We start from the raw sequence: 55,065 nt of genomic DNA on the forward strand, positions 1-55,065 counted from the left end.
CAGCACCCACCACCCCCGGGCCTCCAGGCCCCGGCGCGCCGCCAGCGCGGTGAAGGCCAGGGCCCCCAGCAGCAGGGCCAGGTTGGGCCAGCTCAGGGCCAGCGGCCCCAGCAGGAGGGCGTCGGGGGTCAGGCTCATCGCTCCAGAGGATAGCCCGCCGACTGCCAGGCCAGTATGCCGCCCTGCACGTTGCGCACGTCCTTGAAGCCGAGCTCGGCCAGCGTCCGGCTGGCCTGTACCGAGCGGTTGCCGCTGCGGCAGATCACGTACACCGGGGCGTCCTTGGGGAGCTGCCCGGCCCGGGCGGCCACCTGCCCCAGGGGCAGCAGGGTGGACCCCGGCACGTGCCCCTCGGCGTACTCGTAGGGCTCGCGCACGTCCAGCACGACGCGGCCGGGCTCGCTGGCGGCCCGAAGCTCCTGCACGCTCACGTCCTTGTAGCCCGGCTTGGGGGCGCAGCCGTTGAACAACATGAGGACCGCCAGGACCGCCAGGAGCCAGGGCGTCACCCGGCACGGCGAGAAGCCCTGCACCCGGCAGGCCAGGAAGGGGCGCAGGCGGCCCATCAGCGCACGCCTCCGATGGTCTCGAGAACGGCCTCCACGAAGGCCCGCCCGGGCCGGCCGTCCAGCGCCTGCTGCACCTGTTCGCGGATTTCGTCGGGGAGCATCTTCTCCATGTCCATGGCTTTTCCTCTGGGCTCCGTAGAGCCTCGCTCCACTATACCCCGGGGGGATATATCTGTAAAGCAAGCCGTAATCGGCCCGGCAATACTTGAACAAACGCTCATGTATTGCTAGACTCCTGCTATAGCTGAGCGGTTGCTCAGATATTGAAACCGCGTTCTCAAGGAGGAGCCCTGATGAGCCGCCCAACGCCCGCACCCCCCGCGCCCCCCGCGCCCGAGCTGTGCTACCGGGTCGAGGGGATGGACTGCGCCGACTGCGCCAACAAGATCGAGGCCCTGGTGAACCGCACCCCCGGAGCGTCTAACCCCCGCGTGGCCTTCACCACGCAGGTGCTGCGGCTCAACCTGGATGAGTCGGTCACGCCGAGGGAAAGCCTGGAGGCCAAGATACGCTCCCTGGGCTATAAGCCCACCCTGCTGGTCCCGGAGGGTACCAAAAGCCATACCCACCCGGAAGAGGCCGCCCACCACCCTGACCGGGGTGAGGCTAGGGCCCAGGACGGCGAACACGTCCACGAGCTGGAGGACAAGCCCTGGCACGCCACCCGCCAAGGGCGCGAGGTGATCACTACCGGCGTATTGCTGGTGGCGGCCCTCGTCTTCGGCTTTATCGAGCCGCAGCTTTCACGCTGGGGCTACATCGCTGCCACCCTGATCGGGGCCTGGTCGCTGGCCCGCAAGGCCTGGGCCGGGGTGAGGCTGGGCAACCCCTTCAGCATCAACACCCTGGTCACCATCGCCGCCATCGGCGCGGTCGTGATCGACGAGGCCACCGAGGCCGCGGTGGTGGTCTTCCTGTTCGCGGTGGGCGAGCTGCTGGAAAGCATCGCTGCCGGAAGGGCCAGGGCAGGGATCAAAGCCCTGGCCGCCCTGGCCCCCAAGACCGCTTTCCTCCTCGAGGGGGAAGGGGAGGACATCCGTACCCGCGAGGTTCCCGCCAGCAGCCTGCGGGTCGGGCAGGTGGTGCAGGTGCGCCCGGGCGGGCGGGTCCCCGCCGACGGCACCATCCTGAGCGGGTTCTCGGCCCTGGACGACTCGCCGGTGACCGGAGAATCGGTCCCCGTGAACAAGGGCCCCGGCGACCCGGTCTACGCGGGCAGCATCAACACCGACGGGGTGCTCACCGTGCGGGTGGACAAGGACCCCTCCGACAACACCATTGCCCGCATCATCCACCTCGTCGAGGAGGCCCAGGAAAGCAAAGCCCCCACCGCCCGCTTCATCGACCGCTTCAGCCGCTACTACACCCCTGGGGTTCTGGCGGTCGCGACCTTGATCGCGGTGGTTCCCCCCCTGTTCCTGGGCGGAGCCTGGCACGAGTGGCTCTACAAGGCGCTGGCGCTATTGCTCATCGGCTGCCCCTGCGCGCTGGTGCTCTCGGTGCCGGCGGCCATCACCTCGGCCATCTCGGCGGGGGCGCGGCGGGGCCTGCTGATCAAGGGGGGCGCGGTGCTGGAGACCCTCGCCCGCGTCCGCACCGTCGCCTTCGACAAGACCGGCACCCTCACCGAGGGGCGGCCCCGGGTGACCGATGTGGTTGCTCTGGAAGGCTCCGAGGCCGAACTGCTGGGCCTCGCCGCTGCGGTCGAACAGGGCTCCTCCCACCCCCTGGCCAAAGCCATCGTGGAGAAGGCCGACGAGGTGGGGGCCACGCTGCCCCCTTCCAGCGACCAGCAGGCCGTCCAGGGCAAGGGGGCACAAGCCATGGTGCAGGGCCGAACCCTGGTGGTCGGCTCGCCCAGGTACGCAGCCGAACTCGCTCCCCTGGCCGCAGAGGTAGCCGGGCAGATCGAGGCGATGGAACTCCAGGGCAAGACCGTGGTGGTGCTGCTGAACCCGCCCACCCCGCTGGGCCTCATCGCCCTGCGGGACGAGCCGCGGCCCGACGCCCGCAAGGCGGTGCAGGCGCTGCACCGCATGGGTATCCAGACCGTGATGCTCACCGGCGACAACCGCCGCACCGCCGAGGCCGTGGCCCGCCAGCTGGGCATAGACACAGTAATCGCCGAGGTTTTACCCGAGGACAAAGCGGCTAAGGTGAAAGAGCTCCAGGCCCAGGGGCGCAAGGTGGCGATGGTGGGCGACGGCATCAACGACGCGCCCGCCCTGGCCTGGGCCGACGTGGGCATCGCCATGGGAGGGGGCACCGACGTGGCCCTCGAGACCGCCGACGCCGCCGTGCTGCGGGGCTCGGTGCGGGGGGTAGCCGAGCTGGTGCGGCTCTCGCGGGACACGATGCGGGTCGTGGCGCAGAACATCGCCTTCGCGCTGGGCCTGAAGGCGGTGTTCCTGGCCACCACGCTGCTGGGCATCACCGGTTTGTGGCCCGCCATCCTGGCCGACACCGGGGCCACCGCGCTGGTCACGCTGAACTCGCTGCGGCTGCTGCGCTTCCGCTAGCCGCCCGCGGCCTGTGGCATACTCGAGACGAGGTTATCGCGATGCCGACCGCTTTAGACCGAGCCGCCGCCTGCGAGGAGCGGGGCATCCACCCCGAAGCCCTCGAGACGGCCCGCCGGGCCGCTCCCGACGAGGCGCGCGTGGCGCGGGCGAGCAGCCTGCTCAAGGCGGTGAGCGACCCCACCCGGCTGCGCATCCTGGCCGCGCTGGCCGCGACCGAGCTGTGCGTGTGCGACCTCGCCGCCCTCACCGGCACCAGCGAGTCGGCGGTGAGCCACCAGCTAAGGCTGCTGCGGGAGGAGCGGCTGGTGGCCTTCCGCAAGGAGGGGCGCATGGCCTACTACCGGCTGATGGACCACCACGTCACCGAGCTCATCCGCAGCGCGCTCGAGCACGCCCAGGAGCCCGGCTGAGCCGGCCGCCCTCGCGCCCGCCTCCCCAAAGAACGGGCTCCCGGAAAGTCAAACCAGGCCCTGCTGGGCGGCCAGCGCGGCGGCGCGGGCGCGGGTGTCGGCGCCGAGCTTGTTGAGGATGGAGGTGACGTGGAACTCGGCGGTGTGCTCGGCAACGCCCGGATCATCGTGCGCGATCGGTTTTGCTGAGCCTGGCAGGGTCGGGGTGTGCAACCGCTACCCGTCGGGGAACTTGACCATCAGGAGGGAAGATGGGGTGAAGCCGGGGTCGCGGCTGGATCGAGCGGCCCTGCTCCTCCTGTCTGCCGGTCGTCAAGCGCCATGCGGCAAGGGTGCATGCTCCACCCGGGCGGGATGGCCGAACCGCGTGGCTTGCGCCTGGAGGATGCGCAGGCGGGTTGGCCACTAGCTTTACGCAGATTTAACATGGGGTCTTTACACTACACGCTGTAGTGTAAAGGGGGGTCCCCGCCATGAATCACTTTCTCGTCGACGTTCTTCCCTGGGAGCAGCAAGTCTGGATCGTCCCCCCGGAGCAGCTTTCGCTCAGCCAGTACGTGCGCTACCGCTGGTGGAAAGCCCGCACTTTCCGGAGCTCGCTCAAGCTCTCCCGGCCTCAGTGGTACGGCTTCTTGAGCCATGAAGGCCGGTGGGTGAGCATGCTGGAAATCGTCCACCGCCCGGCGAAGGTCGGGGTGGAGGACGTGCGGCTGGGCTTGGTAGGGGCGGTGACCACTCTCCCGCAAGCGAGGGGCAAAGGCTACGCCTCCGTGCTGCTGCGGGAGAGCATCGGGTTCATCGGCGACCGGCTTAAGTGCGATTTCGCCTGGTTGATGTGCGCGGAGGATCTGGTCCCCTTCTATGAACGCCTGGGCTGGCAGCGCGTGCAAGGGCCGTTTTACTTCCAGCAGCCCGGCGGCAGGGTGCAGGGTGAGTTGGCGGCAATGGCGTTCGCCTGTCAGGGCAGGTCCTGGCCGGAAGGGGAGCTCGACCTGTGCGGCCTGCCCCTCTAGCAGCTCTGACCCGGGCCGTGGGGTAACCAGTCCCGCAGATGCCACTCCAGAGGCGCGGCGTGCAGCAGGAGTGGTACGAGGGACAGTGCCGCCAGGATGAGCGCGCTTTTCACCACAGCCGCCCGCCAGCGGTGCCCCTCAAAAAGAGGCGCCGGTTGCCCCAAGACGGCCTGCACCCGCAGAGCCAGGCTCGAGCCTAGAATTTCAGCATTCGGGGCCGACTCTGCATGGGCATGCCGTGCGAGGCGCAACAAGGCCGAGGCCACCACGTCACCGCCCACCACCGCCGCCGCCCGGTCGGCGTCGAGCTCTTCCCGTAACCACCAGGCCCGCTGCAGGAGCGGTGCGACGGGCAGGAATGCCGTGGCGGCGGTCAGGCCGGCCACCCACAGGCCACGTTTGACCGAGCGGCGCATCAGATGGTACCGCTCGTGCAGCAGGACAGCTTTGAGCTCCTCGCGGGGCAGCAGCTCGACCAGGCCCCGGCTCACCACCACCTCGGAGAGCTGGGTGAAGGCGAACACGTCGGGCCGGTCCACGTATACCACCCGCCTCAAGCCCAGGCTCTGCGCGAGCTCGCTGAGATCGGGGGGCTGGGCGGCCCCGCCGACCTCACGGCGCAGTGAGGCCAGCAGAGCCCACCTCGTGACCAGCTCGCGCAGCATCCGGAAAGCCGCGAGAGCCCCTGGACCCAGCGCGGCCAGCAGAACCAGCCCGACGGCCGCCTCTCCTGCCCGGAGGGCGAACCAGCAGTCCCCGAGCCAGTCCAAGGCCCCGCTCATGCCCGGGTGACCGCTGGTGCCTGCCACCAGCAGCAACGGCGCCCCCAGCAGCAGCAGCAAGGTGAGCAGGCTGGCCTCGATGGCGCGACCCATAGGCTCACGAGCCTTCCCGTTTGCGCCGCAGTAGGGCCTCGAGCTCGGCGATGCGCCCGGGATCCTCGCGCTCGAGCGCAGCGACGAACTGGGCCACCGCGTAGTCCCCGAAATCGCGCACCAGACCTACCACAACGTCGTGGGTCAACCCCTCTACGAAGGCTTCCCTGGACAGGGCCGCTCCGTAGACCGAGCGCCTCCCACCCGGTTGGCAGCGGGTCACCAGCCCTTTGGCGACCAGGCGACTGAGCACCGTCATCACCGTGTTGAAGGCTAGCCGCTGCGGCAACAAGGCCTTCTGCACCTCCGCGATCGTCTGGGGCCCATGCTTCCACAGCACTTCCATCACCGCCGCCTCGAGGCCGCCCAGGACCCGCTGCAACCCCTGCTCGTTGAGGTGGAACGAGCGCACCTCGCCCATAGGCTCAGTGTACCTGTCGGAGGACAGGTTTTACATGGTCGTGACTGCCTTAGCTGCACTCCGTGTGCGCGTTTGGGCCAATCAAGGTCTTGAAACCTCGTCAAAGTACCGTCGGCACTGCGTAGCGGGTGACGGGTAGCTAAATGCCCACTTCAAGGACGCTCGAGGCCTGCTCGGTAGAGTTGATGGCCGCAACCTTAGCCTGGCCGCGGAGGGCTTTACGGAAACTTAACCGTAAAACCTTAACTTGACAGGCATGGTCAGAATCCTGCCATCCCTTGGCATCGCAGCGCTCCTGTCCAGCGGCCTCGCCCTGGGCCAGAGCAAGCAGCCTGACCCCCTCAGCATCGAGGCCCTGCGCGCCCGCAGTTACCCGGGCAGCGCCATCACCGTCGAGCGCACCCTCACCTCGGGCGCGAACTACCGGCGCTACATCGCCTCCTACCGTTCCGATGGCCTGAAGATTTTCGCCCTCTTGACCGTACCCTCGGGCACCAAGCCGAAGAGCGGCTGGCCCGCCGTCGTGTTTAACCACGGTTACATCCCGCCCGAACAGTACCGCACCACCCAGCGCTACGAGGCGTACGTGGACGCACTGGCCAGGGCGGGCTATGTCGTGTTCAAGCCGGATTACCGGGGGCACGGCAATTCCGAGGGCCAGGCCGAGGGAGCCTACTGGTTTCCGGGCTACACCATCGACGTGCTCAACGCAGTCTCCTCGCTGGCGAAGCTTAAGGAAGTCGATGCCGGGCGTCTGGGCATGTGGGGACACTCGATGGGTGGCTACCTCACCCTGCGGGCCATGGTCGTCGACAAGCGCATCAAGGCCGGGGTGATCTGGGCGGGAGTGGTGGCACCCTACACTGACCTCGTCAACAATTGGCGGCGACCGTACATGGGTGGGCAACCCTCAACTCGGGTACAGCAGCGCAGGCGGGAGATCTTCGATCGCTTCGGCACTCCCGAGCAGAACCCCGGGTTCTGGAACGCTATTTCGGCCAACAGCTACCTGGCAGAAGGCATGGCGCCGATCCAGCTTCATCATAGCCCTGCCGATACCCACGTCCCCTACGCCTTTTCGCAGACCTTGGCGCGGCAACTCAAGGCGGCCGGGCAGCCGTATGAGTTCTATAGCTACGCCGGAGACGACCACAACCTGAGCAAGAACTTCGCCCAGGCTATGCGGCGCTCGGTGGCGTTCTTCGACCGCTACCTGAAAGGGGGATCGTGAACCGGCGGATCGTGCACCTCCTGTTGCCCGTGCTTCTGTCCACGGCCGGGGCCGTGCCCGGGGCGGTGCGGCTGGAAGGCGTTCGCCACGAGTACCAACGCCTCAACAACTGCGGCCCCGTCACGATCGGGATGGCCCTGAGCTTCTGGGGGAGCAAGCTGACGCAGTACCAGTCCGCTCCTGTGTTGAAGCCCAACCGGGCCGACAAGAACGTCTCGCCCGATGAGCTGGCAGCTTATGCCCGCAGCCAGGGCTACGCCGTGCACGGGGGCGCAGCCGGCGATTTGGCGTTGATCAGGCGGCTGGTGGCAGCGGGTTACCCGGTAATCGCCCAGACCTGGTTCGTCAGCGACCAAGGCGGCATGGGTCACTACCGTCTGATTACCGGCTACGACGAACGAGGGGGCTATTTGTGGGCCTACGACTCCTACAACGGCCCCAACATACGCCTCGAGTACACGGAGTTTGACAGCCTGTGGCAGGTGTACAACCGCACCTATCTAGTGGTTTATCCCAAAAGCCGTGAGGGGGAAGTGCGCAAGTTGCTGGGTGATCGGGTGAACGCGGGATGGGAAGACCAGCACGCCCGGGCGGTAGCCCTCCAGGAAACCCGGACCCAGCCCCGTAACGCCTTCGCCTGGTTCAACCTGGGCACCAGCCTGCTTAAGCTGGGCGACGCCGTGGGGGCTGCCCAAGCCTACGACCAAGCCCGCGGCCTGCCGGTCAACCGGGCCTATGACCCCGACCGGCCCGGCGGGATGCTGGGTAATTGGCCTTGGCGTACCCTGTGGTACCAGTTTGGTCCCCTGGAGGCTTACTACAAGGTGGCCCGCCATGGCGAGGTGGTTTCCTTAGCTAGTGAGACCCTGCGGTGGGCTCCCGACCATGAGGAGTCGTACTACTGGCGCGGCAAAGCCCGGGCTGCGCTGGGACAGCGTAATCTAGCCCTGGCTGACTTCCGGGCAGCCCTGCGCTATAGACCCGGCTATGCCGAAGCCCGGGCTGCGCTGCGGGAATTGCAGGCGAAAGCCGCACGCTAGGCTCAAAACTGGATCGTGCCAGTCCCCTCGCCGAAGCGGCGGGGTATCATGCCGATGATCCAGTCGGTAGCAGCCACGTAGGTCCAGGGCGACCCCTACGATCACCGCGATCCCGGAGAGGCCAATTAGCGTTGCTGCGGTCAAGATGAGGGTTTCATACCCGATTCGGTTAGTTCGTCACCGTTCGGTGACGAACTGACCCGACCGAAGTTATCCGCGTGGCGGAGGGCGGTAGCGCCCCTCGGGAGGGATACGCTTGCTTCGCCGACCGTCAGGGAGGGGTATGCTCTGGGACCCGAAAAGATAGCCTCCGGGGCTCTTCGGTTTGGAAGATTATCTTTTTGAATCCGGTATCGTATAGGCTCCAAGGGCAGCTAAGGTCGTGGATCAGAGCAACCGTTCCAACCGAAAGGGGAACTGATGCCTGAACGCCTCGGCCATGGTGGCCCCGGCATGGCTCAGCAGTCCGTGATAGAGCGCCGACGACTTGTCCATTTCGCGATGCAGCGAGCGCCCCAGCTCGAGGTCGGACAGGTGGGCATATCCAGGAACAATGGTCTCCAGTGACTCTGGGTTAAGCCTGCTGCGCAGCACCTGTGCAGTGAAGGCCATCTGCCCCTCGAGCACCCCCAGGGCCTGTTGCTTGAGGGCAAAGGTGGATCCGATCTCGACCACACAGTTGGGGTTGTGCGGCGACATGTAGTAGAGGTCGCGGATCAGGTGGCGCTCAAACCCGCCACACTCCTCGATGCGCCAGTCCCGTCCGGCCAACGAGGCCGCCTCGAGATACAAGAGCATGAGCAGTCTGCGGTCGGGGTCGAGGTCGGCATAGGAATGCTCGGGGTCTTGCGTGATCAGGATGTCCGGGCGGGTCTCCCGGATCAGTCGCACCAGCTTGATTTTGGAGGGGGTGTCGAGCTGGGTCTCGCCGACCTGAAACTCCAGGAACCGCACCGACCGTACCCCCAAGATCTTCGCGGCTTGCTCGATCTGGGGGCGGGTCTGCGGCCTGGACAGCACCACGGCAGCGTGTACGGCATCGCCCCCCTGGGCGTGCAGGGCCAGCGTACCACCCACTTCCACGATCTCCAGGCCATAGGTCGCCAACATCAGAATGCTTTTGGGCATACGATCAACCTTTGCGCAAGCGCGGGAACAGATAGCCTTCCAAAGCGCGGCCGGTAAGGGCGAAACCCAGCACCGCTAACGTGATCATCACCCCCGGGGGCACCACCCACCAGGGCCACGAACCGTTGAGAAAAGCCCCGCGAATCTGGGCGTAATAGAGGATGGAACCCCAGCTCTTGCGCACCGGGTCACCCAAGCCCAAGAAGGAGAGTGAGGCTTCGATCAGGATGCTGCCGGATGCCACCAGAATGAACTGCGAGACTGCGATGGGCAGCACCCCGGGCAGGATGTGGCGGAAGAGGATGTGGAAGTCGCTAGCCCCCAGGGCCCTGGCCCCTTCGACGTAGGTCGCCCCGCGCAAGGCCAGCACCCCGGAACGGATCACTCGAGCGGGTCGCGCCCAGATGACCAGCATGATGGCGGCAATCAGGTTGCCGGTGCTTGGTCCTAGATAGGCGGCCACCACGATCATCAGCGGGATGAAGGGCAGCACCAGCATCACGTCCACCAGGCGCATCAGCGCCCCGTCCAGCCAGCCACCGCTGTAGCCCGCTACCAGACCCACCAACGTACCGATCAAGATGGCGCCTGCCGCAGCGCTAAAGCCGATCAGGAGCGAAACCCGCGTACCCACGATTAGCTCGGAGAGAATGTCCTGACCCACGTCGTTGGTGCCCAGCAGATGGGCGCTCGAGGGTTGCTCAAAGGGTTTGCCGCTGGGCAGGGTGGGGTCATAGGGGGCGATCAGCGGGCCGAACAGGGCTAAAAACAACATCAAGGTCAGCAAGCCCAGGCCCGTAACGCCGACAGGGCTAGCCAGAAGCATCTTCGAAAGCTCGCGCCAGCGTCTTGATCGGGCCGAAGCAACAGCAGAGCTAACCATGTGAACCCCGTACCCTGGGGTCAACCAGGGGATAGAGCAAGTCTGCCAGCAGGTTGAAAAGCAACACCGAAAGCGTCACCAGGAAAAAGGCCCCCTGCAGCAAGGGGTAATCGCGGTTGGTGGCCGACTCAAACAGCAGCCGCCCCACCCCTGGATAGGAGAACACCGTCTCGATTACTGCGGCCCCGCCCACCAGCGTTCCCAGGTTGAGCATGAACACCGTGAACACCGGGAGGATGGCGTTGCGCAGGGCGTGCTTGTAAAGCACCTGGCGCTCGGCCATTCCCTTGGCCCGGGCGGTGCGGATGTAGTCCTCTCCCAGCACGGCGAGCATCGCGTAGCGCATCACCAGGTAGGTGCCGGAGAGGCTGGCGATGGTGAGGGTGGTGGCGGGCAATACCAGGTGACGCGTCACGTCTACCACCGCCGACCAGCCCTGGTAGTTGGCCCACGCAGTTCTGGCCCCGAAAACCGGGAAGATCTGTAGCTGCACGGCGAAGATCGCCACCAGCATCATCCCCAGCCAGAAGGTGGGCACCGCGTCAAGGGCGATCGAGCCGGCCAGGGTGGTGTTGTCCAGCATCCCCCCACGCCGCCAGGCGGCCAGGGCCCCTACGATGACGCCGAAGAGCGAGGAGAGGAGCAGGGCGGTTGCAGTGAGCAGAAGAGTCCAGGGTAGGCGCTCGAGCAGGATCGAGCGCACCGGACGATTTTCCTGGTAGCTGTAGCCGAGATCGCCACGGGCCAACTGGCCCAGGTAGCGCAAGAACTGCACCAGCAGCGGCTGGTCCAAGCCCGCGCGCTGGAGGATGGCCTGGCGCTGCTCGGGGCTCAGCGTGGCCACCTCATCACCAGCGAGGAACTGCAACGGGCTGCCCGGCATAGCCCGGGGCAGGAAGAAGTTCACCGTCACTGCGACCAGCAGCACCAGGAGGTATTGGCCCAGGCGATTGAGCATCGACTGCCCTTTACTGCCCTTGCAAGAAGGAGCGCTTGTTGATGATGCCCTGGCCCTTCTGGAACTTCCATCCGTCATAGGCCTCGGGCCGGTAGGCGTAGACCCCGTCGGCATACCACAAGGTGATAAAGGGTAGATCGCGCGCGATGATGGTCTGAACCTGTGTCGCGAGCTGCTTGCGCTGGTCGAAGTCCACGGTGGTGACCATGCGCTCCGTGAGGCTGTCCACCGTAGGGTTCTTGTAACCGCCGATGTTGAGCGTCCCGGCAGCAGGGTTGGAGTTAAACAGCCCGCGCAGGTTGAGCTGCGAGGTCACCGGGGCGGACCATCCCCACATGGCCAACTCGAAGTTGCGGCCTTTGGCCACGTCGAAGTCCGGCCAAACTGCCTGTTGCACCGTGGTGGGGTCGAGCGAGCGTACGTTGAAGACGATGCCTGCGGGCCGAACCTGCTGGGCGATCAGCTCCGCGGCACGGATGCGCAAAGGGTTGTTGGACTGCACCAGAAGCGTGAACTCCAGCCGCTTGCCGTCCTTGCCCACGCGTACACCCCCCGCGCCGGCCCGGTAGCCCAGCGAGTCCAGCACCTTCCCGGCCTCGGCTACGCTCAGGCGCTTGTACTCACGGGTGGCCGCACTGTAGAAGGGCGACTGCGGGTGCACGAAGCCGGCGTTGCCGGGAGTGCCGTAGCCGAGCAGCAACGTCTCGACCAAGCCCTTGGTGTCGATCAAGCCGGCCACCGCCTGGCGGAAGCGGACTTCGTTGAACGGCGGGATCGTGGTGTTGAACTGCAGCAGGGTGCTGGCATACCCTGGCCCCCGCACCACCTTGAGCCGTGGGTTATTGGAGAACTGGCCGATCAGTTCGGGCAACACCTCGCGGCTGGTCGCGCTGATCTGCCCGGCCTGTAGGGCCTGGAAGGTCGAGGTGGCGTCTTTGATGATGCTCAACACCACCTCGTCCGCACCGGGTTTGCCGCCAAAGTAGCTGGGATTCTCCACCAGCCGGTACGACTGGTCCGGGCGGTGCTCCACCAGCTTGAAGGGGCCGCTGCCCGTGGCGTTCTTGAAAGCCCTGGGGTCGGTGACGTTCTGCCAGAGGTGCTGGGGCAGGATGGGCACGTCGGCCAGCGTGACCTGCTGGAAGTTGGCCTCGGGCCGGGGAAGGGTGATGACTACTGTGCGTTCATCCGGCGTGCGGATGTCGGAGATGCCGCGCACCGCGGTAGCGAAACGTCCGATCAGGGGGTACTTCTTGTAGTACTCGTAGGAGAACTTCACGTCGGCGCTGGTCAGGGGTTTGCCGTCATGCCACACAGCGCCCTCGCGGAGCTTGATGGTCCACTGCCGGCCCCCGTTCGTGCTGGTGACGCTCTCCGCCAGCCAAGGGCGGGGCACGTCGCCTAGGTCGTTGAGCATCAGGGTGTCGAACACCAGGGACAGCATGTTGTAACCGGGGTAGCCGGTCACGTACGTGTAGGGAGTTAGCTCTCCCTCATCCTGGGGTATGGCGAGAATGATGCGCTGGCCAGTGTGACCGGCCAGTGCGGCACCTGTCAGCAGCGCGAAGGACACAGCCAGGACTAACGACAGCACGTTGAATCGCTTCATTTCCCCTCCCGTACACAGCCGCAATCCCCACCCTCAGAATAAGCCGAGCGTTGAGCGAAGTGGGCGAGGTTGCGTGGTGTTAATGGGAGAACGATGGCATTGAATTGTTAAGCTAATGTAAAGCCGCCCACGGAGGAGTCAGGAAACCGCTTCCCGGCGAGGGCAGGACGCGCATCAGGGCGGTGAGCCGGGCATTGCCCCGCCGTTAGGTGACCCCACGCTCCGCAGACCCGGCCCCGCTCCTACCCGCCACACCGGCGGGTCTTTCGGGCGACGGTGGTTCGCCAAAACCACCGTCGCCGCCGGCCTACAGCTCGAGCGGTTTATATATTTGTCTATCCGGATAAAAGGATATAATCAACGGCATGGAGCGCCACGGCGTTTCGTACCCACCCCCCCAGCAAGACTTCGAGCGAGTCCTGAGGACATTCCAGGCCCTGGCTGAGACCGCCCGCCTGCGCATCGCCCTGGGCATGATCGAGGGGGAGCAGAGCGTGGGTTGCCTGGTCGAGCGCCTCGACCTGCCCCAGAGCACCGTCTCGAGGCACCTCGCGGCGCTACGGGCGGCTGAGGTGGCGACGGCCCGCCGCGAGGGGACCAAGGTGTTCTACCGCCTCAAGAGCCACATCGCCGACCTGCTGACCCAGGCCTTCGCCCACGCCGAGCACCAGCGGCTGGGGCTTCCCGAACACGGGGCTTCGCGGTGAAGGTCCTCCTCCCCTTCCGGAGTCTGCGCAACCCGCTTTTCGCCCGGCTCTACGCCGCGCAGACTACCAGCCTGTTGGGCGACGCCTTTACCTGGGTGGGTCTGGCTCTGCTGGCCTTTGAGGTGGGTGGGGCACGGTCGGCGGCGATTCTGGCCGGGGCGCTCACGCTGCGGGTTACGGCCTTCGTGGCTCTCTCGCCGCTGGCGGGAGCCTTGGCCGACCGGATGGACCGCAAGACCCTGATGGTCGCTGCCGACCTGGGGCGAATGGTGGTCATCGGGCTGATGCCCCTGGTAAGTGAGGTCTGGCAGGTCTACGTGCTGATGTTTGCCCTTAACGCGCTCACCGCCTTTTTCACCCCCGCGTATCAGGCAGCCCTGCCTCAGGTGACGCGGCAGAAGGACTACGCTCAGGCCATCGCGCTTTCTGGAGCGACCTACGAGGTGCTGGGGGTGCTCGGCCCCGGGGTGGCGGGTGCGATCGCCGGGCTGATCGGGGCACGGAACATTTTCTTCTTGGACGCGGGGACCTTTTTGATCTCGGCCCTGCTCATCTTGACCCTGCCGGTGAGGCTGCGGGTGGATCGGTCGTCGGACACGGCACAGGCCACCACGTTACGCGACGTTCAGGACGGAACACTGCGGTTATGGCAGGACGCCCCGATGCGCTACGCGCTGCTGCTGGAGTTGGTCGCGGCGGTATCGGGTGCGCTGATTTTGGTGGGCACGGTAGGGCTGGTGCGGGGGCAGCTCGAGCTGGGCGACCTCGAGTACGGCTGGGGGATGGCGGCCTTCGGGGTCGGGGCCACGCTGGCGGCCCTGGCGGTGGGCGCCCTGGAGGGGCGCCTGCCCCGCACCACCTTCGTGCTGCTGGGGGCGCTGGTCTCCACACTGGCGGTGCTGCCCGCCAATTTCGTTCCGTTCATCCCTTTGCTGCTCCTGTGGATCCTTGCCGGGGCGGGCCAGAACTGGGTTAACCTGCCTACTCAAACACTCATCGCCGACCGCACCCCTGAAGCGTTCCAGGGGCGGGTCTACGGGGCACACTTCGCCTGGAGCCACCTGTGGTGGGCGTTGACTTACCCCCTGGCCGGCTGGCTGGGGAGCCGCTTCGCCGAGCAGTCCTTCTTATACGGCGGTTTCGTGGCCGTAGTTCTGCTCGCCGGAGTGATGCTCCAGCCCAGGCTCAGGAACCGGGCGACGCCGGGGTGAGTCGGCAAAACGTCCCCGCCCGGCTCTGCCCCTCTAGGGCAGTCGCCGCCGCAAGGGCGAGCCCTCGGGGCGACCGAGCGCCCCGAACGGGAGCGGGGCGGGAGGCCGGTGATGGGATTAAATCCCTTCGGCGGCCAGGAGGGTTGACCCGTTGGGCCTATGGGCTCTTGGCCAGTTTGCCCAATACCCGCCTCGAGAAACGGTCGGTGGCTCCCTCCCAGTTGCCTTCGAGGGCCTCCAGGGCTTTGCGGCTTTTGCCCGTGCGGAGCGACTCCACGATGACTTGATGTTCTTTTACGGACTCCATCGCGTCCTTGGAGTCGAAGTGGGCCAGCTCGAAGCGGCGTAATTTAACCTTCAAATCCGCCAAGAGCTGTGCCAACTCGCGGTTGCCCGAGCGCTCGATCCAGACCTGGTGGAAGGCGTTGTCCGCCGCCAGCGCCGCCTTGGCGTCGTGGCGTTCGATGGCCTGAGCCAGACGGGCGTTGGCCGCTTCCAGGGTCAGGAAATCGGCCTCGGTCAGCTTGAACTGAGCCAGCTCCAGGGCGTAGACCTCCAGGCGCTGCACGATGCCGTACAACTCATCGGCCTGCTCGGGGTCGAGCCGCGCTACCCGGGTCCACTTGTGCGAGGCGGTCTCGATCAGGCCCTCGTCCTCGAGCCGGCGTAGCGCCTCGCGAACCGGGGTACGGCTGACCTCGAGCGCTTCCGCCAGTTCGACATCCTTGATGACCTCACCCGGCCTGAGTGTGCCGTCGATGATCCAATCCCGCAGCTGTTTGTACACCTGTTCCCGGGCCAGCTCCCGCTTGACCTTACGAACCTGTGATGGCAGTGGCACACGTGAAGTATACCTCAACCCTTGACTTGTAGTATCAAATATGCAATATATTACTGTGTCGCCAGCCCAAGCCCAACCCCCTGCTGCTCACAGGGTTCGGCTACCCAAGTTAAGGGTTCGGCCACCGGAGTTAAGCGTGTTTGACCTCGACAAAGCCCGCAGGGAGACTCCTGGGGTGAACCATGTGGTTCACCTCAACAACGCCGGGGCGGCGCTGATGCCCCAAGCTGTGTTGGATGCAGTCAAGGCCCACCTGGAATTGGAAGCGCACACCGGCGGTTACGAGGCGGCCCGTGCGCGGGAGGGGGAGTTGAGCGCAGTGTATACCTCGCTGGCGCGGCTGCTGGGCTGCCATCCCGATGAAGTGGCGGTGGTGGAAAACGCCACCCGGGCTTGGGACATGGCCTTTTACAGCATCCCCTTCCGGGCGGGAGACGTGATCCTCACCAGCCAGGCCGAGTACGCCAGCAACTACATCGCCTACCTCCAGGTATCCCGGCGCACCGGGGCGGTGGTCGAGGTCATCCCTGACGATGAGCACGGTCAGGTAGACGTCGAGGCCCTTTCAAGGATGCTCAAGAAGCGGGTCAAGCTGGTCTCGATCACCCACATCCCGACCAACGGGGGGCTGGTCAATCCCGCAGCCGAGATCGGAAGGCTCACCCGAGCGCACGGGGTGCTGTACCTGCTGGATGCCTGCCAGTCGGTGGGGCAGATGCCCGTAGACGTACAAGAAATCGGCTGTGACCTGCTTTCAGCGACCAGCCGCAAGTACCTGCGGGGCCCGCGTGGGGTGGGCTTCCTCTATGCTCGCAGGGAGGTGTTGCAGCGGCTCGAGCCACCCTTCCTCGACCTCCATGCCGCGACCTGGGTAGCACCCGACCGCTACGAGATCGAGCCCGGCGCCAGGCGCTTCGAGAACTGGGAGTGCAACGTCGCGGGCAAGCTGGGCCTTGGAGCCGCGGTCGATTACGCGCTGGCCTGGGGGCTGGAGAACACGTGGCCCAGGGTGCGGGCCCTGGCCGAGCAAGTGCGCAGGGGCCTGGGCGAGGTTCCCGGGTGCGAGGTGCTCGACCTGGGTCGCGAACGGTGTGGCATCATCTCGTTCACCCTCGAGGGCTACGCCCCCGACCAGATACGCGACTGCCTGCGGCGGCAAGGCATCAACGTCAATGTCTCCCGCGCCCCTTCCACATTCTTGGACATGACCCGGCGGGGCATCAAGGAATTGGTGCGGGCGAGTGTCCATTACTACAACAGCGAGACCGAACTTGAGCGGTTTCTGGTCGCGCTCGGGCGACTCGAGCAGGAAGTGCGGGCTTAGGCGGGCTTAAGGAGGTAGGCATGCGGAGCAATTTCCCGAACAGCGGTTGGCTCACGGTCGCGGTGCTTGGGCTGTTGGCGGTAGGGGGTATCGGCCTGTGGCAAAGAGGTGGTGCCCAAGCCGGCGATCTGCTGTCGCGGGTCAGGGCCGCCGGGGTGCTGCGGGTGGCCAACACCCAGGCCAGCCCGCCCTGGAGCATGATCGACGACAAAAAGCAGCTCGTGGGCTTTGACGTTGACGTGGCTTATGAATTGGCCAAGCGCCTGGGCATTCCCAAGGTGGAATTCGTCGCCGGGCGTTTCGCCGACTTCATCGCGGGCATCGAAGCGAACAAGTACGACATCGTAATCTCAGGACAGACCGTCACCGAAGAACGCAAGAAGGTGGTGGATTTCTCCATCCCCTATCAGGCCATCAGCGTGTCGGTGTTCACCCGTCCGAGCCGGGTGGGCCAGTTCAAGAGCTTGGAGGACCTGAGCGGTAAGCGGGTGGCGGTGACTTCGGGCTCAACCCAGGAGAAGTTCGTCCGCGAGAAGGTCCCCGGGGCCATCCCTAAGACCTACGAAAACGGCACCCTGGCGCTCATGGACGTGGCCTTCGGCCGTGCCGACGCGGGGCTTTTCAACCGCTTCGTGGGCGCTTATCTCGCCCAGAAAAACGGGCTGCTGGTGGCCCCCGCCTTCGACCTGGGGGTGGAGCTCAACGCCATGAGCTTCCGCAAGGGTGAGGCCGCGTTCAAGGCGGCGGTGGATAAGGCGCTGGCCGACATGATTGCCGACGGCACGCTCACCGCCATCTCCAAGAAGTGGCTCGGCGGGCAAGACATGGCGGCGGCGCTGGCGAAGTATGCCAAATAAGCAGCAGGGGAGGCTGGTAGATGCTCGAGCTACTCCAACAGGCCGCACCCTTCTTGCTCCAAGCTCTGTGGACAACCATCTGGCTGGGTGTGGTTTCGTTCGTCCTCAGCCTGGCGGTGGGGCTGGTGGTGGCGGTGGCTCGGATGTACGGCCCCTGGCCGCTGCGGGCCCCAGCCGTCGCGTTCGTTTCACTCGTCCGTGGCACCCCTTTACTCACCCAAATCCTGCTGGTCTATTACGGCCTGCCACAACTGGGATTCACCATTGAAGCCATCCCGGCGGTCGTTTTGACCTTGGCCCTGCACGCCGGAGCCTACACCAGTGAGGACATGCGCGGCGGCATCCAGTCGGTGGACAAGGGGCAGTGGGAGGCAGGCTATTCCAGTGGCATGACCTTCGCCCAGGTGATGCGGCGGATCATCCTGCCGCAGGCGATACGTGTGATCACGCCCTCGCTGGGCAACCGCTTCATCACCATGATGAAGGACACCTCGCTGGCCTCGGTGGTAACGGTGGTGGAGCTGACGCGGGTGGCCGAGCAGATCGGTTCGGCTACTTTCCGCTACATGCAGATGTTCGTGATCGTGGCCCTCATCTACTGGGTCGTCAACTCGCTCTTGTCGCTGGGCCAGGCCAAACTCGAGGAGCGGATGCGGAGGGCCTACCAATGAACCACCAGGAAATGCACGTGCACGGAGTGCCGCACGCTCACGGTGGGGTCTGCCAGATTCGTGCCGAAAACATCCACAAGCGCTTCGGTTCGCTCGAGGTGCTCAAGGGGGTCTCGCTTACGGTCCACAAGGGCGAGGTGGTGGTGATCATGGGGCCTTCGGGTTCAGGAAAGACCACCTTCATCCGCTGTCTGAACTTCCTTGAGGAGCCCGATCAAGGCCGGGTGGTCGTTTGTAACGTGGAGGTGGACTGTGGGGTGAGGGCTGCTAGCCGTGAGCGCAGCGGCAAGATCCGCCAACTGCGCACCCGGGCGGCGATGGTCTTCCAATCCTTCAACCTCTTCCCCCACATGACCGCGCTAGGCAACGTGATCGAAGGACCGATCCAGGTGCTGGGTATGAAGCGCGAGGAAGCCGTAAAGTTGGGCGAACAGCTCTTGGCCAAGGTGGGGCTGGCTGAAAAACGTGACGAGTACCCGTCGAGGCTTTCTGGGGGACAAAAGCAAAGGGTGGCCATCGCCCGCGCCCTGGCCATGAACCCCGAGGTGGTGTTGTTCGACGAGCCCACCAGTGCCCTGGACCCGGAGTTGCACGAGGAGGTCCTGCAAACGATGCGGCAGCTCGCCAGGGACGGGATGACCATGATCGTCGTCACCCACGAGGTCAAGTTCGCCCACGACGTGGCCGATCGGGTAGTGTTCATGGCGGACGGGACGGTGGTCGAGGAGGGGGTGCCCCAGGAAATCCTGGTCAATCCCAAGCACCCGCGCACGCGAGCCTTCCTCCGTTTGGTCGAGCACTGAGCGGAGGCGGTATGGCTCGGCCGGTTGGTGGTCGATGGCGGTCGAGAATCGCCGCCTTCCGTTCGCAAGCCTCCTGGGCAGTGCCTCGTGGGTTCGGGGCCGGGGAAACGGCTGCGGCTCTCGAGCATGGTCCCAGAGGCGCACTGTGCGTAGCGTACCGTCATGGTGTCCTGTCCCTCGCCCCCCGTTTTGCTAGCGGTTGACGGCTTTTTCGGCTTCTCCCTCCTACCTTCCGCGTCAGGCCCATCAGGTACATTTGGTACATTTATGCCCTGGCTTTTGCCCAAGCCCATCCCTGAAAGCTCCGACCGGCTCCTCCAGCGCTGGCTGGGCGGGCTGGCCGAGCGGCTGTCGGACCCCTCCACCGACCGCTACGCCCTGGTGCGGGACGAGCTCGCGCGCATCCTGCACGCGCGGCCCTACGACGAGCTGGCCGAGGCGGCGCCCATGGCGGCCTTCGCCCTCGACGCGCGCAACGCCACCTTCGAGGCCGAGCACTACGTCGCCACCGACCCCGAGAGGTTCGACCGGGTCAAGCCGCTGCTGTGGCTGTGGAAGGCCCTCGACCTCACGCCGCTGGGGCAGTCGGTGCACTCGGGCGTGGCCATCCGCCGGGCGCTGGCCCCCTTCATCTTCAGGCGCGTGGGGCGCAACCCCAAGTTCTTCCAGAACGTGGAGTTCAGCGTGGGGTACAACCTCGAGCTCGGCGACGACGTGGTGGTGCACCGCTACGCCCTCCTCGACGACATCGGCGGGCTGGTGATCGGCGACCGCTCGTCCGTCTCCGACTACGTCAACCTCTACAGCCACACCCACCACGTGCTGGCCTCGCCCGACGTGACCCTCAGGCAGACCCTCATCGGCTCGGGGGTGCGCATCACCTACCACGCCACCGTGCTGGCCGGGGTGTGCGTCGGCGACGACGCGCTCATCGGCACCGGGGCCGTGGTCACCAAGGACGTCCCGCCCCACGCCGTCGCGCTGGGCGTCCCGGCCAGGCCGGTGCGCTACAAGGTGCGCCACGACTGCCCCTACTGCCGCCGCGGCGAGCCCCACCCCTCGCAGTGCCAGGACCGCCTCCCCGACCGCAAGCCCAACCCCGACTACCCCGACTTCCTCAAGCCCGGCTTCGGGACGCGGGAGGCGTGAGAGCCGCCCGCGGGGGCGGCCAGCCCTCAGCCCTCAGCCGTCAGCGGGAGGCTAATCGCTAGTGGCCTGTGGGGAACCTCTCCTGGTGGACGGTGGCGAACTGACTGGGTCTGGTACTCCTCACGAGAGGAGTGGGGGTCCGGGGGCTTCCCAGCGGGCCCCCGGCTGCCGCATGCCGGCATAGTTTGACCCTCGGCACTTCAGGGACAATCTTCCCTTATCCCACCCCATCTGGGGTGGGATACTCGAGGCTATAGGGTGCGCCCTGGCCCTGGGACCACCGAGCCAACCGGCAAACCCGAGGAGGGTGTTTGACGTGCAAGGCAGAGCCAACATCCGAACCGTTGCCTGGGTTGTCACCCTGCTTCTGGGCGTAATTCTCTACCTGCTGTACCCGGCGTTGCTGCCCTACCTGCTGGCGGGCGCCATGGTGCTGATGCACCTGGGGGGTCACGGAGGGCACGGCCACGGCACGTGTCAGCCCGACACGGACCCCGACCGAACGGATCAGCCGAAAGAGCGCAGGCCTCACCAACACTGAAGACGAGCCCGGCGCCGGCGGGCGCCGGCGGAGCCCGACATGAACACGTTCAACCGCAACCTCGACCACCTTCCCTTAGGCGTGCGCAGCCGACTTGAAACCCTGTTGAGCCGGACGGGGGGCCGCCTTGCCGTGTTGCCCATCGACCAGGGTCTGGAGCACGGCCCTATCGACTTCCTCGACTCCCCCGAGGCCGCCGACCCCGAGCACCAGTTCCGCCTGGCGGCCGAGGCCGGCTTTTCCGGCATCGCCGCGCACCTGGGCTTGGCCGAGAAGTACCTGCCCGATCATGCCGGCCAGGTTCCGTTAATCCTCAAGCTCAACGGCAAGACCGGCATTCCTCCGGACGAGGAGGCCTTCAGCCCCCTCACCGCCGGCGTGGAGGACGCCCTCCGGCTGAACGCACAGGCGGTCGGTTATACCCTCTACGTCGGCTCACCCGCCCAGGACCGCGACATCGCTCAATTTCAGCGGGTACGGGCGGAGGCCGGGCGCTACGGCCTTCCCGTCATCGTCTGGGCCTACCCGCGGGGCCGCTGGGTTGACCAGAAGGGGGGTAAGGATTCGCCCTACGCCGTCGAATACGCCGTGCGGGTCGCCCTTGAGCTCGGGGCGGACGTGGTCAAGGTCAACATCCCGCGCTACGACCCCGCCCGTAAGGAGCAATACCCCGGTGAATACAAGAACCTGGAGCTTTCGCCTCACCAGGCCCTGCGGCGGGTGGTGGATCTGGCGGGGCGAGCGCTGGTGATCGTCTCGGGCGGGGCACGCCTGTCAGAGGACGCCGCCGTTGCCCAGGCCCGGCTCGCCCTCGAGGCCGGGGCGGCGGGGTTGATCTTCGGGCGCAACATCTGGCAGCGCCCCTTCCCCCGGGCCCTGGAGCTTTCCCGGCGGCTGCTGGATCTGGTCAGAGGCCGGAACTGAGGTGGGAGATGTACCTGTGGCACCTCACCCCCGACGCCCCCCGTACCCCTGTGAGGGTAAGCCCCGGTGAGGCGGTACGCCTGGTGATCGGAAGCTGGCCCATCGAGCCGGGGCAGCGGGTTTGGCTCGAGCTCCAGGGCCCGGCCGGCGAACCCACGCGGCTCGAGGCCCGCTGGGCACACAACCAGGGTGAAAACAGCTACTGGCAGGTCGAGCTGGGGCCATTCACCCGGGGTGAGCGGGTGCGCTACAGGATCCTCGGCGCATCCCCCGCGGGTGAGGTCTCGGGGCCGGAAGGGGGCTTCACCGCCGGGCCCAAGCTCTACCTGGCCCTGCTGTGGCACCAGCACCAGCCGCTGTACAAGGACAGTGCCCGCCCGGGGGCAGCGGGCAGCCACCGCCAGCCCTGGGTACGGCTCCACGCCCTGCGCGACTACTACGCGATGGCGGCCCTGGTGGCCCAGCATCCTGGGGTGCACCTCAGCGTCAACCTGACCCCGGTGCTGTTGTGGCAGCTCGAGGACTACCTGGAGCGAGGGGCCACCGACCGGGCCCTCGAGCTCTCCTTAAAGCCCGCCGAGACCCTGAGCGTGGCCGAGCAGGAGTTCGTGCTCTCCTACTTCTTCGAGGCCGACTGGCACCACCAGATCTACCCCCACCCGCGCTACCGCGAGCTCTTCAGCCGGCGGGCGGAGGGGAAGCCCTTCAGCGCTCAGGATCTGCGCGACCTGCAGATGTGGTTCAACCTGAGCTGGTTCGGCCTGGAGTTCCGCGAGGGCGAGGTGGCGCTCCCCACCGGCGAGACGGCCTCGGTGCGGCGCTTCGTGGAGCAGGGGCGGGGCTTTAGCCAGGCCGACCTCGAGGCCCTGCTGGCCGAACAGTACAAGGTGATGCGGGCGGTGATCCCGCTGCACCGGCAGCTTCAGGAGCGGGGCCAGGTCGAGGTCTCCACCACGCCCTTTTACCACCCCATCCTGCCCCTGCTGCTGGACAGCGACGGCGCCACCCTCGACCGCCCCGGCGCCGCCCTCCCGGCCCGCTTCGCCCGCCCCGAGGATGCCGCAGCCCAGGTCGAGCGGGCGGTGGAGTACTACACCCGCCACTTCGGACGGCCTCCCCGGGGGATGTGGCCCGCCGAGGGGGCGGTGAGCCAGGGGGTGGTTCCCCTCTTCGCCCGGCAGGGGGTGCGCTGGATCGCCAGCGACCAGGGGGTGCTGGCCCGCAGCGGACGATACGGGTACGACACCGGCGACCCCGACGTGCTGGCCCAGCCCTACCGCGCCGAGCAGGACGGGCAGAGCCTGAGCATCTTCTTCCGGGACACCGCCCTTTCCGACGACATCGGCTTCCGCTTCCAGGGCTGCAAGGACTTCACCGCGGTGGCGAGGGCCTTCCTGGACGAGGTCAAACAGCGCTTCGCCCGCCGTTTCCAGGGCGACGGAGACCGGGTCCTGAGCGTCATCCTGGACGGGGAGAACGCCTGGGGGGCCTACTGCGAGGACGCGCGGCCTTTCCTGCACGCGCTGTACGGCCTGCTCGAGCAAGACCGCGAGGTCGAGACCGTGACCTACAGCGAGTACCTCGAGGGCAACCCCGCGCGGGGGATCGCGCCCCACCCGGCAGAAGGTCAGGGCAAGGTCTACGACCTCTTCACCGGGTCCTGGATCGACGAGAACGGCTCCGCGCCGGGGGTGGACCTGGGCACCTGGGTAGGGGAGGCCGAGGAGAACCGGGCCTGGGGGCTCTTGAAGGAGGCCCGGGAAGCCCTCGAGGATGCGGGAGCCATCCCCGAGACCCACCCCGCGGCCTTCACGGCCCTCTACGCCGCCGAGGGCTCGGACTGGTTCTGGTGGTTCGGCCAGGACCAGGACTCCGGCGGCGATGCCGAGTTCGACGAGCTGTTCCGCACCCACCTGCGGAACGTCTACCGGGGTCTGGGCCGGGAGCCGCCCGAGGGGCTCTCGAGGCGCATCGTCTCCAGGGCCGAGACCTGGAGCTTCGCCCGGCCCGTTTCGCAGGTCCAGGCCGGGGACCGGCTCGCCGTGCAGACCAACTGCCCCGGCCGGCTCACCTGGTGGCGCGAGGGCCAGCAGGCCCAGAGCGCCGAACTCTCCCCGGTGGGCGGGGTGATGGCCGGGCTGCGGCGCTACCGGCTCACCCTGGGGCCGCTGGAGCGGGGGAGGCTTCTCTTCCGCTTTGGCTGCACCCACCCCGACTGCGACCGCAAGGACCTCTGCTGCCAGGGGGAATTGCAGGCCGTGGAGGTCGTGTAGGAGGCCGGTGTGAAGCCCATCCGAACCTTCAACGTGGTCCCGTCGCTGCCAGGGCCCCTCGAGGGCCTCAGGCGGCTGGCCTATAACCTGCGCTGGAGCTGGAACCATGACACCATCGAGCTTTTTCGCCGCCTGGACCGCGAGCTGTGGGAGGAGGTCGGCCACAACCCGGTGCTGCTGCTGGGGCGCATCGACCAGGCCCGCCTGGAGGCGGCGGCTGCCGACGCGGGCTTCCTGGCCCACCTGGAGCGCGCGTTAGCCGACCTGGAACGCTACCTCTCCGGCGAGCTGACCTGGTTCACTCGAGCGGGCGGTCGCCGGCAGGGGACGCTGGTGGCTTACTTCTCCGCCGAGTTCGGCCTGACCGAGAGCATTTCGGTTTTCGCCGGAGGACTGGGGATCCTGGCCGGGGATCACCTCAAGTCCGCGAGCGACCTGGGGGTGCCGCTGGTGGGGGTGGGCCTCCTGTACCAGCAGGGCTATTTCCGCCAGTACCTCAACGAGGCGGGCTGGCAGCAGGAACGCTACGAGGACAACGACTTCCACACCCTGCCGCTGACTCTGGAGCGGGGCCCCGACGGAAAGCCCCTCGCCGTCGAGGTGGCCTACCCCGGCAGGGCGGTACGGGCCCAGGTCTGGCGGGTCCAGATAGGCCGGGTGCCCCTGTACCTCCTCGACGCCAACCTGGAGGTCAACCGCCCCGAGGACCGCGACCTCACCGACCAGCTTTACGGCGGCGACCCGGAGATGCGCCTCAAGCAGGAGATCCTGCTGGGCGTCGGCGGCTACCGGGCGCTGGAGGCCCTGGGCCTCAACCCCAACCCCCCGGTCTACCACCTGAACGAGGGCCACGCGGCCTTCGTGGCGCTCGAGCGCATCCGCCGCCTGATGCGAAGCGAGGACCTCTCCTTCGCCGAGGCCCGCGAGGCCGCCTCGGCGGGGCTGGTCTTCACCACCCACACCCCGGTGCCCGCCGGGCACGACCACTTCCCGCCCGAGCTCCTGGGGCGCTACCTGGGGGAGTATGCCCGCGAGCTGGGCCTGAGCCTGGAGGGTCTTCTGGCTCTGGGGCGCAAGAACCCCGCCGATGGCCGCGAGACCTTCGGCATGACCACCCTGGCCCTGAAGCTGGCCGCACACTCTAACGGGGTGAGCCGGCTCCACGGCCAGGTCACCCGCAGGACGTGGCGGGAGCTGTGGCCCGGCGTGCCCGAGGAGGAGATCCCCATCGGCCACGTGACCAACGGGGTGCACTTCCAATCCTGGATCTCCCTGGAGATGAACCAGCTCTACGAGCGCTACCTGGGGCCCTCCTGGCGCGAGGAGCCCGCCGACCGAGCCCTCTGGCAGGGGGTGTACTCCATCCCCGACGAGGAACTCTGGCGCACCCACGAGCGCCGCCGCGAGCGGCTGGTGGCCTTCACCCGCCGCCGCCTGCAAGGGCAGCTCTCCCGGCGGGGGGCCAGCGAGGCCGAGCTCGAGGCGGCCCGAGGCGTGCTCGACCCGGAGGCCCTGACCATCGGTTTCGCCCGGCGCTTCACCGGCTACAAGCGGGCCACGCTGATCCTCTCCGACCCCCAGCGCCTTGCACGCCTCCTCAACGACCCGGCCCACCCGGTGCAGCTCATCTTCGCCGGCAAGGCCCATCCGCGTGACGAGGAGGGCAAGCGGCTCGTCCAGCGGGTGGCCGAGCTGGCCCGCCAGCCCGCCTTCGCCAGGCGGCTGGTGTTCCTCGAGGACTACGACATGGCCGTGGCCCGGGCCCTGGTGCAGGGAGCCGACGTGTGGCTCAACACCCCCCGCCGCCCCCTGGAGGCCTCGGGCACCTCGGGCATGAAGGCCATGGCCAACGGGGCGCTCAACCTGAGCACCCTGGACGGCTGGTGGGACGAGGCCTGGCAGGGCGCCGACCCCGACGAGCCCATCGGCTGGGCCATCGGGCGCGGCGAAGACTACCCCGACCCCGCCCTGCAGGACCGCCTCGAGGCCGAAGCCCTCTATGGCCTGCTGGAACAGGACGTGGTGCCCGCGTTCTACGAACGCCCGGGCGGCTTGCCCCGGCGCTGGCTGGCTCGCATGAAGGCCTCGATCGCCACCCTGGCCCCCCGCTACAACACCCACCGCGTGGTGCGCGAGTACACCCAGCGCTGCTACCTCGTGGGGGCGGAGCGCTTCCGCGCGTTGGCGGAGACGGGCTGGGGCCGGGCCAGGGCCCTGGCGGCCTGGAAGGAGCGCCTCCAGGCGGCCTGGCCCCAGGTGCGCGTCGAGGCGGTAAAGGCCGACCTCGAGGGAGACCTGCGGGTGGGTCAGGCCCTGGACGTGTGGGCCTGGGTGAGCCTGGGCCCGCTCACCCCTGAGGAAGTGCGGGTCGAGGTGTACCTGGGCCGCTTGGACCCGGGCGGCGAGCTGGCGCAGGCCGGAGCCACCGCCATGCGGCCGGTGGAGGCGAAGGGGCCCGGCCGCCACCTCTTCCAGGCCGAAGCCGTGCCCTGCCAGATGAGCGGGCTGCACGGCCTTACCGTGCGCGTGCTACCCCAGCACCCCGATCTGCCGGTCCCTTTCCTGCCCGGCCTGATCGCCTGGGCTGGCCCGGAGTCGGTGGCCCAGCAGACGAGCGGGTAGGGCCGTGAACCCTAAGCGGACCCTGGGCTGGAGGCGGCTTGGAGGCGGCTATGTCGAACCGGAACATCCTGGTCTTAGGCGGGCTCCTGGTGATCGCTGGGGGCGTGCTGTGGTGGGGGATGAGCCGTACCCAAGCTCCCGGACCAGCTCGATTGCTTCCAGAACCCGTCTCCGCAGCACAGGCCCTGTTGCAGGACGAGCAAAACACTGCCGAGGTGGTGCGCCGGTTTGGCGAGGGGGTGGTCTACGTCCCGGTCGGCCTGGAGTTTACCGTCACCGAGGGCATCGTCTCGCCGGTACGGCGGAATCATGGCGCGGTGGGGGTGAACTGGCCCTCAGGGTGACGCCCCAGGTGATCCGATAAGGAGGCTTATGGAAAAGCCAGGCTAGCACACTTACAGCGCGGCGATCCTTCGGCCAAAGAGGCACAAACCTCGCAAAGGAGAACTCCATGGAAAAAGTCACCGATCCTGTGTGCGGGATGCAGATCGACCCCGAAAAAGCCGCTGGTCGATCGGAGTACCAGGGCCAGACCTACTACTTCTGTAGCGAAGGCTGCAAGAAAAGCTTTGATGCCGACCCCAAGAAGTACGTCAAGCCCGGCGATAGCCACCACGGCCACCCCTAGCCCGCGAGAGCCACTCCCGTGACCCACATCCGCCCGGCCCCCGTATCCCCTCCAGCACTGCGTGTATTGGTCATAGGGGGGATTTTGCTGGCGACGGCGTTTTGCTTCGTGCTGATCAAGGCTGGCCTGGCCTATGCCCCGCCCTTCTTGTTCGCGGCCTTGCGCCTGGGGTTGGCTGGCCTGGCACTGGTGATGCTGCTGCCGCTCCTGGGCCAGCCCCTGCTGCCCGCGCGACGGGATTGGGCATGGCTGTTGTTGCTGGCCCTGGCTTCGGCGGCTTTCGCTTACGGGGCGATGTTCTCCAGCCCGGGTCTAGCAGGGGCTGGCCTGGCGGCGGTGCTGGGCAACGTCCAGCCGCTGATCGTGGCTGGGCTGGCCAGTTTCCTGCTCAAGGAGCGTTTCACCCCGGCCAAGAGGTGGGCCCTGGTCCTGGGGTTTGTGGGGGTCAGCGGAATGGCCCTGCCCGCCCTCGCTGCGCCCGGCGGCCTGGGGCTGCCCGGGGCAGGGTTGGCCCTGGCTTCCTCGCTGGGCTTCGCGGTGGGCAGCGTGGTGATCAAACGCCTCGAGCCCCCCCACCTCTTCACCCTCATCGCCTGGCAACTTCTGCTGGGCAGCCTGCCGCTGTTTGCGGGCTGGCTGCTGTGGGAGGGTGGGGCAGCCCCGCGCTCGAGCCTGGAGTTTGTCGGGCTGTTGCTGGTGCTGGCCCTGGCGGGCACGGCTTTTGTCACCGCGGGGTGGTACTGGTTGCTGCAGGGCAGCGACCTCGGGCGGCTCTCGCAGGTGTTTTTCCTGGTGCCCGCCGTGGGCTTGGGTTTGGCCGTCGTGTTGTACGGCGAGCGGGTGACCCTGGTGCAGGGGTTGGGGCTGGTCTTGATCGCGGGCGGGCTGAGGGTGCAGGCCCTCGAGCCCCGCCCGATGGACCGAATTCCGAGAGGAGACCCATGAAGCGAATCGCGGTGCTCACCAGCGGGGGTGACGCCCCCGGCATGAACGCGGCCATCCGGGCGGTGGTGCGCGGCGGCCTGGAGCAGGGCTGGGAGGTCTTCGGAGTGCGCCAGGGCTACGCGGGCCTGATGGGTGGTGATTTTGTCTCGCTCTCGGCCCGTGACGTGGGCGGCATCATCCAGCAGGGTGGCACCGTGCTGGGCAGCGCTCGGGCTCCCGAGTTCAAGACCGAGGAGGGGCGCAAACAGGCCCTCGCCAACCTCGAGGCTCGAGGCGTCGAAGCCCTGGTGGTGATCGGCGGGGGTGGCTCCCAGAGCGGGGCCTACGCGCTCTCGAGGATGGGCTTCCCGGTGGTAGGGGTGGCCTCCACCATCGACAACGATCTCTACGGCTCGGAGACCACCATCGGGGTGGATACCGCCCTCAACATCGCCCTCGAGGCCATTGACCGCCTCAAGGTCACCGCCTCGAGCCATCACCGGGCCTTCCTGGTCGAGGTGATGGGCCGCGACTGCGGCTATCTGGCCCTGATGGCGGGCATCGCCGGCGGGGCCGAGGTGATCGTGCTCCCCGAGGTGGAGAGTGACCCTGAGGAGGTCATCGAGACTCTCAAGGCAGCCTACCGCCGGGGCAAGGCCCACGCGATCGCGGTGGTGGCCGAGGGAGCCACCAACAACGCCAATGAGTTGATGCTCTACGCCCAGGAGAATCAAAAGCGCATCGGCTTCGACCTGCGGGTCACCATCCTGGGTCACGTCCAGCGGGGCGGGATGCCCGGGGCCTTCGACCGCCTCCTGGCGACCCGTTTGGGAGTGGGGGCGGTAGAACGGCTGGCGGGCGGTGAACATGGCGTGCTGATGGGCCTCATCCGGGGCGAGATCCTCGCCACGCCCCTGGACGAGGCGGCGGGGCGGAAGAAGCCCCTGGATTTGGGTTTGCTCGAGATGGCCCGGGTGCTGGCCAAGTAAATCAGGAGGTAACTATGGCGCGGGAGAAAGTGCGGGTAGCGGTAAACGGGTACGGGGTGATCGGAAAGCGGGTAGCCGGTGCGGTGCTGGCCCAGCCGGACATGGAGCTGGCGGGGGTGGCCGATGTGGTCTCGGACTACCGCATCAAGGCTGTGGCGGAGGACATCGCGGTCTACGCCTCGCTCCCCGAAAAGCTTCCCGAGATGCGGGCCGCCGGGGTTCCGGTCAAGGGCAACCTGCACGAACTGCTGGAAACGGTAGACGTGGTGGTGGACTGTACGCCCGCAGGGATCGGCGCCAAGAACCTCGAGCGCTACCGCGAGCACGGGGTCAGGGCCATCTTCCAGGGCGGGGAGAAGCACGCCCTGACCGGCCACTCCTTCGTAGCCAGCGAGAACTACGCCAGCGCCCTGGGGCGGGACAGCACCCGGGTGGTCTCCTGCAACACCACCGCCACGGTGCGAACCCTGACCGCGCTGAGGAACGCGGGGCTCCTGAAGAAGGCACGCGGGGTGCTGATCCGCCGGGCCACCGACCCCTGGGAGTCCGACCACTCCGGCGTCATGAACACCGTGGTGCCCGAGGGCAGGATTCCCAGCCATCAGGGCCCCGACGCCCAGACCGTGGCCCCGGATTTGGACGTGGTCACCATCGCCGCCAAGGCCGCCCACACCCAAAGCCACAGCCACTACTGGATCGTCGAGCTGACCCGCCCCGCCAGTGGGGAGGAGGTGCTCGAAGCCTTCCGGGCCAACTCGCGCATCGCCTTCATCCGCATGTCGGACGGCATCGTGGCCCTCAACAGCACCATAGAGCTGATGAAGGACCTGGGCCGGCCACGGGGCGACATGTACGAGGTGGCGATCTGGGCCGACGTGCTCAAGGCCGAGGGGAACGAGCTCTTCTACACCTACCAGGTGGACAACCAGGCGGTGGTGATCCCCGAGACCATCGACGCCATCCGGGCCCTCAGCGGCCTCGAGCCCGACCCCCTGGCCTCGATCCGGCGCACCGACGAGGCCCTGGGCGTGCGCCAGGAATTCCTGCAGGGGCCGGGGGCGGCATGAGCCCACAAACCCCCGCCCACGAACAGGTTCGGGCCGTCACCTTGGCCTTCCCGGAGAGGCTGCTCCCCCAAGGGCGCGACTTCGCCGTGCGGCGGTGGGACGGTGCGGTGTTGCCCGCCACCCGGGAGCCGGCCCGGGCCACCCCGGTGCTGCCCTCGAGCGAAGGTCTGGGGCGGATGCTGCACCCTCCACCGGACGTGTTCCTGGGCGAGGCTTTCTTGCAGATGACCTGTACAACGCGGTCCTGGTACAGCCCCTTAAGGTGCTGGCGGGCCTGCTCTTTGGTGGCGAACGCGGCCTGCTTGCGGGATATTGGGGTCTGGGACGGCTGATGGCGAGTCTGGGGGATCTGTTGGTCAAGGTGGAAAGCGGCTACGTTCGCCTCTACGCGTTTGGCTTGGGGTTGGGGGGGGTTTTGTTATTGCTGTGGGGGGTACTACGCTAGGGGATGGCTCATGCAACAGTCTCGTACTCACCTTCCCTTCGCCCTGGTGCTTTCCGGTGGCGGAGCAAGGGGGCTGGCTCATGCTGGGGTGATCCACGCCCTCGAGCACTATGGCTACTACCCCAGCGCCATCGTGGGGGTCTCGATGGGGGCCATCGTCGGGGTTACCTATGGCCTCAACCCGGACTGGTACGGGGCGCTGTTGCACATGGACACCACCGACTTCCCCGAACCACCTGCTCCACGGAGTGCCGCCTTGCGCGAACGGCTACGCCTACTACCCACCTATTTCCAGGCTGCCTGGAGCTTGCTGGTGGGCTGGGGCATGGGGCAGAGGGCCTTGCCCTATGGTCGGGCGCTGCTGCGGCAACTCACCCTGGGACGCGAACTCGAGGAGTCCCGTATCCCGGTAGCCGCCGTCGCCAGCGACCTGATCACGGCGGAGCGGGTAGTGCTGCGCGAGGGCCTGGCGGCCGATGCCCTCTATGCCAGTGCCGCCCTGGCCGGAATCCTGCCGCCCCTGGAGCGGGATGGGAAACTCCTGGCCGATGGAGCCTATGCCGATATCGCCCCCATTGACGTGGCTCGTGAGTTGATGCGGGGTTCAGGGTCTTTGCTGGTCATCGCGGTCAATCCCCACGGGTCCCGAAGCGGGCGGTCCCCGCGCAATGGCCTACAAACCCTGATGCGGGCGCTGGAGGTCTGTCACCACCAGCACGCGCATGTGCGTTTTGCCGAGGCCGACCTGGTGCTGGAACCCCGTTTTCCCTTCCCGATCGATACCCTTGACTTCACTCACAAGGCGGTCTGCGTCGCAGCAGGTATCCGGGCGGTGCGAACGGCGCTGCCCCGCCTGCACGAGCTGCTCGGAGCCGATGCCGTGTCGACCTGATCTCACGATCCTCTCCCGTGTCGCTCTCCTGCACCGCTGCCGCCAGATCGCTGCCGCGCTGGCCCGCCACGGACTGGGCTATCTGGCGATGGAACTGGGTCTGGGGCACTATCTGCCCTTCAATCGAGGCCTTTTCGGCCATCGCAGGAGGCTCGAGTCTTACACCCGCGCCGACCGCCTGCGCATGGCGTCGGAAGACCTCGGCCCCACCCCCGTCAAACTGGGGCAGGTGCTCTCCACCCGGCCCGATCTAGTGCCCCCGGACTGGTCGGAGGAACTGGCCAAGTTGCAGGAGCGGGTGCCGCCCGTACCCTGGCCGCGGGTCTGGCTCAGGCTCGGGCGCGAGCTGGGCCGCCCCCCTGAGGAGGTCTTCGCCCACCTCGAGCTCGAACCACTGGCCGCAGCCTCCGTCGGGCAGGTGCACTGGGGCGTGCACCGGGGTTCGAAAAGATGGCCTCTCGGGTTTTGGTGCAAAAGGACGGTCGTCTTTCTGAGTCCCGTATAAGTTTCTCCAAGGCTCGCGCGAATCTATCCATGGCCCAGGTTTTATACAGGCTTAACATCACCTCCCCACCATAGGCGGGGTGATGGGGTGGGCGCTTGCCACGGCAGCCGGGGTGGGTCTGGCTTTCGCGCTCCCCCCGTTTCAGCTCGGCTTCCTGGCCCCGGTTCCCCTCGCAGTGCTGCTGCGAGCCGGGGGCTTCAGGGAAGGCTTCTTCGCTGGGTTGGGGTTTTGGGCCTTACACCTGGTGTGGCTCCCTCAAAGCTTCGCCCAGCTCTTCGGCACCCCTCTGGGGGCCGTGCCGTTCGTGCCCCTGATCGTGCTCAAGGCACTGAGCTGGGGGGTTCTGTTCGGGCTGACCCGGGGCCGCCCGGTGGCCCGGCTAGGGGGCTGGGTGGTGCTGGAGTACCTCACCAGCCTCGGGCCCCTGGCCTTCCCCTGGGGCTTCGTCGGCTACGCGCTCGTGGAGGCGCCGGGGCGGGTACTGGCCGGCCTGGGCGGGGTCTACCTGCTCTCGTTGGTGGTCCTGGGGTTCGCGGTCGCCCTCGGGCGGCAGCGGTACTGGCTTTTGGCAGGGTGGGCTTTGCTGTGGGTGTTGCCCTTGCCGCCAGCCGACCCCGACCGGTACGCGCTGATCGTGCAGGGGGCTGTTCCTCCCCTCGACAAGCTCAGGGGGACCGCGTCTGAGGGGCGCTACCTCGAGCTGACCCGTCAGGGGCTCGCGAAGTACCCCCGGACCGATCTGGTGGTCTGGCCCGAGACGGCCGTGCGGCAGATCCCCCCGGAGGCGGAGGCGGTGCTGGGCGGGCGCGAGCTGGTGAGCGGCATCCCGGCCTGGGATGAAGGCTACCGTAACCGGGTCGTCCTGGTGAAAGACGGGGTGGCCGTCGCCAGCTACGATAAGAGCCGCCTGGTCCCCTTCGGGGAGTTCTTCCCCTGGCGCGGCGTGCTGGGAGGGGTGTACGGCTTCTTTTTCCAGGCCCTGGGCCTGGGCAATCTGACCGACACCCGGCCGGGCGACGCCGGTCGACCTGCTGTGGACTACGGCGCCTACATCTGCTACGAGTCGGTGTTCCCGGAGGTGGCCCGCGCCCAGGCGCGAGGCGGCGCCCGGCTGCTCGTCAACGTCTCCAACGACGCCTGGTTCGGTCCTAGCTTCGGTGCCCTTCAACACTTCCAGATGGGCCGGCTGCGGGCCGTCGAGACCGGGCGGTGGCTGCTGCGGGCCGGGAACGACGGGGTGAGCGCTTCTATCGACCCCTCCGGCCGGGTGGTGGCGAGCATCCCCCGTTCACAGCCGGGGTTCCTCCAAGCGCCCTACCGCCAACAGGACTACGCCACGCCCTACAGTCGCTTCGGGGACTGGGCGGTGGCGGTGGCAGCGCTGCTCTTCCTGGCGGGATCGCGCCGGACCACCCTGACGTTCCGGAAGAGCCCGGGGTCTTTTACGCAGGCTTAACCGGGGCGGGGTAGCCTCGAGCGGGCGAAGGGGTGGCACAAACCCTACAACCCTCGAGGGGTACAGTCATGGACACTGCGGGAATCAAACTCGGCCCTTTGTTCATAAGCTGGCACGGACTCCTCATCGTGCTGGCGATTCTCGTGGGGGTGGAGGTCGCTAAACGCCTGCTCCGGCGCTGGGGCCACGACCCGGCTAATTTCGAGCGGACAGCCTTCTGGGCGGTGCTGTGGGGGGTGGTGGGGGCCCGGGTGGCTTACGTGATCACCAACCCGGATGCCTTTCTCGCCAGCCCGTGGTCGGTGCTGGAGGTCTGGCGCGGGGGGCTTTCGTTCCACGGCGGCATGGCCGGGGGGCTACTGGCCTTCTGGTATTACCACAGGCGCCACGGCCTGCCCTTTTACCCCTACCTCGAGGCCGCCCTTCCTGGGGTGGCGCTGGGCATCATCGGCGGGCGTATCGGCAATTTCTTGAGCGCCTGGGACAGTGCCGGGCGGCTCACCACCCTGCCCATCGGCTATACCTTCCCACAGGGTTCGGGCTTCCCCGGCGTCTGTACCAGCACCTTCGACCTGGCGTACGGGGCCTGCGCGGGGCCGGTGGTGATGGGGCCGTTGCACCTGACCCAGATCTACGGCGCGGTCATCGGGCTGGCGTTGCTGGTCGCGACAGGGTTCTGGCTGCGCCCTGGGCGGCCATTCGGCTACGCCTTCTGGCAGTTCGTGCTGTGGTACAGCCTGTTGCGCTCGGTGCTCGAGGAGCCCTTCCGGCTCAACCCCCTGTGGCTGTCGGCGTACCAGAACAACCAACTGGGCATTGGCTTCTTCACCGCTACCCAGCTTTTCTCCGTACCGCTCATCCTGCTGGCAATTTGGATGCTTAGGCGGTTGAAGCGAAAGCCTCCGGAAGGCACGCGGGTCACGGCTTGGGTAACCTCCCGAGGGTGAAGGCCAGCACTTCGGCCGCGTTGGAACACCCATGAGGCTAACCTCTTATACGGGATTCAAGAAGATGGCCACCCTCGCGCCAAAACCCGAGAGGCCATCCTTCTGAGCCCCGGGGCACGCCCCTCACCGCGCCCGGCGAAACCCGCGTCCCCCGGCCGGGTGAGTCCGGTGTCGAACCGCGGCGGGCTGACCGAATCCGGTACGAGGGGTGTGGGGTGCTAAGTTTCTCCAGGGCGACTTTGTCGAAAGTCGCCCCCTCCGCCGCACGGCCACGACGTTGCTATCGACGACACGGAGGTCATTCCGGCTGGAAAAAACTTCGAGAAGGCTGCTCTACACTGCCCGTGCCGTCGCTCCCCGAGGGCGCGCAGGGGCCAAAGCCCCACGAGGTGGGCGGGGGCGACACGGAGAAGCGGTTGGTCAGGGGGCCTAATGGACGCAACCTTCCCCTCGAGCCATGCTGCTGACGCAAGCTCCGAACTGGGCCCCGTGCTCACGCGGATGCTCGGGGGCCATGCCGGAGACGTGTTTGCCGAAGTCCGGCCCCCCTCCGGGGCTGGGCATGTCTTGAGCGAAGCCGGAAGTGAAAAGCAGCATGGACAATACCAACATCGGAGTAAGAATTCTCTTTCTCATGTTTTTTACCTCAAGACCTAGCGTAGGCCGGCGAGGTTAAGCCTGTGTAAAGCCCGCCTTTATCCTCAGGACCGGACGAGAACATCCGCCGCCGGACGCTGCACGGGCCGTCGTCACCGCCGTGCCGCGGTGTCTCGCGGGCTGACGGTGCTTGTCGCGGTCACCCCCTGAGGCCCGGAGGTCGCGGCAACGGGCCGCGACCGACCCCGGGTCAGGGGCGGGTCGGTTGCCCGGCCCTGTCAACCCCACCCCCCGGGGGGTGGGGTTGACAGCTCAAACCTGGGCTTGATAATCTAAAGCGACCCACCCCCGGGGGGGTGGATTAAGGGAGACCCGATGACCGAACTTAAAGTCGAAGGCATGAGCTGCGGCCACTGCAAGATCTCCGTCGAGAAGGCGCTGAAGAGTGTCCCGGGCGTACAGAAGGTGGAGGTTTTCCTGGACCAGGGGCGCGCGGTGGTCGAGGGCGACGCCCCGGTGGACCGGTTGATCGAGGCCGTACAGGAAGAAGGTTACAGCGCCCAGGTGGCGCGGTAGCCGGCCGGGAAGGTCAGGAGAAGCGATGAGCCTGGTTCAAGAACATACCCTCCATCTCGAGCCCCGCGTCCGTGAGGACGCCCGGCGGCGGCTGCTGTCGGTCAAGGGTCACGTCGAGGGCATCCTCAAGATGCTCGAGGGTGAACCCTACTGCGTGGACGTGCTCAAGCAGATCAAGGCCGTGCAGGGCGCCTTGGACAAGGTGGGCGACACGGTGCTGCAAAGCCACCTGAGGCACCACGTGGTCAGCGCGGCCCAGCGCGGCGACGCCGATACGCTGGTAGAAGAACTGATGGAAGTGCTGAAGTACCGTTAGCCCCGCGTGGCCCGATGAACCCGTCGGGCCACCTTTTCTCAGCCATCCCCTCCCCAGGAGGGGTGCGTCGGGAGGCAATGTGAAAGAACTGCAAATCGGCGTCCAGGGCATGACCTGCGCGGCCTGCGCGGGCCGGGTCGAGCGCGGGCTCAAGAAGGTCGAGGGGGTCGAGGCGGCCTCGGTCAACCTGGCGACCGAAAACGCCAGCGTCGCCTACGACCCCGCCACGACCACACCCCAGGCCCTGGTCGAGAAGATCAAGGAGGTGGGCTATACCCCGGTGGTGGCCGAGGCCGAGCTGGGCGTCACGGGCATGACCTGCGCGGCCTGCGTGGGGCGGGTCGAGCGCGCCCTGAAGAAGCTCGACGGGGTGCTCAGCTCAAGCGTTAACCTCGCCACCGAGCGGGCCACGGTGCGCTACCTCCCCGCCTCGACCGGCGTCGCCCAGCTCAAGCGGGCCGTGCGCGAGGCCGGGTACGGGGTGCTCGAGGCCAGTGCCGGGCAGGACCGGGCCGACGTAGAGCGCCAGGCGCGGGAGAAGGAGATCGCCCACCTGCGCGGCATGACCCTGCTGGCCGCGGCCTTCGCGGTCCCCCTCACCCTGATCGCGATGGTGGGGATGGTGTGGATGCCGGCGCACATGTTCCTCACTTCCCTCGCCCCGATGGAGGCGTGGAACTGGGTGATGCTCGCCCTCACCGTGCCCGTCTACTTCGTGGCCGGGGCACGTTTCCTCCGGCTGGGCTGGAAGGCCCTGCGCTCCCTCTCCCCGGACATGAACAGCCTGGTGATGATCGGCACGGGGGCGGCCTTCTGGTACAGCACCGCCGTCACCGTGTTGATGAGCCTGGCCCCCGGCCTGCTGCCCGAGCAGGCCCGCCACGTCTACTTCGAGGCGGCGGGGGTGGTGATCACGCTGATCCTGCTGGGCAAGTACCTCGAGGCCATCGCCAAGGGCCGCACCAGCCAGGCCATGAAGAAGCTGCTGGGCCTGCAGGCCAAGACCGCGCGGGTGATCCGGGCCGGGGGGGAGCTGGAAGTCGCGGTGGACGAGGTGCTGCCCGGCGACGTGGTCGCGGTGCGCCCGGGGGAGAAGGTCCCGGTGGACGGGGTGGTGATCTCGGGCCAGAGCTACGTCGACGAGTCGATGATCACCGGCGAGCCCGTCCCCGTCGCCAAGGGCGAGGGCGCGAAGGTGGTGGGCGGGACCATCAACCAGAACGGCGCCTTCACCTTCCGGGCCACCGCCGTGGGCGCGGACACCGTGCTGGCCCAGATCATCAAACTGGTCGAGACGGCCCAGGGCTCCAAGCCGCCCATCCAGGGCCTGGCCGACCGGGTGGTAGCGGTGTTCACCCCCGTCGTGCTGGGGATCGCCGCGCTCACGGCCGTCGTCTGGCTGCTCTTCGGGGGTGAGGCCGCCGTCAGCTACGCCCTGGTCAACACCGTCGCGGTGCTGATCATCGCCTGCCCCTGCGCGATGGGCCTGGCGACCCCCACCAGCATCATGGTGGGCACCGGCAAAGCCGCCGAGATGGGCGTGCTCTTCCGCAAGGGTGAAGCCTTGCAGACCCTGCAGGAAGCCCAGGTGATCGCCCTCGACAAGACCGGCACCCTCACCAAGGGCAAGCCCGAGCTCACCGACCTGCGGGTACCCGGGGGCTTCGACGAGGCCGAGGTGCTGCGCCTGGTGGCCTCGCTCGAGCAGAAGTCCGAGCACCCCATCGCCCGGGCCGTCGTGAAGGAGGCGCGGGCTCGGGGGCTGGAGCTGCTCGAGCCCCAGGACTTCGAGGCCCTCCCCGGCTTCGGGGTGAGCGGGCAGGTGGGGATCTACCGCGTGGACGTGGGGGCGGACCGGTACATGGCCCAACTGGGCGTCGACGTGAGCCCCTTCGCCGCCGAGGCCCAGCGCCTGGCCGACGAGGGCAAGACCCCCCTCTACGCGGCCGTGGGCGGCAAGCTGGCCGCCGTCGTCGCGGTCTCCGACCCGGTCAAGGAGGGGACCCCCGAGGCCATCGCCGCCCTGCACCGCCAGGGCTTCAAGGTGGCGATGATCACCGGCGACAACCGGCGCACCGCCCGCTCAATCGCCCGGCAGCTCGGCATCGACGAGGTGCTGGCCGAGGTCCTGCCCGAGGGCAAGGCCGACGCGGTGAAGCAGCTCCAGGGCAAGGGCTACCGCGTCGCCTTCGTGGGCGACGGCATCAACGACGCCCCGGCCCTGGCCCAGGCCGACGTGGGCCTCGCCATCGGCACCGGCACCGACGTCGCCATCGAGACCGCCGACGTGATCCTGATGTCGGGCGACCTGCGCGGGGTGCCCAACGCCATCGCCCTCTCGAGGGCCACCCTCAAGAACATCAAGCTCAACCTCTTCTGGGCCTTCGCCTACAACGTCGTGCTGATCCCGGTGGCCGCGGGCGTGCTCTACCCCCTGGGCGGCTGGCTGCTCTCGCCGGTGCTGGCCGGTGCCGCGATGGGCCTCTCCTCGGTCTTCGTCCTCTCCAACGCCCTGCGCCTGCGCGGCTTCCAGCCCCCGCTGAAGGCCGAGAACCCGCTGCCTCAGCCCAGCCCCCAGGCTGTCCCTGCTTAGGCGGTGCCGCTGCCTGCAATGCGGCGCAGAAATCTACCATGCCTGCGGACATCGGCTAGCGCCTCTCGAGCGCGTGTGGCTCAAACCCAGACCTGGGGATCATTGCGTGTTCTGTTCGTACGGGGATGCACTTGTCTCCCAAGACAGGAGGAAGTATGAGCGAAATAACCCAAGAGAAGGACAAGTCCCTCGGCCTGTTTGTGGCCGGCCTCAAGACCAGCAAAGATAAGGTCAAAGACCGCCAGGCCTTCGTGGCCCGTTCCCAGGCCAAGTACAGCGCCCCCCTGGTGGGCGGCTTCCAGATGCTTGGGCTTGGCGGCTCCTGCGGCAAGCCCGCCTTCCTGCTGCCTTTCGCCACCCGTTGGACGCTGGAGAAGGTGGAGGCCCTCGAAGCGGTGGCCGAGCGTTTCGGGATGACCATGGAGTACGGGGCTTACCCCCACCTCAAACTACCCAACGGCACTGAAATCGCCGCCGTTCACGACTGGCTACACGAGACCCACGTCTACCTGCGACCTTCCTACGAGCGCAAGGAAGAACTGATCCAGGCCATAGCCGAGGCCATAAAGCCGGCGGGGTAGGCTGTGCTGATCCTCTACTCGACCCCGTGGTGCGGGGACTGCAAAGCCCTCAAACAGGCGCTGGCTACCTTCAACCTTCCCTACCGAGAGATCAACATCGACCAGCACCCTGAAGCCGAGCAGGAGGTATTGACCCTCAACAACGGGCGTCGCAGCGTGCCCACTTTGGTGTATGCCGGACAGGCGGCTTCGTTCAGCGGTTTCTCCGTGGCCAGGCTCAGGGCCTGGCTCCAGGCGGTCGGGATCCAGCCTTAAGTTGCTCGAGGTGGCTTTGTCAAAAGCCATCCTGAGCGACCCTCGCAGGCATGCTCGGGAGAAGAATTGGAGCGCCATAGCGGGTCTGTCAAAATGCTCATTTTGCAGGCTCACTGTAGCGCGACTTAGGGTGACGCCCCCCCAGGGCCGGAAGTCCGGGGCTTCTCGGTTCTTGCAGAACGACCCCCCTCTTGGACACGGGCCGCACGGTGAAGACGAGAATGCGTCCGAGCTGAGACGCATGTCTTGAAGGCTCCGCCCGAGCTTGAGTCCGGCAATCGGGGCTTTACACTGGCTTAACCCAAGTCGGGGAACATGTGTCTATGGAGACCCACGCTGCCCACTCGAGCCCTCGCTGGCCCGTTCTGGAGGTGTCGTTCAAGAACTGTTACGACGCCAGCGAGCTGGCGGACGTCGAGGCCTTCCTCGCACAGTTTCCGGGTGTCCAGCAGGTCCACCTCGACCGGACCACGGCCGTCGCCCACCTCAGCTACGACCCCGCGCGAACCGACGAGGCGGCCATCCGCAAGCGCTTGAAGCAGGCAGGCTACGACTGCGACTGCAGAGATTGCGTGCCCTCCACCGCCCAACCCGGCCATCCCAGCCTCGGACACGAGGGGCATGGCCACGATCCCGCTTCGACGGGCCACCACGCTTTAGCCCAGCACTCCGCCCCCGTACACGACCATGCCGCGATGGGGCACACGGCTCCTGAGATCCGGCCTGATCACGCTGGGGTGGGCCACACTGCCCACGACGAGCACGCCGGCCACAGCAGCCCTGACGACATGCTGCGGCGCTTCCTGATCTCGCTGGCCCTAACCATCCCCGTCGTGATCTTCTCGCCCATCGGCGGGGCGCTGGGCTTCCCCGACATGCCGCCCTTCGGCCTTTCGGTAGGGCTGTGGGGCTTCCTGCTGGCGACCCCAGTGGTGTGATGGGGCGGCTGGCCCTTCGTCGGCGCGGCCTGGCGGGCTTTGCTCCCGGGCGAGGCCAGTTGCTCTGGGTCGATGACCGAGCCCGGGTGTGGCGGAGCAAGTGAGGTGTCAGCTATGGAAGTGAGCGAACTCAAAGCGTACGTCCATCGCCGGGCTGTCCTGCAGGCAGCTGTGGCGACGGGGGGCGGAGCCGCCCTGCTCTCCGCGCTGTACGTAGGGGCCGGGCTGGTTCCGCAGGAGCAGGTCACCCCGGAGCGGGAGCCCGTGGCCCCGGGGGACCTGATCGTCTACGCCCAGGGCGATAGGGCCGGGCAGCCGGTCAACGCGTCCGATCTGGAGCCGGGCCAGCGCCAGGTCATCGCCTATCCCATGAACCCGCAGACCCGGGTGGTCAAGGGTGAGGAGCCGGCCAACACCCTGCTGCTGCTCCGGCTCGAGGCCGCCTCGCTCACCGCCGAGACCGCCAGGCACGCCGCCGGGGGCGTCGTGGCCTACTCGGGGGTCTGCACGCACCTGGGGTGCATCGTGAGCAACTGGATCGCTGACAAGCAGTTGCTCTTCTGCCCTTGCCACGGAGCCCAGTACGACCCGAGGGACCGCGCGAAGGCCCTGGTTGTTGCCCCTAAACCGCTTCCACAACTGCCGATCCGCGTCGAGGACGGCGTCCTGGTGGTGGCCGGGGAATTCCAGGGCCCGGTGGGGCCGCCGACCTAAAGGGAGACCCCATGGCCAAGATCCCGCCTGAGCCGCCGGGCAGCAGCACCCCCGGCCCGAAATCCGGGCGCAGGTTCCCGAGGACCCTGGGGGGTTCGAACCCGGGAAACCCCGCGGCGGTGGCGCCTTATCTGGGTTGGGGGCTGCTGGCGGGGTTGGGGCTGGCCCTGGTGCTGTTCGGCGCGCCGCTGGCGGCGCTGGCCCCGAGCCTCTATGCCCTGGCCAGCCAGCCCTACGCCTGGCTGGCCGAACCCATCAACACCCTGCGGCTCGGGCTGGGGATCCCCCTGTTGAGCGCGTTCCTGCTGGGCTTGCTGGGGGCCCTCGCCCCCTGCCAGCTTTCCACCAATGCCGCCGCCCTCTCCTGGTTGGCCCGGGACGCGCTCGAGGCCCAGGGTTCGGCCTGGAAGCGGGTGGGCTGGTTCTTGCTGGGCAAGGCGCTGGTCTACCTGGCGCTGGCAGGTGTCGCAGTCTGGGTCTTCGGGGGCACTTTCACCGCGCCCGGGGCGCTCTTCACCGGCGTCCGCCGGGTGCTGGGGCCGCTGATGGTGCTGATGGGCTTCCTGCTGCTGGGGCTGATCCGCCTGCCGGGCCCGAGCCTGGGGCCGGGCCGGCTGGGAGACTGGGCCCGGGCCAGGGGCGGCAGTCTCGGCGCTTTCACCCTGGGCGCGGCTTTCGGGCTGGCCTTCTGCCCCACCATGTTCTTCCTGTTCTTCGGGGCGATGCTGCCCGCGGCGGTGGCCTCGAGGGCGGGGCTGGTGTTCCCGGCCCTCTTCGCCCTGGGCACGGCCGTGCCGGTGCTGCTCATCCTGGCCCTGCTCGACCGGGGCAAGCCCAAAGGCGAGGTGCTGGGCGAGATGCGCCGCGGCGGGCGCCGGCTGAACCTCGCCAGCGGGGTCGTCCTGGTCGTGGCAGGGCTCTACGACACCCTCGTGTACTGGTTCTTGTAAAGCCGACCTACAACAGCACCGGCGCCAGGGCTGCGGAGCTCTCGGAGTGGCGAGCGCCCCGGGCAGGAGCATAAGCAGGTGCAGGCCCCGCCCTGGAGGCACAGCGTGGAGGCCTGCACACTCCCACCCTACGCGCCGGGCGCAACGTGGGCGCAACGGCGTGTCCCGCCGCGGGAGGTGCCGGGCCTTAGCCCCACGTCTGCAGCGGGGGAGCCAGGGGTTCTTCGGGCGGGGCCTTCCCGCGCAAGGCAGCCTCCAGTGCCTCCCCCCGGCCCGCTCACCCTTCGTCCTGGCCCGGCCCCACCTCGGGCAGCTTCTGCACGGCCTGCCGCAGGCGGCGGGCGGAGGCGTGGAGGTAGACCTGGGTGGTGGCGATCGAGGCGTGGCCCAGCAGCTCCTTGACCGCGTCCACCGGCACCCCCTCCTCGACCAGGGCGGTGCCGAAGGCGTGGCGGAACTTGTGGGGGGTGAAGCGCCGGGGGTCCAGCCCGGCCCGCACGGCCGCCGCCCGGAAGCGCAGCAGCACCCAGGTGGCGGTGGGGACCTTGCCCACCCGCCGGCCCGGCCCCCGGGCCTCGAAGACGAAGAGGCGGTCGGCCCCGCAGCCCGCCAGCGCCCGCCGCGCGGCGGGGGAGAGGGGGACCAGGCGCTCCTTGTCGCCCTTGCCCACCACCCGCACCGCCGCCGGGGCCCCGCCCTCAGGCGTACCGGCGTCCGCCGGTCCCGAAGGGAATCTGCCCTCCGTCACCAGGTCGCGCCGGCGGAGGGAGAGCGCCTCGGAGATGCGCAGCCCGGTGCCGTAGAGGAACAGGGCCAGCCGGCGCAGCAGGCCCTCCTCGGGCTCGCCCTGCAGGGCCTCGAGGAAGCGCGCGAGCTCGGCGCGCTCGGGGTGCACCGCCAGCCGGGCGCCGGCCCTGGGGCGGGCGACGGGCTCAGTCACGTCCTCGACCGCCTCGCCGCGCACCCGCCGGCGCCAGCGGCAGTAGGTGCGCAGGGCCGCCAGCAGGGCCCGCGCCCGCCTCGGCCCGGGGGAGCGCTCCTCCAGCAGGGCCCGCACCGCCTCGGGGGTCTCCCCCAGGCCGCGCCGCTCGAGGAAACGGTGCCAGGCCCGCACGTCGCGCAGGTACTTCTCCACGCCCCGGGGGGCGTGGCCCTTCTCCAGGCGTAGGTAGCGGGCGAAGGCCTCCAGGCGCTCCTCCAGCGCCGGGTCGAGGGGGGCAGGGCGGGGGAGGGGGTCCACCCGGTGTGTGGGCTTTGCCCGTCCCAGCAGGGGATCGTCCATGCGGCCATCCTAGCATAAGTTTATGGAAATGCCGATTTCCATAAAAATTCTTAAGCACCCCAGGGAAGGGCCTGGCCCCCTACTAAGCTGTGGGGTTACACCCGGGGCCGATCCTGCCTCGGGCACTGTCTGTACGCCGGTATAGGAACCGGGCGCTCGCCGCCTGTTGGACACCCCGAACCCCCTGTGGGGTTTTGAGGTTTGGGGGTTTTCGCCTCGAGGCCGTCGAGCCGGGTGCCGGACAGTGGTCAGGGGGTGGCCTCGAGCTATCCGCCCTCTGCCCACTGCCCCCGAGCTGCCCCTCGAACCCCCACCGATCTCTCCACGGCTTTACTGTTATCAGGATTGGGTCCGAGTTATCGATTTCTGGACCTATCCCAGATAAAAACGCTGTCCAGGACGGGCTCGAGACCGCCGACCGCATAAAACGAAAAGCAAGGCCCCTCCGCGGAGGGGCCCAGGGTTGGACACCGGGCTAGGTGGAGGTTTTGGGGGGTAGGGACGCCGGAATCGGAGGCTCGAGCCTCGGCCTCCACTCCCTGGGGTAGGTCGTGGCGGAGGGGCAGGGCAGGACGCCCACCCCGCTGCAAGTTCTTCTGGCACACCTGCGCCGTGCGGTCACCCATTCCCTGGCGTGGTACCCCGGTACCGAACTTTCCCACTCGCCCACGGCCCTGCTTGCTGCTTCACCGTAGGGGCTCGGCCGCGGTGGTCTTGTCGACGAAGAGCAGGGCGTCGAAGTAGTCGGGGAGGGTGGCCGGGCTCGAGCCGAGCAGGAGAGGAACGTAACTCGACCCGATGGCCTTGATGAGCTGGGGCCGCCGCAGCCAGCGCCCCAACGGGCTATCAGGCCGGACGGCGCGCAGGTCGAGCAGGAAGTCCCCGCCGAAGGCCCGGTGGAAAGCGGAGTCGGCGGTGCCGGGGAGGGTGGGGAAGATGGGCATGGCCACCCGCTCCTGGCCGACCCCGGGTAGTTGGGGCCACATGGCCAGCACCCGCCCGGAGTAGAAGGTGGTGGCCAGGGCGAAGTAGCCGCCGCCGTAGCGCTGACGCAGGTACCAGCCCATCGGGGACCCGCGCAAGGGGTAGATGGCCCGCTCGGGGAAGGCGACGTGGCCGTTGTGCGCCCAGAGGACGGCCTTGCGTCCGGGGTACTCCTTCTCCAGCACCGTGATGATGGTCTCGGCCATGAGCCGGTCCCGGGTGCCGTCGTCCAGGATGATGAACCGTGGAATCCAGCTGGGCTGATCGAAGGCCGCGTCGAAGCCGAAGAGGTCGAGGGGGCGGTCGGGGTGCTGCTGGCGGTAGCGGGCCATCCACCCCAGCAGCCCGGCGAGCTCCCGGGTGCCGGGGAACATGTTCCGCGCCGCCAGCTCGCCCGCGTCGGGCAGGCCGGCCTGGACGATGCCGTTGGCGACGGGGTCGTCAGGCGCCTCCATCCCCAGCACGCTGAAGCCCATCTCCTCGACCAGGAAGCGGATGATGGAGGCTTTGTACTCGAAGATCTCCTTGGTGCCGTGCGACCCCTCGCCCAGCCCCACCACCCGCGCGTTCCCGACCAGCCGGCGGAGGTAGGCCTTGTCGGCCGGGCTGAGCGCGGTAGGCGAACCGCTGACGGGGTGGGCCTCGCCCCGGAGCTGGGCGACGACGGGCCGGTTGGCGAGGTCGAGCGCCAGCGCGGCCAGCAGCGCCAGGGCGCACAGGAGCAGGAAGCCCCGGAGCGACGACAGGAAGCGCACCAGCCTCCAGAGCGGCCGCAGCCACCTCGAGGCCCCCCGGCCCCAGGTCACCCGCCCTCCGCGGTCCCCCGGGTGTGCCCGGCCGGCGGCCACTTCCCCGCGTTCAACACCCGATCACCTCGTAGCCATTCTACACAACCCCGGACACCCCGGCCGCCGGGCCCGACCTCGACGCCCTCGAGGCACAGGTACAGCGGGGCCGGGGGAGGCTCGCCGCGAGGCGCGACCCCAGCCGCGCCTGGCTTCCACCGCCTGCAGCTCCGGGAGCCCCCAGGCCGGCGCCACTCCCTTCGTCACCGCCACCGGGTCGTGCGCACGGGTGGGCGTCATGGCCGCCCGCCGTGACCGCCTCTGCGGCGCGCTGCCCTACGGCCGCCCGACCGCCGCAAGGCGCTGGGGTGGGGGAGGCGCCGGCAAGAGTGGTGCGGATCGCTTTAAAACACCCCGGCCTTGGAGATAATTCGGAAGAACCCAACCCAGGCCGGGGGCAACCCCCGAAGAACCCAACCCCCAGGAGGAGCCCGCGTGCACACCTACGAAGACCCCCACGACGCCCACGCCGGCATCGACGCCGACAAGGCCCGCGAGGCCGAGGCCGTCCTGCCCCCGCTGGCCCGCGCCGAGCTGGCCCGGCTGGCCGGGGCGGCGGGGCTGGCGGCGGGGGAGGAGGTCATCTTCACCTCCGAGGCGCTGGGGGCGGCGCGCCTGGAGCGCTCCGAGGTGCTCGAGCTGCTGCGGCTGGCCGACCTCTTCGCCTCGCCCAGCCGCACCGAGACCTTCTCGCTGGCCGCGGCGGAGGCCGCCCTGGCGGGCAACCTGCTGCTGCTCAACGCCCACCTCCCGGCCCACCAGGAGCGCGCCGACGCCCTGGGGGCCCTGCTCTACCCCTTCCCCGGCTACGACTGGGGCTACGAGTGGGGCGCCCCCCGCGCCGTGGGCGGGGCGGGGGCGTGGGAGGGGCTGGCCCGCCGGGTGCTGCACGCCCTGGAGGCTCCCCCCCTGCGGGGGAAGCGCCACGCGCGCAAGGAGCTGCGCTACGAGGCGGTGTGGGAACGCTACCTGCGGGCCATGACCGCGGCCCGCCCCGAGGGGGGCCGCCCGCCCTGGTGCACGGCCGCAGGCCTTCCCGAAGGGGACCGTCCGCTGGGTCTACCGCCTAGCGGTCCCGAAGGGGATCGTCCCCCCGCGCACGGGCAGGAGCCCCCGCCCGCCCCCGCCCCCGCGCCCGCCCGCCTTCCCCCGGGGCTTTGGGCCTGGCGGCGGGGCTGGCGGCGGCGGGGGCCTCCTTCCTCCCCGGCCTGGCCCTGCTGGTGGCGCTGCCCCCGGCCCTGCTGGCGGCGGGGCTGGCCCTGCGCCGGGGGGGCCGGCGCGACAAGGCCCTGGCCGGGCTGGGCCTGCTGGCCTCGTACTGGGTGCTGCTGGCCCGGGCCGGGCTCTCATCCTGAGGTGGCTAGAATGGTGCCCATGATGCTCAAGTCCTTCCTCCGGTCCTTGCGCTCCTGCCGCCCCTCCCTCCTCGCCCTGTCGCTCGGCCTGCCGCTGCTGGCGGGCTGCGACCTGAAGGACTCCCCGCCCCCGCCCGACCCCTCCGGCGTCACCCGGCTGGAGGTGAGCTGCGGCGGCCGGGGCTTCCTGGGCGTCCACATCTGGGGGGAACGGGGGGTCATGGTGCTGCGCTTCTGGGGCCGCAGCTGGGTCTACGCCCCCGGCTTCGTGGGCGAGGCCTGGGGCGGGGGGCCCGGGTGCATGAGCGCCCCCGAGCGGGGCGCGGTGGAGGTCTACCTCAAGCGCGCGCGCGACGGGCGGTGGGTGCGGGGCTGGGTGGAGGCGGGGCTGGTCGAGGGGGCGGGGGGCTCCCCCGAGTTCCGGGTGCTCGGCGAGCTCAAGACCCAGGCGGTGGAGGAGGCCGACCTGCCCTTCGAGCGCGTGCCCGACCCCAGGGCCGCGGGCGGCTTCTACCTCGAGGACCGCCCCCTGCCCCCCGCCCCCGTGTGGCTGCCGCGGGCCTTCTGCCTGCAGCCGGGGGTGGGCTGGCCGTGGGGCGTCGAGCCGGGCAACTGGAACCCCGACTACCCCCCGGTGGCCCCCGCCAGCCCCCCCGCGCTGTACTACGGCTACGAGGGCGACGTCGGCGACCCCGCCTTCATCGAGTACGCCAACGGGAAGTACGCCGGGAGGCGGACCGACGCCGATCGGGTCTCCGGCGCCTTCGCCGTCGCCCCCGCCGACGGCCCGCTCAAGATCGTGCTCTACGCCTCCTGGCGCGCGGAGTGGCACCCCCTCTACGGCCGCTGGGTGCGCATCTACCCGCGAGAGCCCATCTCCATGCGGCTGGAGGGGGGGCGGCTGGTGTGCGAGGGCCACCGCCCGGCGGACTGGGTGGTGGAGCCGATGCCCGAGGGCTTCAACTTCCCCGGCTTCCTGCCCGAGGAGAACGACTTCGACGTCTTCAACACCCCCTACGAGCTCCCCGCCGAGCTCGACCCCTACGCGGGGAGGTGAGCGGGCATGGGAAACCTGGGCAAGCTCGAGGCGCTGCTGCTGAAGATCCTGGGGTCGCTGGCCCTGGGGGTGGCCCTGCTGGCCCTGCCCCCCCTGGCCCTCCCCGACCGCCACCTCACCCCCACGGCCCGGGCCCTGCCCGAGGGCTCGCTGCCGCGGCAGGAGGCCCTGGCCGCCGTGCGGCAGGGGGCGCTGGCCCAGCTCACGCTGGGGGGGCTGGCGGGGGCGGTGCTGCTGGGGCTGGGCGGGCTGCGGGGGGAGGTGGCCCGGCTGCGCGAGCGGCTGGAGCAGGCGTTGGAGGAGGCCTGAAGGGGGGGGCCTCGAGCACCCCCAACCCCTCCCGCCCGGCCGGTGGAGGCCATGCCGCCCCCCGCTGGCCGCGAAGCCCGCTCCCGCCTCCCGCCTCCCGCCTCCCGCCCGAGGGCCTCTTTCCCCCCACGGGGAGGTCCGGCTTGACCAACCCATCTAGTCAGACTAGACTGATGGGGTGAAACGCAGCTGGCAGCTTCAGGAGGCCAAGGCCCGCTTCTCCGAGGTGGTGGAGCAGGCCCTGAAGGGCGAGGCCCAGACCGTGACCCGGCGGGGCCGGCCCGCGGTGGTGGTGCTGGACTGGGCGACCTACACCCGCCTTCGCGGCGAGGATACCCCCCTGCTCGAGGCCCTCCGCCCGCCGGAGCCCCTCTCCGACGAGGAGGCCGAGGCCCTCTCCGACCGGTCGCGCGCAGGCTACCGGGAGGTGGGCTTTTGAGCTACCTGCTCGACACCAACGTGGTCTCCGAGGCGGCCAAGCGTCAGCCCGACCCCAGGGTTACGGCCTGGCTGAAAGGGCTCTCCGTGCGGGAAGCCTACCTTTCCGCTCTCACCTTGGGCGAGCTGGTGCAGGGGGCCGTCCGCGCCCCCGAGCCGCGCCGAGCTGTCCTGGAAGGCTGGATCGAAGACCTCAAGCGGCGCTTCGCCGGGCAGATTCTGCCCCTGGACACGGGGGTCATGGAGACGTGGGGCGCCCTCACCGGCGAGGCCCTGAACCAGGGCCGCCCCCTTTCCCCCCTGGACGCCCTGCTGGCGGCCACCGCCCTGCGCCACGGCCTCACCCTGGTCAGCCGCAACACCGGCCACTTCCGGGGCCTGCCCGTTCGGCTGCTCAACCCCTGGGAGGCGGGGGCCTGACCCCGCTCTCGCCGCCGCCCTCCGCCCCCCGGCCCGCCGCCCGACCCCGCTATAACGGGGGTGTGGAGCCGCACCCCCTCCCCCCGCCGCCCCCCGCTAGCATGGGGGCCATGGAGCACGAGCCCACGACTGCGGCCCCGCCCCGCGCCCCCCACGACCGCCTGGCCGACCTCGAGCGCCTCCAGGCGGCGCTCGAGCGCCAGCAGCTACTCCTGTTGCGGGAGCAGGTGCGCCTCGAGCGCCGCCTCACCCCGGTGCCGGGGCCTGCGGGGGAGGGGGAAGGGGAGGGGGAGGTCCTGCGGGAGGCCCTGGCCCTGGAGGCCTCCCGCCTGCGGCGGGAGTTTGCGCGCCGGCTCGAGGAGGTCTAGCGCACCCTCTGCCTGGCGGTGCTGGCCCTGGTGGGGCTGCTCGTGCTGCTGGCGTACGCCCTCGAGGCCGGGGCGGGCCGCCCCTAGGCCCCTGGGCTCACAGCTCGAGGCCGCCTCGCTCCGCTGCGGGGGCGGCAGGGGTGGCCTGTGCCCGGGCCGGCTCCGGCCCCAGCTCGAGGCCCCGCGCGCGGGCCAGGTCCTCGGGGGTCACGCCGTCGACGTCGGGGCGGCGGGGGTCGGCCCCTCCCTCCAGCAGGGCCTGCGCCGCTTCCTTCTGCCCCTCGAGGGCCGCCCAGTGCAGCGGGGTGCGGCCTCCGATGTCGGCGGCGTCGGGGTCGGCCCACCCCTTCAGCAGCGCCCGCGCGGCCCGGGCCTCGCCCCCCGCCGCGGCGTGGTGCAGGGGGCTCTCCCCCCCGGCCGCCGGGGCCTCCAGCGGGGCCCCGGCCCGCAGCAGCCGGTGCAGCTGCTCCACGTCCCTGGCGTCGATGGCCTGGTGCACGGCCACCCACTGGGCCCTACGGCAACCTGGTGCAGCACCTGGCCGGCGGCGGCCTCCGCGAGGGAGGGGGTGCCGAGGGAGAGGGGCTGCCCATTCTTCCACAGCGCCGCGCGGGCCTGCGCGTAGGTCAGGGCCAGCCGCTCGGCCTCGCGCTCGAGGCGCTCGTGGTCGAGCACCACGTAGCTGCGCACCTGCCCGGCCTCCTCCCCCTCGGCCGGGCCCAGGCACCGCACCAGGCGGGCGTGTGCGGCCAGGGGCAGCGGCACCTCGCCCAGCACCTCGCGCCCGTCGACGTCGGCGGGCTCGGGGTGGGGGAGCACCCGCGGGTCCTCCTCCTCCCCCAGCCGCCCGGCGCGGCGCCAGGCCTCAAGGGCCTCGAGGCCCCGGCCGATGACGACCTTCTCGGCGTTCTCCATGGCCGGGAGGGTAGTACGGGGGTGGCGGGACCGTCAACGGTTCGGGGTGGGGGGCGCGCGGGTTTTGCGTCGAAGCTGCTGAGCAGGGCGCTGCTACCTTCGGCGGGTGTCCCGGCCCGTGCTGCCTTAAGGATACCCGGCGCGTCCGGCGTCACCGGCGTCGGGGTGGGGGCGGTGACGCCGGGGCGGCTACACTGTGCTTATGCGCGCCCCCCTCCCCCCCTTCCCCTCCTCGAGGCCGCCGCCCGCCGGCTTTACCGGCTGCCCCTGGCGGGGGCCGCGCCGGCGCTGGCCCCGCTGAGCGCGCTGTGCCCCGTGGTGGCCTGGGGGGACCCCTACCTCAGCCCCCGGAAGAGGTCCTTGAGGAAGGCCCCGAAGGGCGCGAGCTTGTCGCACCAGACCACCGCGCTCCAGGCCTCGAGGGCGGGGCGCACCTCCTCGAGCAGGGCGCTCTTGCCGTAGCCCGGCGGGGCCGCCAGCACCACCCCGCGCCCGGCGCGCACCGAAAGGAGGAGTGCACGCCCTTCCTGCTGTCTGCCCACGAACGCCATTGGTACCTCCATTCCATCGCTTGCCGCATCACTGGTTTGCTGATCTACTGCGTTACTGAACGCAGTATTTCCTGTACTCAGTATTTACTGAAATCAGTAGTTACTGCAATCAGCAATTACTGACCTCAGCTTGCCCCTGTTTGCCCGGTTGGGTAAGATGCGCCCGTGGGGCTCTACTACACCGTGGAGGAGCTGGCCCGGACCCTCAAGGTCAGCGAGGAGGCCATCCGCAAGCGCCTGCGAGGGGGCGAGATCCGGGGCGTGCGGGTAGGGCGAACCTGGCGGGTGCCCCGCGAGGAGGCCGCCCGGCTGCTGGGCGGGAAGGAGGCCCTCGAGGCCTTCGACCGCATGAAGGAGAAGGAGGCCAAGCCGTGAGGACGGCCGCCTCCGGGGGAAAGCGGTGAACCCCCTGGCCGGGATGGAGCTGGAGGTGCCCTTGCGGAAGCTCACCGACTACCTGCTCTCCCCCACCCACCCCGTGGGCCGGCACAAGGCCCGGTTCTTCGCGGCGCTGGGCTTCACCGCCGAGAACCCCCTGGACCTGGCGGAGGCCCTCAAGCTCCAGGCCCGCGTGACCCCTGAGGTGCAGGAGGAGGCCACCCCCTTCGGCCTCAAGTGGGCCGCTCGGGGGAAGCTCCTGAGTACCGGCATCGCCGGGCCGCCGGAGCGGCTTCACTTGGGTCCACGGGGCAGCGCCCGCGTGGTGAGCGTGTGGGTCGGGGAGGGCTGCGGGGGGGCGGAGCCGCGCACCCGTGGGCAGATTCCCGTTGGGACCGCTACGCGGTACGCCCGGGCGCGGCTGGTCACGGCCTATCCCGCGGAGGGAGGAAGAGGATGATCCGCGAGCTGGACAGCGTGGTGCTCCGGGTGGACAAGCCGGAACTCGGCCTCGAGGCCGGGGATGTGGGCACGGTGGTGCACGTCTGGGGGGAGGGTGAGGGCTACGAGGTGGAGTTCGCCACCCTCACCGGCCACACCCTGGGGGTGCTCACCCTCGCCCCCGAGGAAGTGCGGGCGGTGGAGGAGGGCGACCTGCTCCACGTACGCCGGGCGGAGGTCGCGTGAGGTATTGCGAGCGTTACTAGCACAGCTCAATTCCGACACAGAGCTACAGCAGGCAATCCAGAAGCGCCTCGGTAAATAAAGCTGCCAACTATGTTTCCGCCCGACTCCGACTACCGCGACGAGCGCTTATCCGAGTCCGACACCCGCTCGAAGCTCATCGATCCCGCGCTACGCCTGCGCGGGTGGACCGAAGCCCACCTCCGCCGGGAAGAGACCGCGGGAGCGATCGACATCGTGGACGGCCGGGGTAAACGCCGCCGGGGCCGGACCGACTACACCCTCCGGGTGCGGGTGACGCCGGATGCCCAGCCCGTCGCGGTAGCCCTGCTGGAGGCGAAGAAGAACCAGCTTCCCCCCGACCACGGCCTCGAGCAGGCCCGGCTCTACGCCGACTCCAAACGGCTGAACGTGCCCTTCGTGTTCTCGTCCAACGGGTACTTCTGGGTCATGTTCGACCGGAGCACCGGCCTGACCTCCGATCCTCGTCCCATGAGCGAGTTCCCCACCCCGGAGGAGCTCCGGGCGCGCTACGAGGCCATGATGGGCTTCCGTCTGGACAGCCCGGCGGCCCGCCCCCTTCTGGTGCGGTATCCGGGGGGAGAAGGCACCCGGCGCTACTACCAGGATGCCGCCATCCGCGCCACCTTGGAGAAGCTGGCCAGGGACGCCACCCAGGAGAAGCCGGGCCGGGCCTTGCTCACCCTGGCGACCGGAGCAGGGAAGACCTTCATCGCCGTGCAGCTTCTGAAGCGCGTCGCCGACGCAGGACAACTGCGCCGGGCACTGTTCATCTGCGACCGGGACGAGCTGCGGCAGCAGGCCCTCGCCGCCTTCACCAACGTCTTCGGGACCGATGCCGCCGAGGTCAAACGCAACCCCGACGGCAGCAACCACGCCAAGAACGCTCGCATCCACATCGCGACCTACCAGACCCTGGATGTAGGCAACGAGGACGGTACGGCCAACTTCTTGCTCGAGCACTACCCCGAGAACTACTTCAGCCACATCATCATCGACGAGTGCCACCGCAGCGCCTGGGGCAAGTGGAGCCAAGTGCTCCTGAGGAACCCGGACGCGGTGCAGATCGGCCTGACCGCCACCCCCCGGCAGCTCAAGCTCCCGGAGAAGACCGCAGGGGCCCTCGAGGACGAGGCCATCACCGCCGACAACATCCGCCACTTCGGGGAGCCGGTCTACGAGTACGACCTCGCACAGGGCATCGAGGACGGCTATCTGGCCGCCTGCGAGGTGGTGCGGGCCCAGGTGGACATCGACGAGACCGGGCTGAGCATCGATCAGATCCTGGCGCTCAAACCCGTGGACGCCATCACCGGCCGGCCCTTAAGCCGCGAGGAGCTGGAGGAGCTTTACGAGAAGACCAGCTTCGAGGACCGCATCATGCTCCCCGACCGGGTCAAGGCCATGTGCGCCGACCTCTTCCAGCGGCTGCTGGAGACCGGGGGGCCAGAGCAGAAGACGGTGATCTTCTGCGTGCGCGACGCCCACGCCCAGGCCGTGGCCCGGGAGATGGGCAACCTCTACGCCGAATGGTGCCGGGAGAACGGCCAGGCCCCCAAGGAGTACTACGCCTTCAAGTGCACCGCGGCCAGCGGGGGCAACGACCAGTTGGCCGACCTCCGGGGCTCTAGCAACAGCCATTTCGTCGCTACCACCGTGGACCTCCTGACCACCGGGGTGGACGTGCCCTGCCTGAGGAACGTGGTCTTCTTCCGTTACGTGCAAAGCCCTATCTCCTTCTACCAGATGGTGGGCCGGGGGACCCGGATCGACCTCGCCAGTGACAAGCTGATGTTCCGGGTCTACGACTACACCGACGCCAGCCGGCTGTTCGGCGAGGCCTTCCTGACCCGCTACACGCGGCCTGAGGGCTCCAAGGAGGGGGAACCTGGGGATGAGGAAGGCCCTGGCCCCGATAACCCGCAGCCTCCGCCACAGCCCATCCCCCAGGTGGAGGGGGTCAGTGTGCTGGTCCGGCCCGCCGGGCGGCTGGTGGTGGCCCAGGTGGACGGGCAGGAAAAGCTCATCCCTGTCGAGGAGTACAAGGAGCGCCTCTCGGAGCGGCTGGTCCAGGCCGCCCCCGACCTTGAGCACTTCCGGCGGGCCTGGGTCCACCCCGACGAGCGCCGGCAGTTGGTGGACCATCTGGTGCGCTCGGGCTACAGCCCCAAGGTGGTGCAGGTGGTGGAGGAGATGACCGATTACGACCTCTACGACGTGCTCGCCGCGCTGGGCTACGGCATGAACCCCCTGACCCGCCTTCAGCGGGCCGGGGCGTTCAGCTACAAGCACCGGGACTGGATGGGAACCATGCCCCGGCGCACCGCCGCCACCGTGCTGGCCATCGCCAACCAGTTCAGCCGCTCCGGCACCGAGGCCCTGGAGAGCCCGCAGATCTTCAACGTGCCCGAGGTGGTGCGGGCCGGGGGGCTGCCGGCCCTGAAGGAGCTAGGGGAGCCACGTGAGGTGCTGCGCCAGACCAAGGAGAGGATGTTCGAGGCCTGACATCCTCCCCGTTCTGAAGAACGGGGGCTCCTACACGGAGCTTTCAAGGTTGGAGTCTGCATGGACCGAAGCCCACACCTTTACTCCATCCAGCCGCTCCCCAGCGGGAGCAGCCTGACCTGCGCCGCACCGTGGCGCGGCGCTCGGTCGGGCCGTGTCAGGCGGCCCTTGGCGCAGCAGTCCAGCCGCTACGCCAGCGATGTTGAGGGAAGCTACCACGTCGGCGTTGCCCTGGTAGCCGCAGGCCACACACCGGAAGTCGGCCTGCGTGGTTCGGTTGGCTCGGGTGGCATGACCGCACTTCGGGCAGGTGCGGCTGGTCTTGCGGGGGTCAACGAAGATAACCCGCACCCCCGCCCTCTCAGCCTTGTACAGCACGAAGTCGGCCAGTTGCCTGAAGGCCCAGCTCGCCACCATGCGGTTGAAGCGTTTGCTGCCCCGTATCCTGTCGCGTATCCCGTCCAGCTTCTCGAAAGCCAGTACCGGATTGGGGTACCGGGCCGCGAGGTCTACGAGCCCTCGGCTGACCTTGTGGTTGAGGTCGGTCATCCAGCGCCGCTCCTTGCCCTTCATGGCCCGCACCCGGTCAAGGCGACGGTGGCGCTGGTAGCGGCGGCGGAGGGAGGCGTAGCCTTCGCGTGTATGGCGAATGGCTTTCCCGTTGGCGATAAAGACGCCGTTGGGATGCTTGGCTGTCGCCAACCGAACAATGCCCAGGTCTACTCCGATAACGGTCTCGCCGTTGCCGTCACGGACGGTTGGAGTATTGGGCATTTTGAGGGGCAGCATGACGAACCACTCATCACCCCGCCTGAACAGCCGGGCATCACCACGGACGTACTGCAACCTGTCCCGCCAATGCTGCGGGACACAAAGGGGGAGCCAGATGTAAACACCTTGCACCCCGGTCGAAAGCCGAAGGGCGGTTCCAACCACCTTGTAGGCGTTAGTCCCCAGCCCAATCCCCTGGCTACGCACCGCCGTAGGCTTCCCCGCCT

At 68.5% G+C, this 55,065-nt stretch carries 58 protein-coding genes (2 of these 58 cut by a window edge); 42 read left to right on the plus strand and 16 right to left on the minus strand.

Annotated features, from left to right (window positions below; all coding sequences use genetic code 11):
- The 3 genes in view from Q0X18_RS15710 to Q0X18_RS15720 are tightly spaced (each overlapping or abutting the next) and all read right to left on the minus strand, a layout consistent with a single transcriptional unit that may run on beyond the window.
- Positions 1-138: the 5' end (the start) of a TlpA disulfide reductase family protein gene (locus tag Q0X18_RS15710; RefSeq protein ID WP_027887987.1), read on the minus strand. 675 nt of this gene lie to the left of the window's left edge; the window shows 138 of its 813 coding nt (coding positions 1-138); its start codon is at positions 136-138; the stop codon falls past the left edge of the window.
- Positions 135-566, minus strand: a complete 432-nt coding sequence (locus tag Q0X18_RS15715; RefSeq protein ID WP_081698386.1) for a rhodanese-like domain-containing protein — start codon at positions 564-566, stop codon at positions 135-137. Before Q0X18_RS15715 ends, Q0X18_RS15710 begins: the two co-directional genes overlap by 4 nt.
- Complete coding sequence (locus tag Q0X18_RS15720; protein WP_297563956.1) at positions 566-721, minus strand: hypothetical protein; 156 nt, start codon at positions 719-721, stop codon at positions 566-568. Before Q0X18_RS15720 ends, Q0X18_RS15715 begins: the two co-directional genes overlap by 1 nt.
- Positions 722-862: 141 nt before the next feature.
- On the opposite strand from Q0X18_RS15720, the gene Q0X18_RS15725 reads away from it, so the two are divergent.
- Together Q0X18_RS15725 and Q0X18_RS15730 are read left to right on the plus strand one after the other, a co-directional pair.
- Entirely contained in the window at positions 863-3,088 is a 2,226-nt protein-coding gene (locus tag Q0X18_RS15725; RefSeq protein ID WP_297563959.1) for a heavy metal translocating P-type ATPase, read from the plus strand.
- A gap of 41 nt (positions 3,089-3,129) precedes the next feature.
- A complete protein-coding gene (locus tag Q0X18_RS15730) occupies positions 3,130-3,501 on the plus strand; it encodes a helix-turn-helix transcriptional regulator (RefSeq protein ID WP_119339829.1) in 372 nt (123 codons plus the stop codon).
- Positions 3,502-3,549: 48 nt separating this feature from the next.
- Here Q0X18_RS15730 and Q0X18_RS15735 read toward each other — a convergent pair whose 3' ends face one another.
- Positions 3,550-3,714: a hypothetical protein gene (locus Q0X18_RS15735; protein WP_155915755.1), complete on the minus strand. Its 165-nt coding sequence runs from the start codon at positions 3,712-3,714 to the stop codon at positions 3,550-3,552.
- Positions 3,715-3,974: 260 nt separating this feature from the next.
- Here Q0X18_RS15735 and Q0X18_RS15740 point away from each other — a divergent pair, with 260 nt between their 5' ends.
- A complete protein-coding gene (locus Q0X18_RS15740; protein ID WP_051304245.1) occupies positions 3,975-4,514 on the plus strand; it encodes a GNAT family N-acetyltransferase in 540 nt (179 codons plus the stop codon).
- On the opposite strand, the gene Q0X18_RS15745 is transcribed toward Q0X18_RS15740, so the two are convergent.
- Complete coding sequence (locus Q0X18_RS15745; RefSeq protein WP_297563966.1) at positions 4,511-5,389, minus strand: M48 family metalloprotease; 879 nt, start codon at positions 5,387-5,389, stop codon at positions 4,511-4,513. The two genes, Q0X18_RS15740 and Q0X18_RS15745, sit on opposite strands and share 4 nt — an antisense overlap.
- A 4-nt stretch (positions 5,390-5,393) precedes the next feature.
- The gene (locus Q0X18_RS15750) at positions 5,394-5,810 is read right to left on the minus strand and encodes a BlaI/MecI/CopY family transcriptional regulator (protein WP_027888518.1); all 417 of its coding nucleotides are present in this window, start codon (positions 5,808-5,810) and stop codon (positions 5,394-5,396) included.
- Between the two features lie 256 nt (positions 5,811-6,066).
- On the opposite strand from Q0X18_RS15750, the gene Q0X18_RS15755 reads away from it, so the two are divergent.
- Positions 6,067-7,041: a S9 family peptidase gene (locus Q0X18_RS15755; RefSeq protein WP_119339789.1), complete on the plus strand. Its 975-nt coding sequence runs from the start codon at positions 6,067-6,069 to the stop codon at positions 7,039-7,041.
- Complete coding sequence (locus tag Q0X18_RS15760; protein ID WP_223299774.1) at positions 7,038-8,081, plus strand: C39 family peptidase; 1,044 nt, start codon at positions 7,038-7,040, stop codon at positions 8,079-8,081. The genes Q0X18_RS15755 and Q0X18_RS15760 overlap by 4 nt, the downstream gene beginning before the upstream one ends.
- Before the next feature lie 387 nt (positions 8,082-8,468).
- Here the strand turns inward: Q0X18_RS15760 and Q0X18_RS15765 are convergent, their stop codons facing one another.
- From Q0X18_RS15765 to Q0X18_RS15780, 4 genes are read right to left on the minus strand one after another with little or no spacing between them, the layout of a single operon-like run.
- Complete coding sequence (locus tag Q0X18_RS15765) at positions 8,469-9,209, minus strand: PIG-L deacetylase family protein (RefSeq protein WP_027888521.1); 741 nt, start codon at positions 9,207-9,209, stop codon at positions 8,469-8,471.
- 4 nt (positions 9,210-9,213) lie between these two features.
- A complete protein-coding gene (locus Q0X18_RS15770) occupies positions 9,214-10,092 on the minus strand; it encodes an ABC transporter permease (RefSeq protein ID WP_043983037.1) in 879 nt (292 codons plus the stop codon).
- Positions 10,085-11,050 (minus strand): ABC transporter permease, encoded by a 966-nt coding sequence (locus Q0X18_RS15775; RefSeq protein WP_027888523.1) that lies wholly within the window; start codon positions 11,048-11,050, stop codon positions 10,085-10,087. Before Q0X18_RS15775 ends, Q0X18_RS15770 begins: the two co-directional genes overlap by 8 nt.
- A gap of 10 nt (positions 11,051-11,060) precedes the next feature.
- Entirely contained in the window at positions 11,061-12,659 is a 1,599-nt protein-coding gene (locus Q0X18_RS15780; protein ID WP_081698415.1) for an ABC transporter substrate-binding protein, read from the minus strand.
- 365 nt (positions 12,660-13,024) lie between these two features.
- On the opposite strand from Q0X18_RS15780, the gene Q0X18_RS15785 reads away from it, so the two are divergent.
- Both Q0X18_RS15785 and Q0X18_RS15790 read left to right on the plus strand, forming a co-directional pair.
- A complete protein-coding gene (locus Q0X18_RS15785) occupies positions 13,025-13,366 on the plus strand; it encodes a helix-turn-helix transcriptional regulator (RefSeq protein ID WP_027888524.1) in 342 nt (113 codons plus the stop codon).
- Complete coding sequence (locus tag Q0X18_RS15790; protein WP_043983040.1) at positions 13,363-14,577, plus strand: MFS transporter; 1,215 nt, start codon at positions 13,363-13,365, stop codon at positions 14,575-14,577. The genes Q0X18_RS15785 and Q0X18_RS15790 overlap by 4 nt, the downstream gene beginning before the upstream one ends.
- A 157-nt stretch (positions 14,578-14,734) precedes the next feature.
- Here the strand turns inward: Q0X18_RS15790 and Q0X18_RS15795 are convergent, their stop codons facing one another.
- Positions 14,735-15,418, minus strand: coding sequence for a GntR family transcriptional regulator (locus tag Q0X18_RS15795; RefSeq protein WP_051349844.1), 684 nt, complete (start codon positions 15,416-15,418; stop codon positions 14,735-14,737).
- 136 nt (positions 15,419-15,554) lie between these two features.
- On the opposite strand from Q0X18_RS15795, the gene Q0X18_RS15800 reads away from it, so the two are divergent.
- The 26 genes from Q0X18_RS15800 (at position 15,555) to Q0X18_RS15925 (ending at position 41,955) form a co-directional block, all read left to right on the plus strand.
- A complete protein-coding gene (locus Q0X18_RS15800) occupies positions 15,555-16,742 on the plus strand; it encodes an aminotransferase class V-fold PLP-dependent enzyme (RefSeq protein ID WP_036197318.1) in 1,188 nt (395 codons plus the stop codon).
- A 20-nt stretch (positions 16,743-16,762) separates the two neighbouring features.
- Complete coding sequence (locus Q0X18_RS15805) at positions 16,763-17,599, plus strand: transporter substrate-binding domain-containing protein (protein ID WP_027888525.1); 837 nt, start codon at positions 16,763-16,765, stop codon at positions 17,597-17,599.
- A 20-nt stretch (positions 17,600-17,619) separates the two neighbouring features.
- Positions 17,620-18,270 carry an amino acid ABC transporter permease gene (locus Q0X18_RS15810; protein ID WP_027888526.1) on the plus strand — a complete coding sequence of 217 codons (651 nt, stop codon included), beginning with the start codon at positions 17,620-17,622 and terminating at the stop codon, positions 18,268-18,270.
- A complete protein-coding gene (locus tag Q0X18_RS15815; RefSeq protein WP_275052626.1) occupies positions 18,267-19,073 on the plus strand; it encodes an amino acid ABC transporter ATP-binding protein in 807 nt (268 codons plus the stop codon). The genes Q0X18_RS15810 and Q0X18_RS15815 overlap by 4 nt, the downstream gene beginning before the upstream one ends.
- 267 nt (positions 19,074-19,340) lie before the next feature.
- Complete coding sequence (locus Q0X18_RS15820) at positions 19,341-20,222, plus strand: acyltransferase (RefSeq protein WP_027888527.1); 882 nt, start codon at positions 19,341-19,343, stop codon at positions 20,220-20,222.
- Between the two features lie 580 nt (positions 20,223-20,802).
- Positions 20,803-21,687: a class I fructose-bisphosphate aldolase gene (locus Q0X18_RS15825; protein WP_027888529.1), complete on the plus strand. Its 885-nt coding sequence runs from the start codon at positions 20,803-20,805 to the stop codon at positions 21,685-21,687.
- An 8-nt stretch (positions 21,688-21,695) separates the two neighbouring features.
- The gene (locus Q0X18_RS15830; protein ID WP_297563973.1) at positions 21,696-23,960 is read left to right on the plus strand and encodes a glycoside hydrolase family 57 protein; all 2,265 of its coding nucleotides are present in this window, start codon (positions 21,696-21,698) and stop codon (positions 23,958-23,960) included.
- 9 nt (positions 23,961-23,969) lie between these two features.
- Positions 23,970-26,582 (plus strand): alpha-glucan family phosphorylase, encoded by a 2,613-nt coding sequence (gene glgP / locus Q0X18_RS15835; protein ID WP_036197322.1) that lies wholly within the window; start codon positions 23,970-23,972, stop codon positions 26,580-26,582.
- Positions 26,583-26,632: 50 nt separating this feature from the next.
- Positions 26,633-26,926, plus strand: coding sequence for a hypothetical protein (locus Q0X18_RS15840; protein ID WP_027893328.1), 294 nt, complete (start codon positions 26,633-26,635; stop codon positions 26,924-26,926).
- Between the two features lie 107 nt (positions 26,927-27,033).
- On the plus strand, positions 27,034-27,210 hold the full coding sequence (locus Q0X18_RS15845) for a YHS domain-containing protein (RefSeq protein ID WP_081698418.1): 177 nt from the start codon (positions 27,034-27,036) through the stop codon (positions 27,208-27,210).
- Positions 27,211-27,294: 84 nt separating this feature from the next.
- Complete coding sequence (locus tag Q0X18_RS15850) at positions 27,295-28,155, plus strand: DMT family transporter (protein ID WP_162147922.1); 861 nt, start codon at positions 27,295-27,297, stop codon at positions 28,153-28,155.
- Positions 28,152-29,123 (plus strand): 6-phosphofructokinase, encoded by a 972-nt coding sequence (gene pfkA, locus Q0X18_RS15855; RefSeq protein WP_027888531.1) that lies wholly within the window; start codon positions 28,152-28,154, stop codon positions 29,121-29,123. Before Q0X18_RS15850 ends, pfkA begins: the two co-directional genes overlap by 4 nt.
- Before the next feature lie 14 nt (positions 29,124-29,137).
- Positions 29,138-30,190 carry a type II glyceraldehyde-3-phosphate dehydrogenase gene (locus Q0X18_RS15860; RefSeq protein WP_027888532.1) on the plus strand — a complete coding sequence of 351 codons (1,053 nt, stop codon included), beginning with the start codon at positions 29,138-29,140 and terminating at the stop codon, positions 30,188-30,190.
- Positions 30,187-30,522, plus strand: coding sequence for a hypothetical protein (locus Q0X18_RS15865; protein WP_027888533.1), 336 nt, complete (start codon positions 30,187-30,189; stop codon positions 30,520-30,522). Before Q0X18_RS15860 ends, Q0X18_RS15865 begins: the two co-directional genes overlap by 4 nt.
- Before the next feature lie 123 nt (positions 30,523-30,645).
- Positions 30,646-31,527: a patatin-like phospholipase family protein gene (locus Q0X18_RS15870; RefSeq protein WP_081698420.1), complete on the plus strand. Its 882-nt coding sequence runs from the start codon at positions 30,646-30,648 to the stop codon at positions 31,525-31,527.
- Positions 31,511-32,032: an AarF/UbiB family protein gene (locus Q0X18_RS15875; RefSeq protein WP_027888535.1), complete on the plus strand. Its 522-nt coding sequence runs from the start codon at positions 31,511-31,513 to the stop codon at positions 32,030-32,032. Before Q0X18_RS15870 ends, Q0X18_RS15875 begins: the two co-directional genes overlap by 17 nt.
- A gap of 82 nt (positions 32,033-32,114) precedes the next feature.
- A complete protein-coding gene (lnt, locus tag Q0X18_RS15880; RefSeq protein WP_036197325.1) occupies positions 32,115-33,488 on the plus strand; it encodes an apolipoprotein N-acyltransferase in 1,374 nt (457 codons plus the stop codon).
- A 68-nt stretch (positions 33,489-33,556) separates the two neighbouring features.
- Positions 33,557-34,435 (plus strand): prolipoprotein diacylglyceryl transferase, encoded by an 879-nt coding sequence (locus tag Q0X18_RS15885; protein ID WP_027888537.1) that lies wholly within the window; start codon positions 33,557-33,559, stop codon positions 34,433-34,435.
- 972 nt (positions 34,436-35,407) lie between these two features.
- Positions 35,408-35,608: a heavy-metal-associated domain-containing protein gene (locus tag Q0X18_RS15890; RefSeq protein ID WP_027888012.1), complete on the plus strand. Its 201-nt coding sequence runs from the start codon at positions 35,408-35,410 to the stop codon at positions 35,606-35,608.
- 25 nt (positions 35,609-35,633) lie between these two features.
- A complete protein-coding gene (locus Q0X18_RS15895; RefSeq protein ID WP_027888011.1) occupies positions 35,634-35,924 on the plus strand; it encodes a metal-sensitive transcriptional regulator in 291 nt (96 codons plus the stop codon).
- Positions 35,925-36,003: 79 nt separating this feature from the next.
- The gene (locus tag Q0X18_RS15900; RefSeq protein ID WP_081698391.1) at positions 36,004-38,517 is read left to right on the plus strand and encodes a heavy metal translocating P-type ATPase; all 2,514 of its coding nucleotides are present in this window, start codon (positions 36,004-36,006) and stop codon (positions 38,515-38,517) included.
- Between the two features lie 155 nt (positions 38,518-38,672).
- The gene (locus Q0X18_RS15905) at positions 38,673-39,098 is read left to right on the plus strand and encodes a hypothetical protein (RefSeq protein WP_027888009.1); all 426 of its coding nucleotides are present in this window, start codon (positions 38,673-38,675) and stop codon (positions 39,096-39,098) included.
- A 3-nt stretch (positions 39,099-39,101) separates the two neighbouring features.
- Positions 39,102-39,353 carry a glutaredoxin family protein gene (locus Q0X18_RS15910; RefSeq protein ID WP_027888008.1) on the plus strand — a complete coding sequence of 84 codons (252 nt, stop codon included), beginning with the start codon at positions 39,102-39,104 and terminating at the stop codon, positions 39,351-39,353.
- A gap of 695 nt (positions 39,354-40,048) precedes the next feature.
- Positions 40,049-40,291 (plus strand): hypothetical protein, encoded by a 243-nt coding sequence (locus tag Q0X18_RS15915; protein ID WP_150117948.1) that lies wholly within the window; start codon positions 40,049-40,051, stop codon positions 40,289-40,291.
- A gap of 114 nt (positions 40,292-40,405) precedes the next feature.
- A complete protein-coding gene (locus tag Q0X18_RS15920) occupies positions 40,406-41,005 on the plus strand; it encodes a ubiquinol-cytochrome c reductase iron-sulfur subunit (protein ID WP_027888006.1) in 600 nt (199 codons plus the stop codon).
- A gap of 11 nt (positions 41,006-41,016) precedes the next feature.
- Positions 41,017-41,955 carry a sulfite exporter TauE/SafE family protein gene (locus Q0X18_RS15925; RefSeq protein ID WP_051349828.1) on the plus strand — a complete coding sequence of 313 codons (939 nt, stop codon included), beginning with the start codon at positions 41,017-41,019 and terminating at the stop codon, positions 41,953-41,955.
- Between the two features lie 277 nt (positions 41,956-42,232).
- Here Q0X18_RS15925 and Q0X18_RS15930 read toward each other — a convergent pair whose 3' ends face one another.
- Positions 42,233-43,237 carry a tyrosine-type recombinase/integrase gene (locus Q0X18_RS15930; protein ID WP_051349827.1) on the minus strand — a complete coding sequence of 335 codons (1,005 nt, stop codon included), beginning with the start codon at positions 43,235-43,237 and terminating at the stop codon, positions 42,233-42,235.
- A 686-nt stretch (positions 43,238-43,923) separates the two neighbouring features.
- Positions 43,924-44,976, minus strand: a complete 1,053-nt coding sequence (locus tag Q0X18_RS15935) for an erythromycin esterase family protein (protein ID WP_147075533.1) — start codon at positions 44,974-44,976, stop codon at positions 43,924-43,926.
- A 525-nt stretch (positions 44,977-45,501) separates the two neighbouring features.
- On the opposite strand from Q0X18_RS15935, the gene Q0X18_RS15940 reads away from it, so the two are divergent.
- The 5 genes from Q0X18_RS15940 to Q0X18_RS15960 all read left to right on the plus strand — a co-directional run bounded on the left by Q0X18_RS15940 (position 45,502) and on the right by Q0X18_RS15960 (position 49,013).
- Positions 45,502-47,478: a hypothetical protein gene (locus Q0X18_RS15940; protein WP_297563978.1), complete on the plus strand. Its 1,977-nt coding sequence runs from the start codon at positions 45,502-45,504 to the stop codon at positions 47,476-47,478.
- 6 nt (positions 47,479-47,484) lie between these two features.
- Positions 47,485-47,787 (plus strand): hypothetical protein, encoded by a 303-nt coding sequence (locus Q0X18_RS15945; protein WP_027883276.1) that lies wholly within the window; start codon positions 47,485-47,487, stop codon positions 47,785-47,787.
- 178 nt (positions 47,788-47,965) lie between these two features.
- Positions 47,966-48,226 (plus strand): type II toxin-antitoxin system Phd/YefM family antitoxin, encoded by a 261-nt coding sequence (locus Q0X18_RS15950; protein ID WP_027883277.1) that lies wholly within the window; start codon positions 47,966-47,968, stop codon positions 48,224-48,226.
- Complete coding sequence (locus tag Q0X18_RS15955; protein WP_027883278.1) at positions 48,223-48,645, plus strand: type II toxin-antitoxin system VapC family toxin; 423 nt, start codon at positions 48,223-48,225, stop codon at positions 48,643-48,645. Before Q0X18_RS15950 ends, Q0X18_RS15955 begins: the two co-directional genes overlap by 4 nt.
- Positions 48,646-48,755: 110 nt before the next feature.
- Entirely contained in the window at positions 48,756-49,013 is a 258-nt protein-coding gene (locus Q0X18_RS15960) for a hypothetical protein (protein WP_155915736.1), read from the plus strand.
- 97 nt (positions 49,014-49,110) lie between these two features.
- On the opposite strand, the gene Q0X18_RS15965 is transcribed toward Q0X18_RS15960, so the two are convergent.
- Positions 49,111-49,512, minus strand: a complete 402-nt coding sequence (locus tag Q0X18_RS15965; RefSeq protein WP_186814643.1) for an ankyrin repeat domain-containing protein — start codon at positions 49,510-49,512, stop codon at positions 49,111-49,113.
- A 751-nt stretch (positions 49,513-50,263) separates the two neighbouring features.
- Positions 50,264-50,479, minus strand: coding sequence for an AAA family ATPase (locus tag Q0X18_RS15970; RefSeq protein ID WP_051304278.1), 216 nt, complete (start codon positions 50,477-50,479; stop codon positions 50,264-50,266).
- A gap of 165 nt (positions 50,480-50,644) precedes the next feature.
- On the opposite strand from Q0X18_RS15970, the gene Q0X18_RS15975 reads away from it, so the two are divergent.
- The 4 genes from Q0X18_RS15975 to Q0X18_RS15990 all read left to right on the plus strand — a co-directional run bounded on the left by Q0X18_RS15975 (position 50,645) and on the right by Q0X18_RS15990 (position 54,067).
- Positions 50,645-50,854 carry a helix-turn-helix domain-containing protein gene (locus tag Q0X18_RS15975; protein WP_018466043.1) on the plus strand — a complete coding sequence of 70 codons (210 nt, stop codon included), beginning with the start codon at positions 50,645-50,647 and terminating at the stop codon, positions 50,852-50,854.
- Positions 50,855-50,879: 25 nt separating this feature from the next.
- Positions 50,880-51,317: a DUF6883 domain-containing protein gene (locus Q0X18_RS15980; protein WP_036197014.1), complete on the plus strand. Its 438-nt coding sequence runs from the start codon at positions 50,880-50,882 to the stop codon at positions 51,315-51,317.
- Entirely contained in the window at positions 51,314-51,544 is a 231-nt protein-coding gene (locus Q0X18_RS15985) for a DUF4926 domain-containing protein (protein WP_027883466.1), read from the plus strand. Before Q0X18_RS15980 ends, Q0X18_RS15985 begins: the two co-directional genes overlap by 4 nt.
- A gap of 90 nt (positions 51,545-51,634) precedes the next feature.
- Positions 51,635-54,067: a DEAD/DEAH box helicase family protein gene (locus Q0X18_RS15990; RefSeq protein WP_297563979.1), complete on the plus strand. Its 2,433-nt coding sequence runs from the start codon at positions 51,635-51,637 to the stop codon at positions 54,065-54,067.
- Between the two features lie 30 nt (positions 54,068-54,097).
- On the opposite strand, the gene Q0X18_RS15995 is transcribed toward Q0X18_RS15990, so the two are convergent.
- Positions 54,098-55,065 carry the 3' portion of an RNA-guided endonuclease TnpB family protein gene (locus tag Q0X18_RS15995; RefSeq protein ID WP_027887999.1) on the minus strand. It continues 274 nt past the right edge of the window, so 968 of the gene's 1,242 nt are visible here — the last part of the coding sequence; its start codon lies beyond the right edge, outside the window — the gene reads right to left on this strand; its stop codon occupies positions 54,098-54,100.

The organism is Meiothermus sp. (genome assembly GCF_026004075.1).
Lineage (GTDB): Bacteria > Deinococcota > Deinococci > Deinococcales > Thermaceae > Meiothermus.

Excerpts from the sequence above, each read along its gene's own strand:
- Q0X18_RS15775 (WP_027888523.1), bottom strand. The coding sequence starts at position 11,050 with ATGCTCAATCGCCTGGGCCAATACCTCCTGGTGCTGCTGGTCGCAGTG.
- Q0X18_RS15890 (WP_027888012.1), top strand. The coding sequence starts at position 35,408 with ATGACCGAACTTAAAGTCGAAGGCATGAGCTGCGGCCACTGCAAGATC.
- Q0X18_RS15815 (WP_275052626.1), top strand. The coding sequence starts at position 18,267 with ATGAACCACCAGGAAATGCACGTGCACGGAGTGCCGCACGCTCACGGT.
- Q0X18_RS15825 (WP_027888529.1), top strand. The coding sequence starts at position 20,803 with ATGAACACGTTCAACCGCAACCTCGACCACCTTCCCTTAGGCGTGCGC.
- Q0X18_RS15925 (WP_051349828.1), top strand. The coding sequence starts at position 41,017 with ATGGCCAAGATCCCGCCTGAGCCGCCGGGCAGCAGCACCCCCGGCCCG.
- lnt (WP_036197325.1), top strand. The coding sequence starts at position 32,115 with ATGGGGTGGGCGCTTGCCACGGCAGCCGGGGTGGGTCTGGCTTTCGCG.
- Q0X18_RS15810 (WP_027888526.1), top strand. The coding sequence starts at position 17,620 with ATGCTCGAGCTACTCCAACAGGCCGCACCCTTCTTGCTCCAAGCTCTG.
- Q0X18_RS15860 (WP_027888532.1), top strand. The coding sequence starts at position 29,138 with ATGGCGCGGGAGAAAGTGCGGGTAGCGGTAAACGGGTACGGGGTGATC.
- Q0X18_RS15885 (WP_027888537.1), top strand. The coding sequence starts at position 33,557 with ATGGACACTGCGGGAATCAAACTCGGCCCTTTGTTCATAAGCTGGCAC.
- Q0X18_RS15780 (WP_081698415.1), bottom strand. The coding sequence starts at position 12,659 with ATGAAGCGATTCAACGTGCTGTCGTTAGTCCTGGCTGTGTCCTTCGCG.
- Q0X18_RS15990 (WP_297563979.1), top strand. The coding sequence starts at position 51,635 with ATGTTTCCGCCCGACTCCGACTACCGCGACGAGCGCTTATCCGAGTCC.
- Q0X18_RS15785 (WP_027888524.1), top strand. The coding sequence starts at position 13,025 with ATGGAGCGCCACGGCGTTTCGTACCCACCCCCCCAGCAAGACTTCGAG.
- Q0X18_RS15870 (WP_081698420.1), top strand. The coding sequence starts at position 30,646 with ATGCAACAGTCTCGTACTCACCTTCCCTTCGCCCTGGTGCTTTCCGGT.
- Q0X18_RS15820 (WP_027888527.1), top strand. The coding sequence starts at position 19,341 with ATGCCCTGGCTTTTGCCCAAGCCCATCCCTGAAAGCTCCGACCGGCTC.
- Q0X18_RS15865 (WP_027888533.1), top strand. The coding sequence starts at position 30,187 with ATGAGCCCACAAACCCCCGCCCACGAACAGGTTCGGGCCGTCACCTTG.
- Q0X18_RS15745 (WP_297563966.1), bottom strand. The coding sequence starts at position 5,389 with ATGGGTCGCGCCATCGAGGCCAGCCTGCTCACCTTGCTGCTGCTGCTG.
- Q0X18_RS15875 (WP_027888535.1), top strand. The coding sequence starts at position 31,511 with ATGCCGTGTCGACCTGATCTCACGATCCTCTCCCGTGTCGCTCTCCTG.
- Q0X18_RS15730 (WP_119339829.1), top strand. The coding sequence starts at position 3,130 with ATGCCGACCGCTTTAGACCGAGCCGCCGCCTGCGAGGAGCGGGGCATC.
- Q0X18_RS15970 (WP_051304278.1), bottom strand. The coding sequence starts at position 50,479 with ATGGCGTTCGTGGGCAGACAGCAGGAAGGGCGTGCACTCCTCCTTTCG.
- Q0X18_RS15830 (WP_297563973.1), top strand. The coding sequence starts at position 21,696 with ATGTACCTGTGGCACCTCACCCCCGACGCCCCCCGTACCCCTGTGAGG.
- Q0X18_RS15740 (WP_051304245.1), top strand. The coding sequence starts at position 3,975 with ATGAATCACTTTCTCGTCGACGTTCTTCCCTGGGAGCAGCAAGTCTGG.
- Q0X18_RS15945 (WP_027883276.1), top strand. The coding sequence starts at position 47,485 with ATGGGAAACCTGGGCAAGCTCGAGGCGCTGCTGCTGAAGATCCTGGGG.
- Q0X18_RS15920 (WP_027888006.1), top strand. The coding sequence starts at position 40,406 with ATGGAAGTGAGCGAACTCAAAGCGTACGTCCATCGCCGGGCTGTCCTG.
- Q0X18_RS15805 (WP_027888525.1), top strand. The coding sequence starts at position 16,763 with ATGCGGAGCAATTTCCCGAACAGCGGTTGGCTCACGGTCGCGGTGCTT.
- Q0X18_RS15755 (WP_119339789.1), top strand. The coding sequence starts at position 6,067 with ATGGTCAGAATCCTGCCATCCCTTGGCATCGCAGCGCTCCTGTCCAGC.
- Q0X18_RS15930 (WP_051349827.1), bottom strand. The coding sequence starts at position 43,237 with ATGGACGATCCCCTGCTGGGACGGGCAAAGCCCACACACCGGGTGGAC.
- Q0X18_RS15895 (WP_027888011.1), top strand. The coding sequence starts at position 35,634 with ATGAGCCTGGTTCAAGAACATACCCTCCATCTCGAGCCCCGCGTCCGT.
- Q0X18_RS15770 (WP_043983037.1), bottom strand. The coding sequence starts at position 10,092 with ATGGTTAGCTCTGCTGTTGCTTCGGCCCGATCAAGACGCTGGCGCGAG.
- Q0X18_RS15960 (WP_155915736.1), top strand. The coding sequence starts at position 48,756 with ATGGAGCACGAGCCCACGACTGCGGCCCCGCCCCGCGCCCCCCACGAC.
- Q0X18_RS15725 (WP_297563959.1), top strand. The coding sequence starts at position 863 with ATGAGCCGCCCAACGCCCGCACCCCCCGCGCCCCCCGCGCCCGAGCTG.
- Q0X18_RS15845 (WP_081698418.1), top strand. The coding sequence starts at position 27,034 with ATGGAAAAAGTCACCGATCCTGTGTGCGGGATGCAGATCGACCCCGAA.
- Q0X18_RS15715 (WP_081698386.1), bottom strand. The coding sequence starts at position 566 with ATGGGCCGCCTGCGCCCCTTCCTGGCCTGCCGGGTGCAGGGCTTCTCG.
- Q0X18_RS15985 (WP_027883466.1), top strand. The coding sequence starts at position 51,314 with ATGATCCGCGAGCTGGACAGCGTGGTGCTCCGGGTGGACAAGCCGGAA.
- Q0X18_RS15750 (WP_027888518.1), bottom strand. The coding sequence starts at position 5,810 with ATGGGCGAGGTGCGCTCGTTCCACCTCAACGAGCAGGGGTTGCAGCGG.
- Q0X18_RS15765 (WP_027888521.1), bottom strand. The coding sequence starts at position 9,209 with ATGCCCAAAAGCATTCTGATGTTGGCGACCTATGGCCTGGAGATCGTG.
- pfkA (WP_027888531.1), top strand. The coding sequence starts at position 28,152 with ATGAAGCGAATCGCGGTGCTCACCAGCGGGGGTGACGCCCCCGGCATG.
- Q0X18_RS15905 (WP_027888009.1), top strand. The coding sequence starts at position 38,673 with ATGAGCGAAATAACCCAAGAGAAGGACAAGTCCCTCGGCCTGTTTGTG.
- Q0X18_RS15915 (WP_150117948.1), top strand. The coding sequence starts at position 40,049 with ATGGGGCACACGGCTCCTGAGATCCGGCCTGATCACGCTGGGGTGGGC.
- Q0X18_RS15840 (WP_027893328.1), top strand. The coding sequence starts at position 26,633 with ATGTCGAACCGGAACATCCTGGTCTTAGGCGGGCTCCTGGTGATCGCT.